Below are 57,671 nucleotides of genomic sequence, written 5' to 3'. Positions count from 1 at the left end.
GATGGTCAAAGCCCAGGTCAAGACGGGTGGCCGGGGCAAGGCCGGCGGCGTGAAATACGCGGCAACCCCCGAAGAGGCCTACGAGCACGCCAAGAACATCCTGGGCCTGGACATCAAGGGCCACATCGTGAAGAAGTTGCTGGTCGCTGAGGCCAGCGATATCGCCGAGGAGTACTACCTGTCCTTCCTGCTCGACCGGGCCAACCGCACCTACCTGGCGATGTGCTCGGTGGAGGGCGGCATGGAGATCGAAGAGGTGGCCGCCACCAAGCCGGACCGGCTGGCCAAAGTTCCGGTGAATGCCGTCACGGGTGTTGACCTGGCCTTCGCGCGGTCCATCGCCGAGCAGGGCCACCTGCCGGCCGAGGTGCTCGACGCGGCCGCGGTCACCATCGAGAAGTTGTGGGGGGTGTTCGTCGGCGAGGACGCGACCTTGGTCGAGGTCAACCCGCTGGTCAGGACGCCGGACGACCGGATCCTGGCGCTGGACGGCAAGGTCACCCTGGATGCCAACGCCGACTTCCGGCAGCCCGGTCACGCCGAGTTCGAGGACCGCGCGGCCACCGACCCGCTCGAGCTCAAGGCCAAGGAGCACGACCTCAACTACGTCAAGCTCGACGGCGCGGTCGGCATCATCGGCAACGGCGCGGGCCTGGTGATGTCGACGCTGGACGTCGTGGCTTACGCCGGTGAGAGGCACGGCGGCGTCAAACCCGCCAACTTCCTGGACATCGGCGGCGGCGCCTCGGCCGAGGTGATGGCCGCCGGCCTGGACGTGATCTTGAGCGACCCGCAGGTCAAGAGCGTGTTCGTGAACGTCTTCGGTGGCATCACCGCGTGCGACGCGGTCGCCACCGGCATCGTCAAGGCGCTGGAAATCCTTGGCGACGAGGCGAACAAGCCACTGGTGGTGCGTCTCGACGGCAATAACGTCGACGAAGGCCGGCGCATCCTGGCCGAAGCCAATCACCCACTGGTGACGCTGGTACCGACGATGGACGAGGCCGCCGACAAGGCCGCCGAGCTGGCGAGCGCCTGAGATAAGGAGACCTGACCACATGGCTATCTTCTTGACCAAAGACAACAAGGTCATCGTTCAGGGCATCACCGGCAGCGAGGCCACCGTCCACACCGCGCGGATGCTCAAGGCGGGCACCCAGATCGTCGGCGGCGTCAACGCACGCAAGGCCGGGACCACGGTCACTCACGAGGACAAGGGCGGGCGGATCGTCAAGCTGCCGGTCTTCGGCGGCGTCGCCGAGGCAATGGAGAAGACCGGTGCCGACGTGTCGATCGCGTTCGTGCCGCCCAAGTTCGCCAAGGACGCGATCATCGAGGCCGTCGACGCCGAGATTCCGCTGCTGGTCGTCATCACCGAGGGAATCCCGGTGCAGGACAGCGCATATGCGTGGGCCTACAACCTGAACAAGGGCGGCAAGACTCGCATCATCGGCCCCAACTGCCCGGGCATCATCAGCCCCGGCCAGGCGCTGGTCGGTATCACGCCGGCCAACATCAGCGGTCCCGGTCCGGTGGGGCTGGTGTCCAAGTCCGGCACGCTGACCTACCAAATGATGTACGAGCTACGCGATTTCGGGTTCACCACGTCGATCGGTATCGGCGGCGACCCGGTGATCGGCACCACCCACATCGACGCCATCGAGGCCTTCGAGAAGGACCCCGACACCAAGCTCATCGTGATGATCGGTGAGATCGGCGGCGACGCCGAGGAGCGCGCGGCGGAGTTCATCAAGGCCAACGTCTCCAAGCCGGTCGTCGGCTATGTCGCGGGATTCACTGCGCCCGAAGGCAAGACGATGGGCCACGCGGGTGCCATCGTCTCCGGCTCATCGGGGACGGCGGCCGCCAAGAAGGATGCGCTGGAGGCCGCGGGCGTCAAGGTCGGCAAGACGCCGTCGGAGACGGCGGCGCTGGCCCGGGAGATCCTGAAGACTCTCTAGCCGGGTGTGACGCCGCTGCGGCCGTTCGGACCGAACACTAAGTAGCCACCGAATCCACCGGGCGCGCCGATGCCCGGGGTGAGTCCGATGCCGCCGTTGCCGCCGGCGCCACCGATGCCGAAGAGGATGCCGCCGTAGCCGCCCTGGCCACCGTTACCACCGAACGCCAGGTCGGACGCACCGAAGCCATTGCCGCCGGCGCCGCCGAGCCCGAACAGGATGCCGCCGAGGCCACCCAACCCGCCGACCCCGCCATGGCCTCCGGTCTGGGCTGCCCCGCCGGCACCTCCGGCGCCGCCGATGCCGAAGAAGGCGCCGCCGTCGCCGCCGTAACCGCCGGGCCCACCATGCCCGGCGGTCAGCGACGCCCCGCCGGCCCCGCCGTTGCCGCCGAAACCGAACAGCTGGCCGGCGCCGCTACCGCCGGTGCCGCCCTGTCCGCCGATGTTGTTGATGCCCGGGGCGGCGCCGCCGGCACCGCCGTCGGCGCCCGTGCTGATCAGGTTGAACAAAACGTTGCCGCTGCCGCCGGTACCGCCGACGCCTGCGATGCCGACGGTGTTGTTGGTCGCGCCGCCGGCGCCGCCGGTGCCGCCCAGGCCGAAGAGCAGACCGAGTCCGTCGCCGCCCTGGCCGCCCCAGCCGGCGACGCCGCCGATCCCGCCGGCCCCGCCGGTACCGCCGTTGCCGAGAATGATGCCGCCGCTGCCGCCCCAGCCGCCGTCCCCGGCGACGCCGCCCGGTCCGGCGTTCCCGCCGACTCCGCCGGCGCCGCCGTTGCCGAAAAGGCCTGCGGCACTGCCGCCGTCGCCGCCGAAGCCGACGAAGCCGTTGAAAGCGGCGCCGCCGGCGCCGCCGCGGCCGCCATTGCCGAACAGGAAGCCGCCGTTGCCGCCACTGCCGCCGTTCTGGCCGGGTCCACCGGACCCGCCGGCGCCGCCGTTGCCCCACAGCAATCCGCCGTTCTGGCCGTTGGAGCCGGTTCCGTCGACGCCGTCGCGGCCGTTACCGATCAGCGGGCGTCCCAGTATCGACTCGACGGGCCCGTTGATCGCGTTGAGCAGCTCTTGTAGTGGGTTGGCATTGGTGGCCTCGGCACTGGCGTAGGAGCCCGCGGTCGCGTTCAGCAGCTGGACAAACTGCTGGTGAAATTCCGCGGCCTCGGCGCTGAGCGACTGATAGGTCTGCGCGTGCGCGCGGAAGAGCGCGGCGACGGCCGCCGATACCTCGTCACCGCCCGCAGCGAGCAACGCCGACGTGGGGTACGCCGCGGCGGCATTAGCAGCAGTGATCGTCGAGGCGACGTTCGCCAAATCCGACGCCGCCGCCGTAACGAAATCCGGCACCGCGACCACATAGGACATTTCCGACCTCCGAGTGCTGCGGCGACCACCTGCGGATCGCCGAACAACAAGACCGTATTGCCGTCCGGGCGCCTACCGATCCCAAGCTTTAGCGCGTGCTACCGGTGCTACGCGCCGGGTTTGCCCGGCACGCCAAACAGTTGTCCGCCGTCGCCGCCTTGGCCACCGGTGCCCGATGGTGTTCCAGGCGCGCCGTTACCGCCGTTCCCGCCGAAACCGATCAGGAACCCGGCGCGTCCACCCTTGCCGCCGCTCCCGCCGGCAGTAGTAGAAACTCCGCCCGAGCCGCCAGTGCCGCCGTCGCCGAACAGCAAGCCTGCGTCACCGCCGGCACCGCCGGCACCGCCGGTAGTCCCGCCTAACCCGCCGAGGCCGCCGGCTCCGCCAGAGCCGGACAACGTACCGCCGGCCCCGCCGGCACCACCAGCACCTCCGCCAAATCCGCCGGCACCGCCGGCGCCGCCCGATCCGTTGAGGAATCCGCCGTGGCCGCCGATGCCGCCGGCACCGCCCGGCGCGGCCCCAGCTGGGTTCGCAACACCGTCCGCGCCCGCACCACCGGCACCGCCGGAGCCGAAGATCATGCCGCCTGCGCCACCGGCGCCACCCGCGCCGCCATTGCCGGCCTTCCCGCCGAGAGCGTCGAAGCTCACGCCGCCTTGGCCGCCGGCCCCGCCGGTGCCGAACAACCCACCGGTGCCACCGACGCCGCCCGTGCCGCCGGCGGCGCCCAGCACTGACGTACCGCCGGCGCCGCCGGCACCGGCAGCGCCGAACAGCCACCCCGCAGCGCCGCCGGCGCCGCCGGTGCCACCCGCACCGGTCCCCCCGGTGCCGCCGGCTCCGCCGTTCCCGATCAATAGCCCGCCGGCTCCGCCGTTGCCGCCGGGTGACTTATTGCTGTTGAGCCTGCCGTTCCCGCCGGCTCCGCCGTTGCCGAACAGGCCGGCGGCGCCGCCGTTGCCGCCGGCGGGGTGGGCGGCCGTGCCCGCGCCGCCGTTGCCGCCGCTGCCGAACAGCAGCCCGCCGGCCTGGCCGTCTGCCCCGGGGGCGCCGTTGGCGCCGTTACCGATCAGCGGGCGTCCCAGCGCTTGGATGAAGGGCGCGTTGATCGCGTCGAATATCTGTTGCTCGAGGGTCTGCAACGGCGAGGCCGCCGCGGCCTCGGCCGTCGCATACTGAGCCGACCCACCGGTCATGAGTGCGACGAACCGCTCGTGAAAGGCCGCTGCCTGAGCGCCGAGCGCCTGGTAGTTCTGCGCATGCATGCCGAACAGGGCGGCCACCGCCGCCGATACCTCGTCGGCACCCGCGGCCATCACCTGCGAGGTCGACGCGGCCGCGGCTGTGTTGGCCGCGCTGATGGTCGAACCGATATCGGCCAGATCAGCTGCTGCTGCGGTCACGAACTCTGGTGCGGTAATCACAAACGACATCAGCCACCACCTCCGCGTGAGGTTTTCATCGTAAGAGGATTCGGCGCCGGACATTCCCTGCTTGCCAAGGATTTCTCGACGAGCCAGCCCTGGTTCGTAACTGAGGCAACGCACGTTAGATAGTTGGGCGATGAAGCTGGATCCCCGGACGCCGGTCGTCGTCGGTGTCGGTCAGGCCGCCGAGCGCATCGATGACGGCGAGTACCGGGCCATGTCACCGGTCGAGCTGGCCGCGGCCGCTGCCCAGGCCGCCGTCGACGATTGCGGTGGTGCCGCGGTGGCCGCGGCCATCGACACGGTGGCCGGAGTGAGGCAATTCGAGATCTCGGGTCCGGTGGCGACGGCGCCGTTGGGGCGGTCCAACAACTATCCGCGCTCGGTGGCAAACCGGTTGGGCGCCAACCCAACTCGCGCGATCTTAGAGATCGTCGGCGGTCAGGGGCCGCAGCACTTGATCAACGAGCTGGCCGCCGAGATCGCCGGCGGCCGCTGCGAGGCCGCCCTGATCTTCGGCTCCGATGCGACGTCGACCCTGCGGCATTTCGCGCGAGCCGAGGCGAAGCCCGACTTCACCGAAACCGTCGACGGTGACCTGGAAGACCGCGGGCAGGGCATCGACGGACTCATCTCGCGCTACACCGTCGTTCACGGTCTGATCGATGTGCCCACGCAGTACGCGTTGCTGGAAAATGCGCGACGGGCCAGAACCGGTTTGGGCCCGGCCGAGTATCGGCGCCGGATGGGCGAACTGTTCGCGCCGTTCACCAAGGTGGCCGCCGCCAATCCGTTTGCCGCCGCGCCCGTCGAACGCAGCGTCGACGAACTGATCACCGTGACCGAGAGCAACCGGATGATCTCCGAGCCCTACCCGCGGCTCTTGGTTGCCCGCGATCAGGTGAACCAAGGTGCGGCCGCGCTGCTGATGTCGGTCGAGGCGGCGCGCCGGCGGGGTGTGCCCGAGGAGAAGTGGGTCTACTTGCGCGGGCACGCCGATCTGACCGAGCAGAGTCTGTTGGAGCGCCCGGATCTGGGCCACGCCCCGTCGGCCGTCATGGCGACGCGCGAGGCGCTGGAGGTGGCCGGCATCGGCGCCGACGACGTCGCGACGTTCGATCTCTACAGCTGCTTCCCGGTGCCGGTGTTCAACATCTGTGACGGCCTTGGCATCGCGCCCGACGATCCGCGCGGCCTGACCTTGACCGGTGGCCTGCCGTTCTTCGGTGGCGCCGGCAACAACTACTCGATGCACGGCGTGGCCGAGACCGTGGCCCGAATGCGAAGCGCCCCAGGCTCATTCGGCTTGGTAGGGGCTAACGGCGGAATCATGAGCAAGTATTCGGTCGGGGTGTACTCCACGAGTCCGGCGCAATGGCAGCCGGACCGCAGCGCGCAACTACAGGCTCAGCTCGACAGCGCCGCCATTGCCGCGGTGACCGAGCGCGCCGAGGGCCCCGGGACTATCGAGACCTACACCGTCCGACGCGACAACGGCAGGCCCACCGGCATCATCATCGGCCGGCTGGACAGCGACGACAGCCGGTTCTTGGCGACGACCGAAGACGACGGCCTGATCGCATTGCTGACCGACGGCGACCCGCTGGGCACCGACGTGCGGGTGCGCTCCTTCGACTACGGAAACCGCTGCTTTCCCCGCTAGACCATCGCGGCGAGTTTGCCGGCCAGCCGCTCCACATACGCGGCGATCTCAGCCTCGGTTCGATCCGGCAGTCCGAACAGCACTTCGGTAACCCCGAGCTCGGCCCACCGCGCCAGCTTCTCGGGCACCGGCTTGAAGTCCAGGGCAACGATCTGTGGAGCGCCGTCGCGGCCGGCCGCCGCCCAGGTGTCCTGCAGCAACTTCACCGGCTCGTCGATGTCGAAGTCGCGGGGCGTGGTGATCCAGCCGTCGGCGCTGCGCGCGATCCACTTGAAGTTCTTTTCCGTGCCGGCCGCGCCGACCAGCACCGGAATGTGTGACTGCACCGGCTTGGGCCACGCCCAACTGGGACCGAACTTGACGAACTCGCCGTCGAAGGACGCCTCCTCGTCAGTCCACAACGCGCGCATGGCTTCCAGGTACTCGCGCAGCATGGTGCGGCGACGCCCGGCCGGCACGCCGTGATCGGCGAGCTCGTCGGTATTCCAGCCGAAGCCGACGCCGAGGCTGACCCGGCCGCCGGACAGATGATCCAGCGTGGCAATGCTTTTGGCCAGCGTGATCGGATCATGCTCGACCGGCAGCGCCACCGCGGTGGACAACCGGACCCGAGACGTCACCGCGGCCGCGGCGCCCAGACTCACCCACGGGTCCAGCGTGCGCATGTAGCGGTCGTCAGGCAGCGACGCGTCACCCGTGGTGGGATGGGCAGCCTCCCGCTTGATCGGGATGTGGGTGTGTTCAGGCACGTAGAACGTCTGAAAACCGTGGTCGTCGGCCAGCTTTGCGGCCGGGGCCGGGGCAATGCCGCGATCGCTGGTGAAAAGTACAAGCCCGTAATCCATGCACCGAATTAGAACGTGTTCTACCTGCGATGAGCAAGCGGCCCGATCGGCCGACGAGCAGGTCGGCCCGGCGCGACCAGCAGAACGTGCGCTAGCGTGGTTGATCGAGTCGCGCACCGGAATGCAACCGGAAGTAATCAGGAGGAGCCATGACCTACTCGACCGGCAGCCCCGGATATCCGCCTGCGCAGCAGCCCGGCGGGTCGTATGGCGGCGCCACTCCTGGTGACGCGCAGAGCAAGCTTCCGCTGTACCTCAGCATTGCGGTGGCCGCCCTCGGGCTGGCCGCGTATCTCGCCAGCTTCGGCCCGCTGTTCACCATCAGCTCCGATCTGGGTTCCGGCGGCGGCACCGTGTCGGGCGACGCTGGGCTGGCGGTAAGCGCGGCGCTGCTGGCCGCCCTGCTCGCCGGCGTCGGTGTGCTGCCCAAGGCCAAGAGCTACGTGGCGGTGGTTGCGGTGCTCTCGGTGCTCGGTCTGCTGCTGGTCGTTTCGGCGACGGTCAACAAGCCCAGCGCCCTTTCGTTCGGCTGGGCGTTGTGGATCGTCCTGATCTTCAGCGTTCTACAGACCGTAGCGGCCGTCGGCGCGCTACTGCTGGACGCCGGGGTGATCACTCCGCCGGCGCCGCGGCCCAAGTTCGAGCCCTACGGCCAGTACGGCCAATACGGGCAGTACGGCCAGTACGGCGGCGGCCAGCCGGGCGGCTACTACGGTCAGCCGGGTCCGCAGCAGTCCGCGCACAACCCGCAGCAGTTCGGCGGTTACTCGTCCAACCCGAACCCGTCGAGCGGCGGATTCAGCGCCCAGTCGCCTTCGCAGACGCCGACGCAGGCCGTGCACCAGAGCCCGTCGACACCGCCCACCGGCTTCCCGAGCTTCGGCCCGCCGCCTCCGGTCAGCGCGGGAACCGGTTCTCAGGCCGGCTCGGCTCCGGTCAACTACTCCAACAACCCCGCTGGGGGCCAGCAGCAGTCGTACGGCCAGGGCCAGCAGTCGTCGTCTGGTCCGGCGCCGGTTTAACCGGGCGCCCTCGCGCCGGCCCGTGTGCCACGAGTGATAAGGGTGTCAAGAAGCGAGGACGATCGGTCAGCGGGTGCTCGCCAGGCACGTGACCTAGTCAGGGTCGCCTTCGCGCCCGCGGTGGTGGCGCTGGTCGTCATCGCCGCGGTCACGCTGCTGCAGTTGCTGATCGCCAATAGCGACATGACCGGCGCACTGGGCGCCATCGCAAGCATCTGGCTCGGCGTGCATCAAGTGCCGATCTCGATCGGTGGCCGCGAGCTGGGCGTGCTGCCGCTGCTGCCCGTCATGTTGATGGTGTGGGGTACCGCGCGGACTACGGCGCGGGCCACTTCGCCGTATTCCTCGTGGCTGGTGATTCGTTGGGTGGTTGCCTCGGCCCTGGGCGGACCGCTGCTGCTGGCGGCGATCGCGCTGGCGGTCATCCACGATGCGTCCTCGGTCCTCACCGAACTGCAGACACCGAGTGCGCTGCGCGCGTTCACCAGTGTGCTGGTGGTCCACGCCATCGGTGCGGCGATCGGGGTGTGGTCCCGGGTGGGCCGACGGACGCTGGCCGTGTCGCCGCTGCCGGCTTGGCTCGGTGATTCGGTGCGTGCGGCTGCGGCGGGAGTGCTGGCCTTGCTCGGGCTATCCGGGTTGGTGACGGCCGGATCGCTGGTTGTGCACTGGGCGACGATGCAAGAGCTTTACGGGATCACCGATTCGATCTGGGGCCAGTTCAATCTCACCGTGCTGTCGCTGCTGTATGCGCCCAACGTCATCGTCGGCGCGTCGGCTGTCGCGGTCGGCTCCAGTGCGCATATCGGGCTGGCCACGTTCAGCTCGTTCACCGTTTTCGGCGGCGACATCCCGGCGCTGCCGATCCTGGCCGCAGCCCCCACGCCGCCGCTCGGGCCGGTGTGGGTCGCCTTGCTGATCGTCGGCGCGTCCTCTGGTGTGGCCGTCGGGCAGCAGTGTGCGCGCCGCCCGCTGCCGCTGCTGCCCGCCACGGTCAAGTTGCTGGTCGCGGCGGCTCTGGGAGCGCTGGTGATGGCGCTGCTCGGCTACGGCGGAAGCGGCAAGCTGGGCAACTTCGGCGACGTCGGGGTGGCCGAGGGCGCCATGTTGGTCGGTGTGTTCTTCTGGTTCGCCGTCATCGGTTGGCTCACGCTGGTGATGACGGGCGGTATCAGGCGGCGGCCGCGACGGCCCAAGCCCAAGCCCGCGCCGGCGGCACCGCCGCCGGAAGAAGACGAGGAGCCCCTCATCGGACGCTTCGACGAGGAGGACGAAGCGCCCTGTGAGGAACCGCCGCCCCACCCCGACCCCGACGACGAGTCCCACGACGAGTCCCCAGACGACCCCGGTGAGTCCCCCGGCGACGACCCCGAGGCATCGAGTCTGCGCTGAGCGCGACGACACGCCGAGCGGGGTAGCGCTGGATGCAGTTTCGGCGCGCCCGAAGGCGCCGCAAGCCGCCCGACTAGGCTGCCCGTGTGCAGGAACCGCTCCGTGTGCCCCCAAGTGCACCGGCGCGGCTAGTGGTACTGGCATCCGGCACCGGTTCACTGCTGAGGTCATTGCTCAACGCCGCCGTCGGCGACTACCCGGCACGCGTCGTCGCCGTCGGGGTGGATCGCGACTGCCCGGCCGTCGAAATCGCAGCCGAAGCCGAGATCCCGGTTTTCACCGCCCGGCTCAAAGACCATCCGGACCGTGCCGCCTGGGACGCCGCCGTCACCGCGGCCACCGCGGACCACCACCCCGATCTCATCGTGTCAGCGGGGTTCATGAAAATCCTTGGACCGCAGTTCCTTTCACGCTTCTACGGCCGAGTCGTCAATACCCACCCGGCATTGCTGCCGGCGTTCCCCGGAGCACACGGTGTGGCCGACGCGCTGGCTTACGGTGTCAAAGTCACCGGCTGTACCGTGCACCTGGTAGACGCCGGCACCGACACCGGGCCGATACTGGCGCAACAGCCCGTTCCAGTACTTGACGGGGACGACGAGGCGACATTGCACGAACGCATTAAGGTCATCGAACGCCGGATGTTGGTGGACGTGGTCGCTCAGATGGCCTCTGGCGGCCTCACCTTGGTCGGAAGAAAGGCAACCCTGGGATGAGCATCGACAAGAAGCCGATCCGGCGCGCGCTGATCAGCGTGTACGACAAGACCGGCCTGGTCGAGCTTGCCGAGGGTCTAGCCGCAGCCGGCGTCGACATCGTCTCCACCGGATCAACGGCGAAGACCATTGCCAATCAAGGGATTCCAGTGACACCCGTGGAGGAGGTCACCGGTTTCCCCGAGGTCCTCGACGGCCGGGTCAAGACATTGCATCCACACGTTCATGCCGGGCTGCTGGCCGATCTGCGCAAGCCAGAACATGCCGCTGCCCTCGAACAGCTGAAAATCGCCGCGTTCGAACTCGTCGTGGTCAACCTGTATCCCTTCAGCCAGACCGTCGAATCCGGCGCGGGCATCGACGAATGCGTCGAGCAGATCGACATCGGCGGCCCATCGATGGTGCGCGCGGCAGCCAAGAACCACCCCAGCGTCGCCGTCGTCACCGACCCGCGCGGCTACGACGGGGTACTGGCCGCGGTGCGCGACGGCGGATTTACCCTCGCAGAGCGCAAAAGGCTGGCGGCCCTGGCGTTTCAGCACACAGCGGAGTACGACATCGCCGTCGCGAGCTGGATGCAGTCCACGCTGGCGCCCGAGCATCCCGAGGTGGCCTTTCCCCAGTGGTTCGCTGCCAACTGGCGCCGCTCGGCGATGCTGCGCTACGGCGAGAACCCGCATCAGCAGGCGGCGCTCTACACCGATCCGGTCGCTTGGCCCGGCCTGGCGCAGGCCGAGCAGCTGCATGGAAAAGAGATGTCCTACAACAACTTTCAGGACGCTGATGCGGCGTGGCGAGCCGCCTTCGATCACGAACAGACGTGCGTGGCAATCATCAAGCACGCCAACCCTTGTGGCATCGCCATCTCCGACGTCTCGGTTGCCGACGCCCATCGCAAGGCGCACGACTGCGATCCACTGAGCGCCTACGGTGGCGTGATCGCGGCCAATACCGAGGTCAGCGTCGAGATGGCGGAGTACGTGGGCACCATATTCACCGAAGTGATCGTGGCCCCCGCTTATGCGCCGGGCGCCGTCGACCTATTGACCCGCAAGAAGAACATCCGGGTTCTCGTCGCATCCGAGCCGCTGACCGGTGGCATCGAGCTCAAGCCGATCAGCGGCGGACTGCTCATGCAGCAGCGCGATGAATTCGACGCGCACGGCGATAACCCGGCGAACTGGACCCTGGCCACCGGCGAGCCCGCCGATCCCGCCACGCTGACCGACTTGGTGTTCGCGTGGCGCGCCTGCCGCGCGGTCAAGTCGAACGCCATCGTGATCGTCGCCGACGGTGCCACCATCGGTGTGGGCATGGGTCAGGTCAACCGGGTCGACGCCGCCCGGCTGGCCGTCGAACGCGGCGGCGATCGGGTCAAGGGTGCCGTCGCTGCCTCCGATGCGTTCTTCCCGTTCCCCGACGGCCTAGAGACGCTCACCGCCGGCGGGGTCAAGGCGATCGTGCACCCCGGCGGCTCCGTCCGCGACGACGAGGTAACGGCCGCGGCCACCAAAGCCGGGATCACCCTCTACCTAACGGGCGCTCGTCACTTCGCGCACTAAGCCGACAGTGAAATTACCGACGCGACACGCGGGAAAGTCCGTCGCGAAATTCACTCTCGTCGCCAGACGAATGGCGGCGTCGTAGCGTGGAGTGGTGACTGCACCGAGCAACCTGCCCCGAACCGTCGGCGAGCTGCGCGCCTCTGGTCATCGTGAACGGGGGGTCAAACAGGAAATCCGGGAAAATCTGCTGACGGCCTTGGCCGAAGGTGACGATGTTTGGCCGGGCATCCTGGGCTTCGACGACACCGTGATCCCTCAGCTGGAACGGGCGTTGATCGCAGGCCATGACTTCGTGCTGCTCGGCGAACGCGGGCAGGGCAAGACGCGACTGCTGCGGGCATTGACCGGACTGCTCGACGAGTGGACTCCCGTGATCGACGGATCCGAATTGGGTGAGCATCCCTACACCCCGATCACGCCGGAGTGGATCCGGCGCGCGGCCCAGTTGCAAGACGACCTGCCGGTGTCGTGGAAGCACCGCGGCGAGCGCTACACCGAGAAGCTGGCCACTCCCGACACCAGTGTCGCCGACCTGGTCGGCGACATCGACCCGATCAAGGTCGCCGAGGGACGCAGCCTCGGCGACCCCGAGACCATCGCCTACGGGCTGATCCCACGAGCCCACCGCGGCATCGTCGCGGTCAACGAACTTCCCGACCTGGCCGAACGTATTCAGGTGTCGATGCTCAACGTCATGGAAGAGCGCGACATCCAGGTCCGCGGCTACACCTTGCGGCTGCCGCTGGACGTCCTGGTAGTGGCCAGCGCCAACCCCGAGGACTACACCAACCGCGGTCGCATCATCACTCCGCTCAAAGACCGCTTCGGCGCCGAGATCCGCACCCACTACCCACTCGAGCTGGAGGCGGAAGTCGGCGTCATAGTCCAAGAAGCGCATTTGAGTGCTCAGCTTCCCGATTACCTGATGCAGGTGATCGCCCGGTTCGCCCGCTACTTGCGGGAGTCTCATTCGGTCGATCAGCGCTCCGGTGTTTCGGCGCGGTTCGCCATCGCGGCGGCCGAGACGGTCGCGGCGGCGGCCCGGCACCGTGGCGCGGTGCTGGGGGAGACCGACCCGGTGGCGCGGGTCGTCGATCTGGGCACCGTGATCGACGTGCTGCGCGGCAAGCTGGAATTCGAGTCCGGTGAGGAAGGCCGCGAACAGGCGGTGCTCGAGCACCTGCTGCGCCGCGCCACCGCCGATACGGCGTCCCGGGTGCTCGGCGGCATCGACGTCGGCTCCCTGGTGGCCGCCGTCGAGGGTGGCTCCGCGGTGACGACGGGTGAGCGGGTGTCGGCCAAGGATGTGCTGGCCGCGGTTCCGGGGCTATCCGTGGTGGACAAGATCGCGCGCAAGCTGAATGCCGAATCCGAGGGAGAGCGCGCCGCCGCGTTGGAGCTCGCGCTGGAAGCCTTGTATCTGGCCAAGCGCATCGACAAGGTGTCCGGGGAGGGCCAAACGGTCTATGGCTAAACCTTCTGGGGGGCACTCGACGCGATACTCGGCGTACACCGGCGGACCCGATCCGCTGGCTCCGCCGGTGGATCTGCGCGAGGCGCTTGAACAGATCGGCCAGGACGTCATGGCCGGCACCTCGCCGCGCCGCGCGCTGTCGGAGTTGCTGCGCCGCGGCACCCGCAACATGCCGGGCGCTGACCGGCTGGCCGCCGAAGCCAACCGTAAAAGGCGAGAGTTGTTGCGCCGCAACAACTTAGACGGCACGCTACAGGAGATCAAGAAGCTGCTCGACGAGGCGGTGCTGGCCGAACGCAAGGAGCTGGCGCGCGCCCTGGACGACGACGCCCGCTTCAACGAGCTGCAGCTGGAGTCGCTCCCGCCGTCGCCGGCCAAGGCCGTTCAGGAACTGTCCGACTACAACTGGCGCAGCGGCGAGGCCCGCGAAAAGTATGAGCAGATAAAGGATTTGCTCGGTCGCGAGATGCTCGACCAGCGGTTCGCCGGGATGAAAGAGGCGCTGCAGGGCGCCACCGACGAGGACCGCCAGCGCGTCAACGACATGCTGAACGACCTCAACGACCTGCTGGACAAGCACGCCAGGGGCGAGGACACCCAGCAGGACTTTCAAGATTTCATGGACAAGCACGGCGAGTTCTTCCCGGAGAACCCGCGCAATGTCGAGGAGCTGCTGGACTCGCTGGCCAAGCGGGCCGCCGCCGCGCAGCGGTTCCGCAACAGCCTGTCCCAAGAACAGCGTGACGAGTTGGATGCCTTGGCGCAGCAGGCATTTGGCTCGTCGGCGTTGATGCAATCGCTTAGCCGCCTCGACGCCCACCTGCAAGCGGCGCGACCGGGTGAGGATTGGACCGGGTCGCAGCGCTTCTCCGGCGACAACCCGTTCGGAATGGGCGAGGGCACCCAGGCGCTGGCCGATATCGCCGAGCTGGAGCAGCTGGCCGAGCAGCTGTCGCAGAGCTATCCGGGCGCCACCATGGACGACGTCGACCTCGACGCGCTGGCCCGTCAGCTCGGCGACCAGGCGGCCATCGACGCGCGCACGCTCAACGAGCTAGAACGCGCACTGGTCAATCAGGGTTTCCTGGACCGCGGTTCCGACGGCCAGTGGCGACTTTCGCCAAAGGCCATGCGCCGCCTCGGCGAGGCCGCGTTACGCGATGTGGCCCAACAACTTTCCGGGCGCCGCGGCGAACGCGATCACCGGCGCGCCGGCGCCGCCGGCGAGTTGACCGGCGCGACCCGGCCCTGGCAATTCGGTGACACCGAGCCCTGGAACATTCCGCGTACGCTGACCAATGCCGTGCTGCGGCAGGCCGGAACCGGCGCCCCGCGCAATGCCATCCGCATCAGCGTGGACGACGTCGAGGTCTCCGAGACCGAAACCCGCACTCAGGCCGCGGTTGCGCTATTGGTGGACACCTCGTTCTCGATGGTGATGGAAAACAGATGGCTGCCCATGAAGCGCACCGCACTCGCGCTCAACCACTTGGTGTGCACGCGTTTTCGCTCAGATGCCTTGCAAATCATCGCCTTTGGCCGCTACGCCCGCACGGTGACCGCCGCCGAGCTCACCGGGTTGGAGGGGGTCTATGAACAGGGCACCAACCTGCATCACGCGCTGGCGCTCGCCGGGCGTCACCTACGCAGGCACCCCAACGCGCAACCGGTCGTGCTGGTCGTCACCGACGGTGAGCCCACCGCCCACCTGGAGGACGTCAGCGGTGACGGGTCGTCCGTCTTCTTCGACTACCCACCGCATCCGCGCACCATCGCCCACACCGTGCGCGGGTTCGACGATATGGCCCGGCTGGGTGCGCAAATCACCATCTTCCGGCTGGGCAGTGACCCCGGCCTGGCCCGGTTCATCGACCAGGTCGCCCGCCGCGTGGAAGGCCGTGTGGTGGAACCCGATCTGGACGGGCTGGGTGCGGCGGTGGTGGGCGACTACCTGCGGTCGCGGCGCCGTCGCTAGGACGCGCAAAAGGCCTCGTCAGACCTGCCCCAAGCACTAATCTCTAACCGGCCGGGGCGCCGAGGCCCCGCGGATCGGGGTAGCTGCATGACGGTCGCGTTGGAATGTCTGAAGTGTGGTGCGCGCCCGCGACCCAGCGCGAAGTTTTGCGATGAGTGCGGATCGCCAGTCACGCCGGCCGATACTTTCGCGGAGTACAAGCAGGTGACGGTGATGTTCGCCGACGTGGTCCGTTCGATGACCCTCGCGGTGGAGGTGGGTCCGGAGCGGTGGCGTGAGCTGATGACCGAACTTGTCACTCGCGCAGCGGCGGTCGTGCACCGCTACGGCGGCACGGTTGATCAGTTCACCGGTGACGGGATTTTGGCCGTGTTCGGTGCTCCGGTCGCTTTAGAGGATCACGCGCTGCGCGCATGCATAGCCGGCCTTGGCGTTCAAGATGAGGTCAAGCGGCTCGCCGTCGATGTCGAACGTCGTGACGGCGTGGCCTTGCAAGTCCGGGTGGGTCTCAATTCGGGACAGGTGATAGCCGGTGAGGGCGGCTCTGGTGTATTGAGCTACACCGCTATCGGCGAACAGGTCGGCATGGCTCAGCGCATGGAATCCGCCGCTCCGCCGGGCGGGGTGATGCTCAGCGAATCGACGGCACGCCTCGTCGATGGCGCTGCGGTCCTGGGTGAGCCCGAGCTGGTGCAGATCAAGAACAGAACGGATCCGGTTGCGGCGAGGCGCCTGCTGAGCATCGGTGGCCGACGCGAGCCGTCGGCGCTGCGGGAATCGACGTTGGTGGGCCGCGAGTGGGAACTACCGGCATTGGCGGCGGCGCTCGATCGATCGATCAACGGACGCGGATCGGTGGTGGGGCTGGTCGGTCCGGCCGGCGTCGGGAAGACCCGCTTGCTCGCCGAAGCCGTGACGCTCGCCGAAAGCCGTGGTGTTGCGGTGTTCAGTGCCTTTTGTGAATCGCACGCTACCGATATCCCGTTCCGCGTGGCGGCGCGCCTGCTGACGGCCGTTGGTCAGCTGGACGGTCTCGACGATGAAACTGCGCGGGAACGAATGCGGGCGCGGATTCCGGACGCCGACCCGCAAGACATGTTGCTGATCGACGATCTGCTGGGCATCGCCGATCCGGACGTGCCAGCGCCCAGCATTGATCCGGATGCGCGGCGGCGTCGGCTGGCCGCGCTGATCAAGGCCGCTCAACTTGCCCGTGCCGAGCCTGCACTGCTTGTCGTAGAGGATGTGCACTGGATCGATGAGGCGAGTGAATCCATGCTCGCCGACGTTCTGGCGGTGGTGCCGCAAACCCGCTCGATGATGCTGGTCACTTACCGGCCCGAGTATCAGGGAGCCCTGTCCCGCGTCCCCGGCGGGCAGACCATCGCCCTGGACCCGCTGAGCAAAGAACAGTCTGCGGCGCTGGTCGCCGACTTGTTGGGCGTTGATCCATCGGTTGCTGAGATCGGCGCGCTCATTACCGCCCGCGCCGAGGGCAACCCGCTGTTCGTCGAGGAGATGGTCCGCGACCTCGCCGAGCGCGGCGTACTGGTGGGCGCACGCAGCGGCTACACCTGCGACACCGATGTCGACGAGGTTGGCGTGCCCCCAACGTTGCAGACGACCATCGCCGCCCGCATAGACCGGCTGAGCCCGGCGGCCAAACGCACGCTTGCCGCCGCGGCGGTCGTCGGGTCGCACTTCACCACCGACCTGCTGGCGAGCATGGAAATAGATGCTTGCGTCGACCCGCTGATCAGCGCCGACCTCGTCGATCAAGTGCGGTTCATCGCCGGTGCCGAATACGCCTTTCGGCATGCGCTGATCCGAGCCGTGGCCTACGAATCGCAGCTGATAGCCGATCGTTCGCGACTGCACCGGCGACTAGCGGCTGCGATCGAAGCACGCGAGCCCGAATCAGCCGAGCAAAACGCGGCGCTGATCGCCGAGCATCTGGAGGCGGCTGGTGATCTGCATGCCGCGTTCGGCTGGCAGATGCGTGCCGGAGCGTGGGCGACCAACCGCGATGTCGCGGCGGCGCAACGAAGTTGGGAGCGCGCCCGCAAGATCGCCGACAGCCTGCCCGCCGACGATGTGAACCGGTTGGCTATGCGCATCGCGCCCCGCACCATGTTGTGTGGGATCGCCTGGCGGGTCCATCTCGATGTTGCCGGCGCCCGCTTCGAAGAATTTCGTGCGCTCTGTGCCATGGCCGGGGATAAGGGTTCGCTGGCCATCGGGATGGCCGGTCTGGTGATGGATCACGCCTATCACGCGCGGATGCGGGCGGCCTCGGAGCTGGCCTCCGAGGCCATGTCTGTCATCGAATCGATCGGTGACCCGAACCTCACGGTGGGGTTGTCCTTCGCGGCGATTCATGCCAAAGGGATCAACAACGAGTCGTACGAAGCGTTGCAGTGGTCCCAGCGCGTGATCGACCTGGCCGACGGAGATCCCACCAAAGGCCAGCTGATTTTCGGGTGTCCGTTGGCGCTCGCCTTCGCGTCGCGGGGGATTGCCCGGTACTGCCTGGGCGACTCCGGTTGGCGCGAAGATCTGCGACACGGTCTGACGATGGCCCGCAACGCCGACCCCATGTCCTATGCCACCGTCGCCAGCTATATCTATCTCGCCGGCATACCGATGGGAGTGCTGACGCCCGACGATGACGCGGTCGCCGAGATCGAGGATGCCCTGCGGATTGCCGAGCGAGCCGGTGATGATGTCGCGCTGGCCGTCGTCGGAATGGCCTTAGGCGTTGCGTTGGTGCACCGCGGAACGGACCGGGATCGTCAGCGGGGATTGGAGCGGCTGAACGAGGTCAGCGAGCTGATTCTGCGCCAGACGCATAACCTGGATGCCTTGCCGATCGCGAAACTGTACCTGGGCCGTGAAATGGCTCGGGATGGAGATCACGATCGCGCCTTTCCGCTCATGCGCGCCGCCGTCGATGACCTGTTCGGGGAGGAATGGCTGCTGTTGTGGGGCATACCGACGACAGGTGTGCTGGTTGAGACCTTGCTCGATCGCGCTACGGACGCCGATTTCACCGAAGCCGAGGCCGCGATCGAGCGCTTGGCGGCGGCGCCGACACGGGGTGGTGTCGTTTTGCGCGACCTCCTGGTACTGCGGCTGCGGAGTCTCTTGGCGCGGACCCGCGGCGATGCCATGCACTATGCAGAGTTGCGGGATCGCTACCGCGACATGGCGACATCACTGGGCTTTGCGGGGCACCGCGCCTGGGCCGAAGCGCTGCCCTGACCGCGCCGCGGCTAGTAGGCGTCTACAACGCGTCCGCCGGGCGACCCGTACAGATACGGGTAGTGCACGTCGGGGTCGTTCGGCGGCCGCAACGACGGCTGGGGCGGTTCAGTGCGCCACGCGCCCGGCAGGTGACAGCCGGTGTCGTAGGAATAGGCCAGTGGGCTGCCGGCGTCGCCGTTGACGAGGCTGATTGTGACGCCGTCATCGCGGATTTGGGAGTCGTTGGGGACGCCGAGCGGCAACGGCGGTTGACCGGGTGCGGAGTTGTTGGGCCGAAAACCAGCCGCGGTGAACGCCGGCGCCAGATCGGCCACGATCTGGGCCCATTGCTCGCCGGACGGCGCCGGGCGCCCGAAGAACAGATCGCTTTTGACCTGTCGGCCGATGTTGCGGTTGAACGGCTCGTTGCAGCCGTTGGTGGGATGGCTGACCGTGACGTCGGTCGAGAATTGCGTCTGCGGTGAGTATTTCGCGATCGCGGCCCGGATCGTCGCGTCCAGGTCGCCGAGCTGTTTTTGGACGGCTTCCAAGTCCGGGCGCTGGTTGACGATCGTCTGCAGCCGGTCCAGCTCGTGCCGCCCCGGATTGGCATAGGGGTCGACGGGTTTGAGGCATCCGGCCAGCAGGGCGGCGACACCGAGTATCAACGGGACCCGAAATCTCATGGCTTGATCACATCGTCGGGCAGGCCCGCCAGCACTGCGGCCATGTTGTATCCACTCATCCGAAGTTGATTGTTGCTGCCGTCGCGAGCATATTCCGAATGCCCGTATGCCCGCTCGTGCAACAGGCCGTCACCACGCGCCCCGCCTGGCGCAATGCCCGTCCCGACCGACAACTCGGCCATGCCCGGCACGTCCTGCGGCGCGGCGCCGAACGCGCCGAGCTCCGAAATGGTCTCGGCGACAAAGTCATTGATACCCACTTCATAGAAGGCATGCCCGGGTGCGACTCCAAGCCGGGCGGCGTCGGTGACCTCGATGCCCGGCGAACCGTAAAACACGACGTCACTGACCGGAGCGCCACGCTGCAGCGCCAGGCTGGTGATCAGTGAGCCGTAGGAATGCCCGAAGGCGGTGATGTGCTGGTTGGGCACGTTGGACGCGGCGGCCAGACCTTTGTAGAAGTTGTTCAGCGGCCCAGAACCTTTGCGCGCCAGCCAATCCTGCGCGACGTCTTTGAGGTTGCCCGGCGCGTCGTAGCCAAGCCAGGCAACCGATGCCACCGCGTCCGGGTTCGGCAGCCCCGCTCGTGCCCTGAGTTCGGCCGCCTTGTCGCGTTGCGTGGCGGCCTCCCTGACCATTTGGTTCACGCTCGAACTGACGCGGGTGTTGAGGCCGCCCACGGTGACGCCGACGCGCTCGGCGTTGTCGACGTCGCCGACGGCCAGCGCCGCCAGAACTTTGCGGGGGTGACTCCTGGTCTCCAGCAGTATCAGGCTGGTCCCCGGTTGCCCGGCGAGTGTGTCGCGCAGCGCTTTCAAGTCCGCCAACTTGTCGGTGTTGGTGTGCCAGACGCCGTAGCCGTCGTACCAGCCCTGCTGCAGCCGGGCGATTTCGTGTTGCAGCACAGCAACATTGAGTTCATTGCGGATATCGGTGGGGATGCCGTCGAGGTTGCGCAGCGACGCGCCGAACCACTCCTTGACCCGGTCCTGCTGACCCGGAGTCAGCCCATGCCACCACTTACTAACCTCGGCTGGAGGACTGCCGGGCGCCGGTAGCGCCGGCATCTTCGGCGGCAGGTGGCTGAGCTGCGTGGCAACCTGTTCGGGCGACAGGTCGCCGTCGGCGCCGCGAATCGCCGCCGCCAGATCCTCGTCGGCGATTTCGGCATCGGCCAACAGTCGCTTGATGTTCGCGGTCAGCCCCACCGCCGCGTCGATGATGCGCAGTTGATCCGCTGCGGAGAATGACGACAAGTCGGACGGCGGCAACGCCACACCCGTCGCGTCGTTGATGACGAGCCGGCTGTCCCGCGCGGTATCGCGAATCCTGGACAGCTGCAACTTGATTCGGGTAACTTCATCGGTGGATTTCTCCGCCGCCCGGGCCACCACCTCACACGCATCGGCGTGGCTGTCCAGGACGAGGGTGGTGTGGTGCGTGGCGGCATGCGCGGCCTCGGCGGTATCGCCGCCGAAATCGAAGAGGCTCATCGTCTCGGTCAGGGCCGCAGCGGCGGTGCGGGTACCGTGCGCACGCTTGATCGCGGCATCGAACACCGACCTGATCGACGCGGGATCCCACCGCTCGACGTCGGCCAGCGTCAACGTCATCGCAGGGATGCGGCGTTGGTCTGCTCCATCTCGGTCAAACCCGCCGCGGCGAAGTGCATGCCGCAGGAGTGTTCGCCGAAGCGGCCGACGTGGGCGGCGCTCGCAGTCGCCCACCGGTCAAGCAATCCCGTCAGCGCTCCCGCCGAGGACCCGACCCACCCCGATTGCGCGCCTTCGGCCGCGTCCTGGCAGGACCGCTGCAAAGCCAGCAGCGATTCGCCATGGCCGGCCAGCCGATTGCCCATATCGCAAAGCGCGTCGGAAAACGCGCGTAATTCCACCGCCATAGCGCGGAGTATGGCACGGAAGATCAGCGCGGGCTATTCACCCTTCACAGGCTTGGCCGGCTATTTGCGGGGCTTGCGCGCTTTGCGCTTAATGCCCACTCCGCCCCACAGGGAAAAGCCGCGGATATTCACCTTGGGGGCGCCGCGGCTCCCCTCGCCGACCACCTGGCGGTCGAAGCCGCCCATCACGCCGCGGCCATGGATTTCGACGTTGACTTCGGGAGGCAGCAGGATAGTTTGCACACCCATAATCGAGTACGCATGAATCTCCACCTCGGTGGAGGTGAAGTCGGCGTAGCGCAGATCCACCACGCCGCTGCCCCACAGCGCGAAGGTGGTCAGCTTCTTCGGCACATTCCAGCGGCCGCGCCGCTCGAACCCGCTCAGCAAGGCCAGCAGCAGCGTGGACGGCGCCGGATTGCAACTTCCGCCCCGCCGGGGATTGACCGGCGCGCCCGGCAGATCGGCCCGCAGCCGGTCCAGTTCCTGGTAAGTCGTCGCCGCATACGCCCTGGTCAGACGGTCTTCGTACTCGTTCAGCTCCAGGCGGCCCTGCTCTGCTGCGTAAGCCAGCAACTGCGCAAGCTGGATGCGATCGGTGTCAGCCGCCCGTGACGATTCGTCACGGTCGGCCTTCGCGTCACGTTGCGCTGGATTGCTCATCACCCACGAGCGTACGACTTCTCGATTTTGCTGCAAGGGGAGTTGCCTAAACTGCAACCTGCCCCCGGCCGGGCCCTTCGTGGCGAACAACGCCCGCCTGCCCGCAGAGCCCGCAGAGCCCGCACGGGCGGTATCGGCGCCGGTATCGGATCTGCCCACTTTGTCCCGACGCTTTCTGTGCACCGCGACTTCGCCGCGGCGCAGGCCGACGCGTTATTCTTCACACGGCAGTGGCGCCCGACGAAATAGCTCGCCATCCGGGGTATAAGGCTCAATTAACCGCGAATATCGCGGGGTACGCGGCTGCAATTGGGGAGGTATCGACGAAACGACAATAGGAAACCTCCCACATGCAGATCGACCTCGCTTTGAAAAAGCCCACCGAAACCACCGCCGGAAATTATTTTGTCGGCAATTATCCACCTTTCTCCTATTGGAATGCCGACGGCGCTGAAGACGCGTACGCGGCGTTGGCGCAGCCGCCCGCCGCCGGCACGCCGCTGGGGGTTTACGTCCATTTGCCGTTCTGCCGGCGCCGCTGTCACTTCTGCTATTTCCGCGTCTACACCGGCCGCGACGCCAAACCCGACCGGGTAACCAGTTATCTCGACGCGGTGCTCAAGGAGTCGCACCTCTACAGCCAAACGCCATTGCTGTCGGGCCGGCTGCCCCGCTACGTCTACTTCGGCGGCGGCACGCCGTCGTTTCTGTCGGTACCGAATCTCACCAAACTTTTCGGGGGGCTGCAGCAGCACTTCCCGTGGACCGACACCGACGAAATCGCATTCGAGGCCGAGCCCGGCACGCTTACCGACGACAAGCTCTACGCGCTACACGATCTGGGCGTGACGCGGCTGAGCGTCGGCGTCGAGAATTTCGACGACGACATTCTGAAGGTCAACGGCCGCGCGCACCTGTCCAAAGACATCCACCGGGCCGTCGAAGTCGCCCGAAAGGCGGGCTTCGATCAGATCAATGTCGACCTCATCGCCGGCATGGTCAACGAGACCGAAACCAACTGGCGGGAATGCGTTCGCAAAGTCATCGACATGGGACCCGAGTGCGTCACCGTCTACCAACTCGAAGTCCCTTACAACACCGCCATTTACAAAGAGATGCGCGCCAACGGCCAAATCGTCGCCCCGGTGGCCGACTGGCCGACCAAGCGCGCGTGGGTCGACTACGCCTTCTCGGAGCTGGAAAGCGTGGGCTACACGATCACCAGCGGCTACACCGCGATCCGCGATCCGGGCGTCAACAACTTCATGTACCGCGAGCATCTGTGGCGCGGCGCCGACATGATGGCCCTGGGCGTTTCGTCCTTCGGTCACCTCGGCGGCACCCACTGCCAAAACGAAAAAGACTTCGGTCCGTACGTCGACCGCCTCGCCCGCGGCGAGCTGCCTATCGCGCGTGGCCTGGCATTGACCGATGACGACCGGCTGATTCGCGAATTCATCCTGCTGTTGAAGCTCGGCCAGGTCGACCCGGCCTATTTTCGGGGCAAGTTCGGCGTCGACGTCTGCGCGCGCTTTGCCGCCCCGCTGGCCCGTCATCAGGCGGCGGGACACCTGGAGTTCGACGACGATCGCGTCACGCTCACCCGGCAGGGGCTGCTGCGGGTCGACGAGTTGTTGCACGAGTTCTTCCGTCCGGAACACCGCGGACCCCGGTACGTGTGATGGGTAAGACGAACACTTATGACGTCGTCGTGGTCGGCGGCGGACCCGCCGGAGCGATGGCATCGACCGTGCTCGCCATGCACGGGCACCAGGTGTTGCTGCTGGAGAAAGAGAAGTTTCCGCGCTACCACATCGGCGAATCCTTCCTGCCCTACAGCTACTTTCCGTTGCAGCGAATCGGAATGGTCGACAAGCTCGGCGAGGAGAAGTTCGTACGAAAGTACGCGGTGCAATTCGCAAGTGGGGACGGCCGGGTATCGGCGCCGTTCTATTTTCACACCCACCTGGATCACGAGGCCGCCATAACCTGGCAGGTCCTGCGCAGCGAATTCGACCAGATACTTTTGGACAACGCCCGCGAGAAGGGCGTCGAGGTCCGCGAAGAGACCAGGGCTACCGCGATCCTGCGCGACGACGGGAAAGTCGTCGGGGTCAAGGCAATCGGCAGGGCTGGCCGGGAATACGACATCGGCGCGGCAATGACCATTGATGCCAGCGGTCGCGACATCTTCACGCTCAGCAGAAACAATGGCCGCAAGTGGGACCCGGTAATCGACAAGACGGCGGTGTGGACCTATTACCGTGGCGCCCTGCGGGATCCCGGCGTCGACGAAGGCACCACCACCGTGGCGATGGTCCCCGAGCGCGGCTGGTTCTGGTACATCCCGCAGCGCGACGACATGGTGAGTGTCGGGCTGGTCGCCGAAAAGGATTACCTGTTCTCCGGCACGCGCGACCTCGACGAAATCTTCCAGCGCGAAGTCGGCAACAACCTGTGGATCAAGCAGCATTTGGCGCCGGGGCAACAGGTCGGCAAGTACTACGTCACGCGCGAGTATTCCTATCGCGGCGAACACTGCGCGGAGGACGGATTGGTATTGGTGGGCGACGCCTTCGCCTTCCTCGATCCGGTGTTTTCCTCCGGCGTCTATTTCGCATTGCGCAGCGGCGAACTGGCCGCCGACCAAGTGCATGACTGCTTGCGCAATGGCGACGTAACGGCTTCCCGCTTCACGTCGTACGCCGAACGGATCTGCGGCGAGATCGAGGCGATGCGAAAACTGATCTACGTCTTCTACCACCCCGGGTTCAGTTTCGGACGGCTGATCCGGGCCAATCCGGAAGTCCGCGGCGACCTGACCGATTGCCTGATCGGCAACTTGGACAAGGACTTTCACCGCCTTTTCGACGCCGTTGCCGAACAAGCCGCGATCCCGGCGCCATTACCGTTCGGACGTCCGCGAGTGGCGAGCTGAAACCGCAACATCGGTTGCGAGATAACCCCTAGGAGCACTGGATGGAACGATGTCAGGAATCGGATGTCGCGGCTGAACCGGCCCCCGCGCCAACCTCGGATTGGAGCCCGCTTGCACATCCGGTGTTTCGCGCACTGTGGACCGCTTCGGCGTTGTCCTACACCGGATTCGAGATCCGGAACTACGCGGCGCCATTGCTGATGGAGGATTTCCACCAGCCTTTCCACCTCTTGGAAGGCATGAAGCAGTATGCGTTCGCGGCTTCGACCCTGCCGATCCCGCTGTTGGTGTTGTTCGCCGGCGCGCTTGCCGACCGCGTCGACCGCCGCAAGCTGCTGATCGTGACCCACGTGTGGATGATGCTGGCCGCCGCGGCGTTGGGTGTGCTCACCATCGCGAACATGATGACGCCGTGGATGTTGTTGGCGTTTCTATTCGTCATCGGTGCCGGCTACGCGATGATGAATCCGACGCTGCTGGCCGTGCTGCCCGGGCTGGTCGATCCGAGCGAACTCAAATCCGCGATGGCGCTCAACAGCGTCAACATGAACGTCGCCCGGGTAATGGGACCGGCGATCGGCGGACTCGTCATCGTCGCCGTCGCGGGGCGCGAGCCGTACTACGTCGGAAAGGGTTTGGCATTTCTCGCGACTGCTCTCTCGTTGGTCGGCGTGGTCGTCGTGCTGACCAAATGGAAGCCGGCCCCGCGCGACTCGGCCGCGCCCGCCGAGTCGGTGCTCGCGTCGGCCTGGAAAGGGGTGCACTACGCATTCACTTCGCCGCGATTGCTGCAGATCAACGCCCGGATCTTCTTGTTCATGGTGTGTGCGGGAATCCTGCCCACCACGTGCGCGGTCATCTGCAAACAAACTCCTGCCCTCATGGGCGAGGCCGGGGCTTCCTATCTGATGGTGTCGTTCGGCGTCGGCGCGCTGGTCGGTGTGTACCGCATGCAAGGGCTGATGCGCCGTTTTGGTGTGGAACGAGTCGTGGTAATCGGCACTATCGTGTGCGGCTTCGCGATCCTCGGCGTCGCGGAAATGACGTCTGTTTACGTCGGCTGCATCGCGATGTTCTTCGCCGGCTTCGCCTGGGTGATGATCCCGACCAACTTCAACATAGCCACTCAGTCGGCGGTACCCGCGTGGATCAAGGGCAGGGTCATGGGCGTTTACGTGCTCGTGTTGTGGGGCTCAATGGCATTGGGCTCATTGATTTTCGGCCGGCTGGCAGACAGCGTCGGACAGCGGTCCTCGCTCTTTGCGGCGGGCGTCGGAGTGCTCGTCGGCTCGATCGCGATCATCTGGATCAGGTTGGTGCCCAGGCAGATTGAACGGGTTTAGCCGCTGGGTGCAGCCCAGCTGGGCGGGCGTTTCTGCAAGAAGGCGAGCATGCCTTCGCGTGCTTCGTCGGATACGAACAGTCGGGCCGATTCCTCGGTGAGGCGTTCGGCGTTGCGGTCGAAGCCGTCCAGCACCGCCGCGGTGGTCAGCGCTTTCGAGGCGGCCAGGCCCTGTGGTGAACCGCGGCCTACCTCAGCAATAACGGCGGCCACCGCGGTGTCGACGTCGTCTGCCGCGATCGTCACCAGTCCGATATCGGCCGCTTCGGCGGCTCCGAAGGTTTCGCCGGTCAGGTAGTAGCGGGCCGCTGCCCGGGGGGACAGCTTCGGTAGCAAGGTGAGCGAAATAATTGCCGGGGCAACGCCAATGCGCGCCTCGGTCAGTGCGAAGGTGCTGCGTGGGCCGGCCACCACCAGGTCACACGCGCCGACCAAGCCGAACCCGCCGGCCCGCACGTGCCCGTTGATCGCGCCGATGATCGGTAACGGTGACTCGACCATGGCGCGCAAGAGCGCCGTCATCTCCTGCGCCCGCGCTACGGCCATGTCGTAGGGGTCGCCACCGCCCGCCTCACTCAGGTCCGCGCCCGCGCAGAACGTGCCGCCGGTATGTCCGAGCACCACCGCCCGCACCCCGGGATCGGCTGCGGCGTCGCGCAATCCATCACGCAGCTGGACAACCAGCGTGGTGGACAGGGCGTTGCGATTGTGTGGTGAGTTCAGCGTGAGGCGCGCCACCGGGCCCGTCGCTTCGGCGGGACCGGTGTATTCGACGAGTGTTTCCATCAGCCGAGCTTCAGTACGAGCGGGGCAGGCCCAGCGACGTCTGCGCGACGAAGTTGAGCACCATCTCGCGGCTGATCGGTGCGATCCGGGCTAACCGGGCCGAGGTCATCATGGCGGCCACACCGTACTCCTTGCTTAGCCCATTGCCGCCCATCGACTGCACGGCCTGGTCGACCGCGCGGTTAGATGCCTCGGCCGCAGCGTATTTGGCCATGTTGGCCGCCTCGGCGGCGCCGCCGTCGTCGCCGTGGTCGTAGAGCGTGGCCGCCTTCTGCATCATCAGCTTGGCGAGTTCGACCTCGATGTGGCACTGCGCCAACGGGTGTGACAGCCCCTGGTGCGCACCGATCGGAGTGGACCAGACCTTGCGCGTCTTGACATAGTCGACGGCCCTGTTGAGCGCGTAGCGTCCCATGCCCACCGCACTGGCCGCACCCATGATCCGCTCGGGGTTCAAACCCGCGAAAAGCTGGGCGATCGCAGCGTCCTCGGCGCCGACGAGCGCATCGGCCGGCAACCGGATGTCGTCGATGAAGACCTGGAATTGGCGCTCGGGGCTGATCAGCTCCATTTCGATTGGGGTATAGGTGAATCCGGGTGTGTCGGTGGGTACTACGAAGAGCGCGGGACGCAGCTTGCCGGTCTTGGCTTCCTCGGTGCGACCCACCACCAATACCGCTTGTGCCTGGTCGACGCCGGAGATGAAGACCTTTTGGCCCCTGAGGATCCAGTCGCTGCCGTCGCGCCGGGCGGTGGTGATGATCTTGTGCGAGTTGGACCCGGCGTCCGGCTCGGTGATGGCGAATGCCATCGTCAGGGAGCCGTCGGCAATGCCGGGAACCCAGCGCTTCTTTTGTTCCTCGGTGCCGAACTTGCTGATGATGGTCCCGTTGATGGCGGGTGACACCACCATCAGCAGCAGCGCGCTGCCGCCTGCCGCCATCTCCTCCATGACCAGGGACAGCTCGTACATTCCGGCGCCGCCGCCGCCGTATTCCTCGGGGAGGTTGACGCCGAGGAAGCCGAGTTTACCTGCCTCAGCCCACAATTCGCTCGTGTGCTCGTGATTGCGTGCTTTGGCCAGGTAGTACTCGGCGCCGTAGTTGGACACCCACGCCGCCACCGATTTGCGCAGCGCCTGGCGTTCCTCGCTCTCGATGAAGCTGGTGTCAGTCATTGCGAATCTCCTTTTGAATCGAGCGCTTTTGAATCAGGCGCGTCCACTCGCGCTGAGTCTTAATCGTCGTGACCCGCTTCCACTCGCGCGAGCACAGCTCCGACTTCGACTTGCTGGCCCGTTTGCACGTTGAGTTCGGCGAGGACTCCGTCGGCCGGCGCGGCGATGGTGTGTTCCATCTTCATCGCCTCCAGCCAGATCAGCGGCTGACCGGAACTGACGGTGTCGCCGACCGCGGCGCCGATCCGGACGACGTTGCCCGGCATGGGAGCCACCAGTGAGCCCTGTTCGACGGCAGAGCCAGGCTCGGGGAAGCGCGGTAGCGCGACCAGGTGAACCGGTCCCGGCGCCGAGTCGATGTAGACGTCAACGCCGTAGCGGGCCACCCCGAAGCTGTGGGCCACTCCGCCGTCGGCGAGTACCACCTGGTCCGGTGTGGCCGAAACCAGTTGTACCGTCGGGTCGTTGGGCAGCGCCAATCCGGTTCTGGTGAACCGGTATTCGATGCGCTGTTCGGCGTCACCGTCGTCGCGGTATGTCTTGACCTGGAAGCCCGACGCCAGGTTGCGCCAGCCACTGGGAACCGGGGTGAACACCCCGGCCGTCGCGCGATTGTGCGCGGCGTCGGCCAGCGCGGCCGCGATCGCCGACAGCCGGGTCGCCGCTGAATCCGCGAGCGGCGCCGACAACTCCGCCAGGCCGTGCCTGTCGAAGAACGCCGTGTCGGTGGCGCCGTCGAGAAAAGCGGGATGGCGCAGCACATTAACCAGCAGCTCACGGTTGGTGCGCAGGCCGTGCAGCTTAGCGCGGGCCAGTGCGTCGGCGAGCACCAAGGCCGATTGCCGGCGCGTCGGAGCGTAAGAGATGACCTTGGCCAGCATCGGATCGTAATAGATCGAAACCGTGCAGCCGTCGACGATCCCGGAATCCAGCCGAATGCCGGTCCGGTTGCCCAGCGAGCCGAACTCCGAGCGCACGGCGGGCAGCGCGATGGTATGCATCAGGCCCGCCTGCGGTTGCCATCCGCGGGCCGGGTCCTCGGCATAAAGCCGGGCCTCGATCGAATGTCCCTGGGCGGCAGGTGGTTCGGCATCGAGTCGGCCGCCGTCGGCAACCATCAGCTGCAGCTCGACGAGATCCAGGCCGGTGGTCTCCTCGGTAACCGGATGCTCGACCTGCAGCCGGGTGTTCATCTCCAGGAAGTAGAACTCACCGTCATCATCGGCAAGGAATTCCACCGTACCTGCGCCGGTATAACCGATTGCCTCGGCGGCCAGCCGGGCGGCGTCGAACAGCTTGGCGCGCATGCCCGGTGTTCGCTCGACCAACGGCGACGGGGCCTCTTCGATGATCTTCTGATGGCGGCGCTGAATCGAGCACTCGCGTTCACCGACCGGCCACACGGTGCCGTGAGTGTCGGCCATGACCTGAACCTCGATGTGGTGCCCGGTGGGCAGGTAACGTTCGCAGAACACCGTCGGGTCGCCGAATGCGGACTGCGCTTCGCGCTGGGCGGCCGCGACTTCGCCTGGCAGCGCGGACAATTCGCGAACCACCCGCATGCCGCGGCCGCCGCCGCCGGCGGACGCCTTCACCAGCACCGGCAACTGAGCCTCGGTAACCGTGTCGGGGTCGAGTTCGTCGAGCACCGGCACCCCGGCGGCCGACATCAGCTTTTTGGACTCGATCTTGGAGCCCATCGCCCGCACCGCGTCGACCGGCGGTCCCACCCAGACCAGGCCGGCGTCCTGCACTGCCGCCGCGAATTCGGCGTTCTCCGATAGGAATCCATACCCCGGGTGAACGGCGTCGGCGCCGGCGGCGCGGGCGGCCGCAATAAGGGCCTCGGCATTCAGATAATCGTTGGTCTGCGCCAGGTGCACCCGGGCGTCCGCCTCGGCGACGTGTGGTGCGCCGGCGTCGGGATCGGTGTAGACCGCGACGGTGCCCAGACCCAGCCGACGGCAGGTGGCGAACACTCGCCGGGCGATCTCGCCGCGGTTGGCGACCAGCACTCGAGTAATCATGGGATCACATTCTGAAGACGCCGAAGTTCGACGTCCCCTTGATCGGGCCATTGGCTATGGCGGACAGACACATTCCCAGCACGGTGCGGGTGTCGCGCGGGTCGATCACCCCGTCGTCGTAGAGCATCCCGGACAGGACCAACGGCAGCGACTCGGCTTCGATCTGTCCTTCGACGGCGGCGCGCATGGCAGCATCGGCGGCGTCGTCGACCTGCTGCCCGCGGGCCTCGGCGGCCGCTCGCGCCACGATGGACAGCACGCCGGAGAGCTGGGCGCCGCCCATCACCGCCGATTTGGCGCTGGGCCAGGCGAACAGGAACCGCGGGTCGTAGGCGCGTCCGCACATGCCGTAGTGGCCGGCGCCGTAGGAGGCGCCGATCAGCAGCGAGATATGCGGGACGGTCGAATTGGATACGGCATTGATCATCATCGAGCCGTGCTTGATCATGCCGCCCTCTTCGTAGTCCTTGCCCACCATGTAGCCGGTGGTGTTGTGCAAGAACAACAGTGGCGTGTTGGAGCGGTTGGCCAGCTGGATGAACTGCGTGGCCTTCTGCGACTCCTCACTGAACAGCACGCCGCGCGCATTGGCCAGGATGCCCAGCGGGTAGCCGTGCAACTGGGCCCATCCCGTCACCAGAGACGAGCCGTACAACGGCTTGAATTCGTCGAATTCGGAGCCGTCGACGATTCGGGCGATCACCTCGCGGGGGTCGAACGGGATGCGCAGGTCGGCGGGCACGATGCCGATCAGCTCTTCGGTATCGAACAGCGGCGCTGTCACCGGCTTGGGTTCGGGCCCCTGTTTGACCCAGTTCAGCCGGGCGACGATGCGACGGCCGATCCGGATCGCGTCGAGTTCGTCGAGTGCGAAGTAGTCGGCCAATCCGGAGATGCGGGCGTGCATTTCGGCGCCGCCCAGCGACTCGTCGTCGGACTCCTCGCCGGTGGCCATCTTCACCAGTGGGGGACCGGCCAGGAATACCTTCGAGCGTTCCTTGATCATCACTACGTGATCGGACATGCCGGGCACATAGGCGCCGCCGGCCGTGGAGTTGCCGAAGACCAGCGCGATGGTGGGGATCCCGGCTGCCGAAAGCCGGGTCAGGTCGCGGAACATCTGTCCGCCGGGGATGAAGATTTCCTTCTGGGTGGGCAGATCGGCGCCGCCGGATTCCACCAGCGAGACCACCGGAAGGCGGTTCTGTAGCGCGATCTGGTTGGCCCGCAGTATCTTTCGCAGCGTCCAGGGATTGCTGGTGCCGCCCTTGACGGTGGGATCGTTGGCGACGATCATGCACTCCACGCCACACACCGCGCCGATTCCGGTGACCGTGCTGGCCCCGACTTTGAACGCGCTGCCCCACGCCGCGAGCGGACTCAGTTCGAGGAACGGCGAATCCGGGTCGACGAGCAGTTCGATGCGTTCGCGGGCGGTGAGTTTGCCGCGGGCGTGGTGGCGTTCGACGTACTTCGGCCCGCCGCCCTCGAGTGCTTCGGTGAGTGCGGCGGTGATTTCGTCGAGCTTCCCGGTTGCCGCGGATGCCGCCTCGACGAAGGTTGCCCCGTTGGGATCGAGAGTGGACTGCAATACGCTCACGATTGATACCCCAAACGCTTGGCCGCCAAAGCGGTAAGGATTTCGGTGGTTCCGCCGCCGATGCCGAGAATCCTCATGTCGCGGTATTGGCGCTCGATTTCGGATTCGGCCATGTAGCCCATGCCGCCGAACAGCTGAACGGCTTGGTGGGCCACCCATTCGCCGGCCTTGACGGCGGTGTTCTTGGCGAAACAGACCTCCGCGATGAGGTCGGTCTCACCGGCGAGTTGACGTTCCACCACATGGCGCGAGTAGACGCGTGCGACGTCGATGCGGCGCGCCATGTCGGCCAGCGTGTTCTGCACCGACTGTCGTGAAATTAGCGGGCGGCCAAAGGTTTCCCGGTCCCGGCACCACTGCGCGGTAATGTCCAGGCAGCGCTGGGCGCTCGAATAGGCCTGCGCGGCCAGGGCGATGCGCTCGGCGACGAATGCCTGCGCGATCTGGGCGAAGCCGCTGTTCTCTGCGCCGACCAGATTGGCCTTCGGCACTCGTACATCGGTGTAGGACAACTCGGCGGTGTCCGAGGACCGCCAGCCCATCTTGTCCAGCTTGCGGCTTACCTCGAATCCTGGTGTGCCCTTCTCGACGACAATCAGCGAAACCCCCGCGGCCCCAGGGCCTCCCGTGCGTGCCGCGGTGACGACGAAGTCGGCGCGCACCCCGGAGGTGATGTAGGTCTTGGCGCCGTTGATCACGTACTCGTCCCCGTCGGCGACGGCCGCGGTGCGCAGATGCCCGACGTCTGACCCGCCGCCGGGCTCGGTGATGGCCAGCGCACCAATCTTCTCGCCGGCCAGCGTCGGGCGCACGAACGTTTCGATCTGCCGTTGATCACCGGATGCGATCATGTGCGGAACCGCGATGCCGCAGGTGAACAGCGACGCGAAAACGCCTCCCGGGGCACCGGATTGGTGCATTTCTTCGCAGACGATCACCGAGTCGGCGCCGTCGCCGCCACCGCCGCCGGCCGACTCGGGCAGACCGGCGCCCAACAGGCCGGTGGCCCCGGCGCGCCGGTGCAAATCGCGCGGCAGGTCGCCGGTGCGTTCCCACTCCTCGACGTTGGGCAGGATCTCCCGCTCAGCGAACGCGCGGACTGTCTTTCGCAGCTGATCGCGCTCGGGTGTGTTCCAAATGCTCACAAAAGCCTCTCCGGAATGTCGACGTGTCGGCTGCGCAACCATTCGCCCAGCCCCTTGGCCTGCGGATCGAATCGCGCCTGATATGCGACGCCCTGACCGAGGATCCCCTCGATCACGAAGTTCACCGCCCGCAGATTGGGCAGCACATGGCGGGTGACCTCTAATTCGGCGGCTTCCGGGAGCAGTTCCTTGAGCAGCTCGACGGTCAGGGTGTTGGCCAGCCAGCGCCACTGCTCGTCGGTGCGCACCCACACCCCGACGTTGGCCGACCCGCCCTTGTCGCCGCTACGGCCACCGGCGATCAGGCCCAGTGGTGCCCGGCGGGTCGGACCGGTGGGCAATGGGTCCGGCAACGCCGGTGGGTCCGCCGGGGCCAGCTCCAAAGTCTCGGTAGCGCAAGGTATCTCGGTCCGAGTGCCGTCGGGGTGCACTGCGACGTGCGGCACCTGGGCGGCATCGACGTAGCCGGGGGTGAACACGCCGTACACCTGCCCCTCGCCGGGCGGAGCGGTGACGGTGAAGCCCGGATAGCTGGCTAGGGCCAATTCGACTGCGGCCGAGGAGAATTGACGACCGACATTGGCCGGGTCGGGGTCACGTACCACGCAGCGCAGCAATGCGCTGGCGGCCTCTTCGGTGTCCGCGTCGGGGTGGTCGGTGCGGGCCAGGGTCCACTCGAGTTCGGCGGGCTTGACGGTCAGGCTGGATTCCAGTTGGCGGCGCACCAATTCCGCCTTGGCCTCGATGTCCAGGCCGGTCAGCACGAACGTCATGGCGTTACGGAAGCCGCCGATGCTGTTCAGCGACACCTTCAGCGTGGGCGGTGGCGGTTCGCCCACCACCCCGCTGATCCGCACCCGGTCGGGTCCATCGGAGGACAGCTCAATGGTGTCCATCCGGGCGGTTACGTCCGGGTTGGCGTAGCGGGCGCCGGTGATCTCGTAGAGCAGTTGCGCGGTCACGGTGTCGACACTGACCAGGCCACCGGTTCCGGGGTGCTTGGTGATCACCGCCGAGCCGTCGCCGTTGACCTCGGCCAAGGGGAAGCCGGCGTGTAGAAGGCTGGTGTGGCCGGGGACCTCGGTGAAGAACGCGTAGTTGCCGCCGGTGGCCTGAACGCCGCATTCGATGACATGCCCGGCGACGACGGCACCGGCGAGCTGGTTGTAGTCGGTGCGGCCCCAGCCGAAGTGGGCGGCCGCGGAGCCGACGATCACCGAGGCGTCGGTGACCCGGCCGGTCACCACCACGTCGGCTCCGGCGCCAAGGCAGTCGGCGATACCCCATGCGCCCAGGTATGCGTTCGCGGTGAGCGGCGAGCCGAGACCGAGTTCGGCCGCGCGGGGCTGCAGGTCGTCGCCTTCGACGTGGGCCACCCGGGCCGGGATGCCCAACCGTTGCGCCAGGGCGCGAACCGCGTCGGCCAGCCCGGCGGGGTTGAGGCCCCCCGCGTTGGCGACGATCCGCACTTCGTGGTCGACGGCCAGCCCCAGGCAATCTTCCAGCTGGGTCAAGAACGTCTTGGCGTAGCCGCGGTCCGGGTTCTTCATCCGGTCGCGGCCCAGGATGAGCATGGTCAGTTCGGCCAGGTAGTCGCCGGTTAGGTAGTCAACGTCGCCGCCGGTGAGCATCTCGCGCATGGCCGACAGCCGGTCGCCGTAAAAGCCCGAGCAGTTCGCGATACGCACGGCATTGGAGACGGCATGAGAACCGGCCCTGGAAACGGCAGCCATGCGCGTCCTCCCTCCGTTGGGATTATTCGGTCGGCGAGATTAACCAACCAACCGGTAGGTCAGCATAGCCCGATCGAAATGACGGGTGGTGAATACCCGCCTGGAACCCGTTTTGGCCAGCAGCAGCTCACCGATTACCCTTTGTGTAACAAGTCGCCGTTCGGCCGACCGGCCATGCCGCGCGACACGCCCGACCCGAAACCCCAATTGAGGAGTAAGGCCCGACCATGGCCGTACCTAAGCGCAGGATGTCGCGCGCGAATACCCGAAGCCGGCGCTCGCAGTGGAAGGCCACTAAGACCGATCTGGTCGGCGTCAACGTGGGCGGCCACAAGCACAAGGTGCCGCGCCGGCTGCTCAAGGCCGCCCGCCTCGGCCTCATCGATCTCGACAAGCGCTAGCCGCGATCACAGCTGCCCCACCGGTCTCTAGGTGGGCCATGCACTTTTTGCTCATCTCATCGACAGTTTGCAGGTGTCGCTCGGAGGCGGGCAAAGGACCCTTCCCTACCGTCAGGGGCCAATGTGGCGGGTGTGGTTGGAGTTTGCCGGGCGACGCCACGACATCGGCGCGTCTCTCAGCCCTGTCTCAGGCGTTCGTACGAAACTAGTTCCGTGCGGATACTTGTCGTCGACGACGATCGCGCAGTGCGCGAGTCGCTGCGCAGGTCGCTTTCTTTCAATGGTTACTCCGTTGAGCTGGCCCACGACGGGCTCGAGGCCCTGGAGATGATTGCCAGCGATCGACCTGACGCACTGGTGCTCGATGTCATGATGCCGCGGCTCGACGGCCTCGAGGTGTGCCGTCAACTCCGCAGCACCGGTGATGACCTGCCCATTCTGGTGTTGACCGCGCGCGACTCGGTATCCGAGCGGGTGGCCGGCCTGGACGCCGGCGCCGACGACTACCTGCCGAAGCCGTTCGCTCTGGAAGAGCTGCTGGCGCGGATGCGGGCGCTGCTGCGCCGCACCAAACCCGACGATGACACCGCCGAGTCGGTGGCCATGCGGTTCTCCGACCTCGCGTTGGACCCGGTGACCCGCGAAGTCACTCGCGGCCAGCGGCGGATCAGCCTCACCCGCACCGAGTTCGCTCTGCTGGAGATGCTGATCGCCAATCCGCGCCGGGTGCTGACCCGCAGCCGCATCCTGGAAGAGGTGTGGGGCTTCGACTTTCCCACCTCCGGCAACGCGCTGGAGGTCTACGTCGGCTATCTGCGCCGTAAGACCGAGGCCGATGGCGAGCCGCGGCTGATCCACACCGTGCGCGGCGTGGGTTACGTGCTTCGCGAAACACCGCCCTGATGAGTTGGTTCCGTCGCCCTCCCCGGGCGGGCCGCGCGCCGCTGAGAGCTACCAGCTCGCTGTCCCTGCGGTGGCGGGTAATGCTGCTGGCGATGTCGATGGTCGCGATGGTCGTCGTGTTGATGTCGTTCGCGGTCTACGCGGTTATCTCGGCCGCGCTCTACAGCGACATCGACAACCAGCTGCAAAGCCGGGCGCAGTTGCTGATCGCCAGCGGTTCGCTGGCCGCCGATCCCGGCAAGGCCATCGAAGGCACCGCCTACTCCGACGTCAACGCCATGCTGGTGAACCCCGGCCATTCCATCTACACCGCTAACCAGCCCGGCCAGACGCTGCCCGTGGGCACGCCGGAGAAAGCGGTGATCCGCGGCGATCTGTTCATGTCCCGGCGCACCGCATCCGATCAGCGGGTGCTTGCCATCCATCTGCCCAGCGGCAGCTCACTGCTGATCTCCAAGAGCCTCAAACCCACCGAAGCGGTCATGACCAAACTGCGCGCGGTGCTGCTCATCGTCGGTGGCGTCGGTGTGGCGGTGGCCGCGGTGGCCGGCGGCATGGTCACCCGCGCCGGGCTGCGTCCGGTGGGCCGGCTCACCGAAGCCGCCGAACGTGTGGCACGAACCGACGACCTGCGGCCCATCCCGGTCTTCGGCAGCGACGAACTGGCCAGGCTCACCGAAGCGTTCAATCTGATGTTGCGAGCGCTGGCCGAATCCCGGGAGCGGCAGGCCCGGCTGGTCACCGATGCGGGGCATGAATTGCGCACCCCGCTGACGTCGCTGCGCACCAACGTCGAATTGCTGATCGCTTCGATGGCACCCGGTGCGCCGCGGCTACCCGAGCAGGAGATGGTCGATCTGCGCGCCGACGTGCTGGCCCAGATCGAGGAATTGTCCACGCTGGTGGGCGATTTGGTGGACCTCACCCGCGGCGACGCCGGGGAAGTCGTGCATGAGCCGGTGGACATGGCCGACGTCGTCGACCGCAGCCTGGAGCGGGTCCGGCGGCGGCGTAACGACATCCACTTCGACGTCCAGGCCATTCCCTGGCAGGTCTACGGTGACGCGGCCATGCTGTCGCGTGCAGTGCTCAATTTGATGGACAACGCGGCGAAGTGGAGCCCACCGGGCGGCCATGTCGGTGTCGTGCTGCGACAGCTCGACCCGTCGCACGCCGAACTGGTGGTTTCCGACCGGGGTCCGGGCATCCCGCCACAAGAGCGCCGGCTGGTGTTCGAGCGTTTCTACCGGTCGACGTCGGCGCGGGCGATGCCCGGTTCGGGCTTGGGGTTAGCCATCGTCAAACAGGTGGTACTTAACCACGGTGGATCGCTGCGCGTCGAAGACACAGAGCCGGGTGGCCAGCCCCCTGGAACCGCGATCTACGTGCTGTTACCCGGCCGGCCGATGCCGGCCACGGCCGCGGCTGCGCCCCAGCCGGGTGCCGCCGCGAACGGGTTCGCGGACAGCGCGAACTCTCGGGGTTCGGCGAACGTTATCTCAGAGGATTCTCAGTCCGCGCGCGCAAGGTAGTGGGGCGGTTACTGTTGAAAACCACATCCATGCTTGCCGCGCATGGCCACGCTTCGTAGGAAGCCCAAGAACAAGAGGAAGAGCGACTTAGCGACATGACGAATCACCCGAGGTATTCGCCACCGCCGCAGCAGCCGGGATATCGCGCGCCTAATCAGCCTGTGCCCCCCGCTTATGCCCAAGGGCCGGCGTACAACCAGCAGATCGATTGGCGCTACCCGCAGTCGTCGTCCTCCCAAACAAGCCAGTTCCGGCAACCCTACGAGGGTTTCAGTGGCACCGGCGCCGGCCCGATTCCCGGCGGTACCGGTGCCGGGCCGATCCCCGGCGGGACGGGTCCCGGGCCGATACCCGGGAGCACCGGGCCTGGTCCGATACCCGGGATGCTGCCGCCGATGGGCCCGATGGGTCCGCCGCCCACGGTGATACGCCAACGACGGCCTCGCGCAGGAATGTTGGCCGTTGGCGCGCTCACCATCGCGGTGGTGTCGGCCGGCATCGGCGGCGCGGCGGCCTCGGTGGTCGAGCTCAACCGCTCACCCGCCGGCCTCAACGGCGGATCCTCGGCGACGGGTGCTGCCCCCAGCGTCCCAGCGGCCAACATGCCGCCCGGCTCGGTTGAGCAGGTGGCCTCCAAAGTGGTGCCCAGCGTCGTCATGCTCGAGACCGACATGGGCCGACAGTCAGAGGAGGGCTCGGGCGTCATCCTGTCCGCCGACGGCCTGATCATGACCAACAACCACGTCGTCGCGGCCGCCGCCAAGCCGCCGGCCGGCCCGCCGCCCAAAACCACGGTGACGTTCTCCGACGGCCGTACCGCGTCGTTCACGGTGGTCGGTGCCGACCCCACCAGCGATATCGCCGTCGTCCGCGTGCAGGGCGTTTCCAACCTCACTCCGATCGCGATCGGCTCTTCCTCGGATCTGCGGGTCGGCCAGCCGGTGGTGGCCATCGGGTCGCCGCTGGGCTTGGCGGGCACGGTAACAACCGGGATCGTCAGCGCGCTTAACCGGCCGGTGTCCACGACAGGCGAGTCGGGCAACCAGAACACCGTGCTGGACGCCATTCAGACCGACGCCGCGATCAACCCCGGAAACTCCGGCGGCGCTTTGGTCAACATGAGCGGCCAACTGGTCGGCGTCAACTCGGCCATCGCCACACTGGGCGCCGATTCCGGTGACGCGCAGAGCGGCTCGATCGGCCTCGGCTTCGCCATTCCGATCAACCAGGCCAAGCGCATCGCCGACGAGTTGATCAGCACCGGCAAGGCGTCACACGCCTCGCTCGGCGTGCAGGTGACCACCGACAAGGGCGTCCCGGGGGCCAAGGTCGTCGACGTCGTGCAAAACGGTGCCGCCGCGAACGCCGGCCTGCCCAAGGGGGTTGTCGTCACCAAGGTCGACGACCGCCCGATCAACAGCGCCGACGCGCTGGTGGCCGCGGTGCGGTCCAAGGCGCCGGGCGACAAAGTCACGCTGACCTTCCAGGATCCGTCGGGTAGCAATCGCACCGTGCAGGTCACGCTGGGTAAGGCGGAACAGTGATGATGGTCGATCCGCAGTTGTCGGAGCTCGGATATACGGTTGCACCCATGGAACAGGGTGCGGAGTTGGTAGTCGGCCGGGCACTCGTCGTCGTCGTCGACGATCGCACCGCCCACGGGGATGAGGACCACAGCGGCCCGCTGGTCACCGAATTGCTCACCGAGGCCGGGTTCGTGGTCGACGGCGTGGTTGCGGTCGAGGCCGACGAGGTCGAGATCCGAAATGCGCTCAACACCGCGGTGATCGGCGGCGTGGACCTGGTGGTGTCCGTCGGCGGCACCGGAGTGACGCCTCGCGATGTCACCCCGGAAGCCACCCGCGACATTCTGGACCGGGAGATCCTCGGCATCGCCGAGGCCATCCGGGCCTCGGGCCTGTCCGCGGGCATCATCGACGCGGGCCTGTCCCGCGGTCTGGCGGGTGTTTCGGGCAGCACGCTGGTGGTCAACCTCGCCGGCTCCCGCTACGCGGTGCGCGATGGGATGGCGACGCTGAATCCGCTGGCCGCCCACATCATCGGGCAATTGTCGAGTCTGGAGATCTGACCCGAGCCGGTCGCGCTACTGCGATTCGGCCTCCGCGCGGGGTCCGTGGTCTGGTGTCGGTGCGCCGCTGCCGTGTTTACCTGACGAGCTTCCGTTGGTCTGCGCGAGCAGGTCGCGGATTTCGGTGAGCAGCACGACTTGCGCGTCGTCGGCCTGCTCGACCTCACCCTTCTTGCGCAGCGTGCTGTAGGGCAGGACGACCAGGAAATACACCACCGCCGCGACGAGGATGAAGTTGATCGCGGCCGCCAGCAGGATGTTCAGGTCAATGGTTTGGCCGCCGCCGATGCTGATCTTCAAGGCGCCGACATTGGACTGCTGGTTTACCCCGATTCGGTTGATCAGCGGCGTGATGATGCTGTCGGTGAATTTCGTGACCAGTGCCGTGAACGCCGTACCGATGACCACGGCGACCGACAGGTCGACGATATTGCCCCGCGAGAGAAATTCTTTGAACCCTTTGAGCATCGAACGTCCTTTCTGCAGTGGACAGCTGCTGATCCCCGGGTGACCCAAGAAAAACCTAACCCACCCGGAGCAATTTGCCACGGTGCGCAGACCACTATGTTGTGATGGGCGTGGCGGGGGCTGCCTTGCTGCGGTGAACGTCGGGGGTCGGGGCCAGGCGGACGCTGGGACCGGAGTAGGTACTTACACAAACAATCCAACAGGTGTTTAATAGTCCCCGGCTACACCACGCGAAACTGCGCAGCAGAGGACTCGATGAGCCGCGAACCCTTCGTTCAGCTCAAGCACTTGAGCCGTACCTTCCAAGAAGGAGTAACTCAACGCAAAGTCTTGGACGATATCACCGGCGATTTCGAACCAGGCGAGTTCGTGGTGCTCTTGGGGCAAAGTGGCAGCGGCAAGAGCACGCTACTCAACCTTATTAGTGGTATCGAAAGGCCGACAACGGGTGAGGTCATCATCAATGGCTTTTCTATTACCGCGAAGAACGATCGAGACCGGACTCGGTTTCGGCGCGATAACATTGGGATTGTATTCCAATTCTTCAATTTAATCCCCACCCTGACCGTGCTCGAAAACATCACTTTATCCCAGGAGCTGGCCGGTGTGCGGCGGCGAAATGCGGTTGGTATCGCGCGCGATCTGCTGCAAAAAGTTGGTATGGCCGGACGCGAAAGCACTCTTCCCGACAAGCTCTCCGGTGGAGAACAACAACGAGTGGCTATTTGTCGGGCGTTGGCGCACAATCCGTTGCTGGTGCTGGCGGATGAGCCGACAGGCAATCTCGACAATGAAATAGGGGACAAGGTATTGGCGCTTCTGCTTGATCTCACTCGTGCAGCAGGCAAGACGCTGATCATGGCCACACACAATCCGGCGGTGGTGCACCAGGCAGATCGAGTTCTCTATTTGCATAGCGGAAAATTGGTGACTGGGATGGCCCATGGAACCGAAGTGGACGACCGGGTCAGCTCGGGGCCCATCAGCTGATTGAGATGAGAATCCCAACGGCGCTTACTTCTTTACCGCTGTGGCGCACGGCTTGGCGCCGCGCGCGCCAGCGTCCATTTCAATATATTCTCCTGGTCCTGGGTATCGCCCTGGGCGTGGCCATGGTCGTGGCCATCGACCTGACCAATGTGTCAGCCCAACGCGCACTTGACATCTCGGCCGAGGCCATCACCGGAAAAGCAACCCATCGGCTGGCCGGCGGCCGTGGCGGCAGCCTCGACCAGGAGATCTACCTGGACCTTCGAAAGCGCGGATTCGATTTGTCGGCTCCCGTGGTCGAAGGGTATGTGCTGGCCCCGAAGTTGGGCAATCGTCCCATGCGTTTGATGGGGATCGACCCTTTTGCAGAGCCGCCTTTTCGCCCGGCTCTATGGCAGCAGCAAGATCTTGAGGCGGCCAGCAATTTCCTCGTCCGGCCGAACGGCGTCATTTTGAGCCGGGACGTCGCGGCGCAATATCATTTGGCGCTCGGTGACAGCTTCGTCGTGCAAGTGCTGGGTGCGCCCACCACCGTCACCCTGGTGGGACTCTTTACCCCGGCTGACGCAATTACCGCACAACGGTTGCAGGAATTGATCATCGCGGATATTGCCACGGCGCAGGAGCTGTTTCACATGTCTGGCAGACTTAGCCACATCGACATGATCATCAAGGACGAGGTCACCGCCACGCAGATCAAACAAGGATTGCCGAGCGGTGTGCGGCTAGAGGCGGCGACCGCGAAAAGCAATACCATGAAACAGATGATGACGGGGTTCGCGGTCAATCTCACCGCCATGAGTTTGATCGCCTTGCTGGTCGGCGTATTTCTTATCTACAACACCGTGACATTCAATGTTGTGCAGCGACGTCGGCTGTTCGGTATTATGCGATGTTTAGGTGTCACGCGCGACCAGCTGTTTCGCTTGATAATGACCGAAACTCTCGTGGCCGGACTGCTCGGCAGCGGATTGGGCCTCTTATTCGGCGTTTGGCTGGGCGAAGGCCTTATTGGCGTGGTGACTCAATCGATCAACGATCTTTACTTCGTAGTCAATGTACGTGAAGTCGCTTTATCGCCGGAAAGTTTAGTGAAGGGGTTGGTCGTCGGCGTCGTTGCCGCGTTGCTGGCCGCCCTGCCGCCTGCGGTCGAGGCGATGCGCAGCCCTCCGGCCAGCACCCTGCGCCGGTCCGCACTGGAAGGCGAAGTGAGCACGCTCGTCCGGTGGCTGGGGGTAGCCGCGGTTTGCCTGGGCGGCTTTGGCGCTTTGCTGCTGTGTTGGCCGGGCAAGAACCTGGCCGTCGCGTTCACCGGCCTGTGCGCGGTCATGATCGCCTTCGCGCTGTTCGCGGCGCCGGTGGCACGGTTTGTGATGGTGCGCCTGGCACGGTTGTTCGGCCGCCTCTTCGGTCCATTGGGAGCGCTGGCCCCACTCGATATCGTGCGCTCACTGAGCCGAACCTCTGTCGCCATAGCCGCGTTGACGACGGCCGTGTCGGTAATTGTCGGCGTCTCGCTGATGGTCGGCTCGTTTCGGCAAACGTTCGCCAATTGGCTCGGGTTGACCTTGCAAACGGACATCTATGTTTCTGCACCAGCCCTTACCTCCACGCGCCCCAGTGGGAATCTGCCTCCGGATGCCGTGCGGACGCTGAAACAGTGGCCAGGCGTACGCGAGGCAATCACGAGTCGCTTTACGGCCGTCTTTGCCCCCGACTGGGGGCGAGAGGTGGACCTGACGGCGGTCACGGGCGATATATCTGACGGAAAGCGACCGTATCGCTGGATCAGTGGTGACGAGCACACACTGTGGCACCGCTTCTTGGCCGGCGAAGGGGTAATGCTGTCGGAGCCGTTGGTATCGCGCCAAAATCTGCGGACTCCGCCAGGACCGATAACGCTGATGACGGAGTCGGGCCCCCGCAAGTTCCCGGTCTTAGCGGTCTACTCCGACTACACCTCGGATCAAGGGGTGGTGTTGATGGACCAGGCCACCTATCGGTCCAATTGGCGCGATCCAGATGTGACGAACATGGCGCTCCTGCTGAAGCCGGGCGTGAGTGTCGATGGCTTGCTCGGTGAACTACACGCAATGTTCGAAGGGCGAAAAGATCTGGTCATCCAATCCAGCCGCAGTCTCCGCGAAGCCGCGCTGGTTACCTTTGAGCGCAGCTTTGCCGTTACCGGTGCCTTACGGCTGGTGGCCACCGTGGTTGCCGTCATCGGGATATTAGGCGCTTTGATGAGCTTGGCTTTGGAGCGGGTTCGTGAATTGGGTACTTTTCGTGCTATCGGCATGAGTCGACGTCAATTGTGGAGATTGGTTCTGTTTGAAGCCGGGCTGCTGGGCGGGACGGCGGGTTTAATTGCGCTGCCTTCGGGCTTTGTATTGGCGTGGATACTTATTCGCATTATCAATTTGCGATCGTTTGGCTGGACCCTGGACATGCATTTTGACTTTGGATACTTCGGCCAGGCGTTTTTGGTGGCAGTGGTCGCTGCCCTGGCGGCGGGTATCTATCCGGCTTGGCATACGGCGCGGCTGAGCATTGCCTCGGCCATCCGGGAAGAGTGATCGCCATGAAGAAGACCGGACTGGTGCTTATTGCGCTCCTTGCCTTGGTAGCGGGTCTGTGGTGGTGGCAACAACCAGAACGGTCGGGAGCGCCCACTCGATCCATGCTCGGCCTCTTGGCCGACGAGAATACGGCTGGATACGCCGTGGCCACGGAGCCCGGTGCCATTCGATTTCCGCGCGATCTGGGGCCGCACGAGGAATACCAGGGTGAATGGTGGTATTACACCGGGAATCTGGCAACCGCTGACGGTCGGCTTTTTGGCTATCAGCTCACCTTCTTCCGCCGGGCTTTGGCGCCTCCGCTGAAAGCGGCGGCTACCGTCGACGCATCCGCGTGGCGGGCTGACCAAATCTATTCTGCGCACTTTGCGGTGAGCGACATCGGCAACGGGTCCTTTTATCCGGTGGAAAAATTCAGCCGGGGTGCGGTGGGCCTCGCCGGCGCGAGCGCGCAGCCCTATGCGGTGTGGTTGGAAGATTGGTCTGTGCACGAAGGCGACAACAATTCGGTCCACGTCACCGCGAAATCGGACCACGCTACCGTCGATCTGACGCTAACCCAGACATTGCGGCCGATTTTGCATGGAAATGACGGTCTGAGTCCCAAAGGCGAGGAAGCCGGAAACGCCACTTATTACTATTCGATGGCACGCCAGGAGACCCGCGGAACCGTGACGGTCAATGGCCAGAAATTTGCCGTGACCGGCCTCAGCTGGAACGACCACGAGTATGGTAGCAGCGCGTTGGACGCGGACGATATCGGCTGGGATTGGTTCTCGATGCAATTTGACGACGGTACCGCCCTGATGATGTTTCAGATTCGGCAATCCAATGGCCGGGTGAAGCCGGCGTCCAGTGGGTCCTATATTTCCAGTGATGGCACCGTGACCCACTTGACGCTATCCGATTGGCGCTTGATCCCCAAGGAGCATTGGACGAGTCAGCACAGTGGCGCCACCTACCCCATTGGATGGGAAATCGAGATCAGCAAGTTGGGCTTGACCCTGTCCGGTTCGGCCTTGATGCCCAATCAAGAGTCACCGCTGTCAACGACGTACTGGGAGGGGGCGGTGGCTTTTGACGGACATCGCCGGGATACACCCGTCAAGGGCCGGGGATATGTTGAAATGACTGGATACTCGCGCTCCACACACTGATTTGAAGAAAGGAAAAATGATAGAGCTCAGTTACAGTACATTTGGCTTGACCAATATCGATTTCCTCGATTCCATTATTGAAGTAGACAAGGTGGGATATCCGGGCATCGAGCTGGCTTTTCACCGGGATCACTTCAATCCGTTCAACCTGACCGATGACTACGTCGGCGAGATCAAGCGGCGACTGTCCGCCGTGCGGAGCAAAGCCGCCTGCGTGGCAACCGCTTCCCATTTCTTCAGCCCCGCCCGTCCCCACGAACCATCGCTGATGAGCCCCGATCTAGCCGGCCGGAAACGCCGCATCGACCTCATCCGTCGGGGCATCGACGTCGCTCGCAAGCTGGATGTTCCCCTGGTCACTTTCGGCAGCGGCTTCATCCGCGACGAACACGTGATGAACCCGTCGGCCAATCCGCGCGAACTGCTGGTCGACAGCATTCATCAATGTCTGGCGAGTGTGCGTGACGACGAAGACATCACGCTGTTGATCGAGCCCGAGCCTGGCATGTACATCGAAACAATCGAAGACGGGCTGAGCCTGATCGATGAAGTCGATTCGCCCAAATTTCAATTGCATCTGGATATGTGTCACCTGTATTGCTCTCATGAGGATTATGTCGGCGCGTTAGCAAAGGCTGCGCCGCATGCCCGCTTCCTGCATGTTTCGGACGCGCAGGCCGGTTACAACCTGAAAATCCTGAAAATGGCCGATGATCTGACGCTCGATCTTGACTTCGCCAACTATCTGATCTATTTCCCCGAAACCGCGGAATTTCTACTCGCGGATCCCCGGCATCCGATCTATTTTTATGATCAGACACCCTCCAAAGAAAAGGCGGAGCGGATTGCGGATGTCATAGACTCGCTGGGCATAGCGGAGCAACTTACCCTGGTGGACTATGGCAAACTCGGTGCAAACTCCTCACCGCTCGACGATGAGATTTTCACGTATCTCATTTCCGTACCCGGGCTGAGTTACGATGTGCTCGAGCGGGCTCGACCGATCATCTTGTACTTGCGGACGACGAAAGACGCGCGCGGTGAATTATTGATGGACAAGATGGTCGCAAATACGCTGACCGGAATCGTGCACTTTCATGAGATTCCGGGCGAAGGCACGATGGACTTTGCCTCAAGTTTCAAGGCACTGGAAGCCGGCGGTTTTTCGGGTTATGCTTCTGTGGAGTTGTATCACCACGTTGCATCCTGGCAGAAGGCAATGGGCGATAGCTTTAGACATTTATCGCAGTTCGTGTAGGAATAACAACCTCGACTGTAGAAATGTGGGCGCTTACATGATTCAACTGGAGCAACTCGGCTGGCCGGCTGACACGGTCGGCGAGCTCGACCATCGCTTGTTAAGGGTGCCGCACGTAAAATTGCGCTCCGCAAATGAGGGGCCTCGAGGCGACATCGTCTATTGTATCGACCTGCGCATCAACGAACCCAATGTTGAATTCTTGTCGGCAACGGAGATGCACTCGCTGGAGCATTTTTTGCTGTATGGCTTTCTCAAATATATGCCCGATAATTTTCTGTCGGTGGGCTTGATGGGATGCCAAACCGGATTCTATCTGGTCCTGCATAACGAAGGCAACGCGGAGAAGATCTGCGATACCTATGAAGCCATTCTCAACGACGTATTGCTTGCCAGCGAAGTGCCTTTCGCCAACATTCAGCAATGTGGCAATGCTAAAAATCACAGCGTGGCGCTCGCTCAGGCCGTCGCCAAGAACGTGCTGGATGCGCGCGCCAACTGGCGGCGGGTGATATGACCGATACCATGTTGACCAGACGCGTCAAATACGCGTCTACAGTCGAATATGAAGTCGTCGACACGCCAAACCTATTCGATCCGCAGAATATGGCCCTGCTCTCGTCCGGAAAAGTCAAGAACGGTTGCCGGTTCGTGGTCGTCGATGGCAACGTGGAACGCGATTTCGGCACGCAAATGCGAAGCTACTTCTCACATCACGGGATTGCGACCAAAATCGTTGTGTTCCCCGGTGGTGAAGAGAACAAGACCGCTGAATATTATTTCTCTCTCGTGCGCGAACTGGATGCCTTTCCCATTCATCGCAGGGATGAACCGATCATCGCCGTCGGTGGCGGGGTGTTGACCGACGTGGTCGCTTTCGTCGCAAGCACCTATCGCCGCGGTGTGCCGCATATAAAGGTGCCCACCACGTTGATGGGCTATGTCGATGCGGCTGTAGGCATCAAAAATGGCATCAATTTCAACGGCAACAAGAACCGCCTCGGCGCGTTCCAGGCTCCCCAAAAAGTTTTGCTCGACAAGTCGTTTCTCAGGACCCTGCCGCGCCGGCACATACTGAACGGCATTTGCGAGATCATCAAGCTGGCGGTCATCACGGACGCCGCGCTGTTCGATTTGTTGGAAGCGCTCGGGCCGGAAGCTGTCGACGTTCAACTGCAAAGCGATGAAGGTTGTGCGATCCTCGACCGCGCGGTAGCGGGGATGATCGAAGAACTTGAGCCCAATATCCTCGAAGAGGATCTCGATCGCAAAGTGGATTTCGGTCACACCTTTAGCTATGGATTGGAAACGCGTTACGAAGCAGACCTCTTACATGGTGAGGCGGTGTTGCTGGACGTCCTCCTTTCGGTGATGATCTCCCGCGAGCGGAAACTGTTGACCGATGAGGAAGCGACCCGGATCTTCAACCTGGTCGAAAAGCTCACCATCGTTTTGGATATGTCACTCCTCGATCCGCAGGTGCTCTGGGCCTCGCTGGAGGAGCGCGTCTACCACCGCAATGGGTTACAACGTGTGCCCATGCCGCACGGCATCGGAAGATGTACCTTCGTCAACGACATTGCGTATAGCGAAATAGAGCAGGCAAGCAGATCTCTCAACGACTGGATGATGGTGCCACGGTGACGACTTTCGACAATGTAGATGGCGGCGAGGTTGAAAAATTCGACAAAGTGTCGGATATCTGGTGGGACCCGAATGGTGAAATGGGCGGGCTTCATTCGATCAATCCGTTGCGCACAAAGTTCATCCAAGACGTGGTCAGTATTGAGGGCCTGAAAATTCTGGATGTCGGCTGCGGCGGTGGAATCCTTTCGGAAGCCTTGGCCAAGGCAGGTGCCCAGGTGACGGGCTTGGATATGTCACGCCAATCGCTGGACGTCGCGCGCGCTCATGCGCGCAGCGAAGGATTGAATATCGCGTACCTGTATGACAGCGTCGAAAATGTCGCAGCGCAGGACTCGGGGGGCTTTGACGTTGTGACATGTATGGAGATGCTCGAACATGTGCCGGAACCGGAGCAGATCGTGGCGGCGTGCGCTCGCGCCCTGAAACCCGGTGGACACGCCTTCTTCTCAACGATCAACCGCACACCGAAGGCGTTCCTGTTCGCCATCGTCGGCGGCGAATACATTTTGCGTCTTTTACCTCGGGGCACCCACACGTATAGCAAATTGATTCGGCCGGGAGAATTGACGGCTTGGAGTCGTGCCAACTCGCTAGATTTCGGCAAGTTCGCCAGCCTGATCTACAACCCGTTCACCAAGAGATTCAGACTCGCCGCGGATTCTGTCGATGTGAACTACCTAGCGCATTTCACCAAGAAGGGCTGACGAGTCAAGCGGAGTCATCGCACATGAAAGAGTTCTTCGCGCTCTCCCGGACCGTCCATGGTGTTCTGGATCTCGCCACTCCGGCAGTTTGCGCGGGACTTGCGCTCGGCAGCTTTCCCGCATGGCAGGTTATTCTCCTTGCCGTCTTCGTAGGCTTCTCCGCGTATACCGCGATATATGCCCTTAATGACCTGGTCGGCAAGGCTGTGGACGAGGAGAAGTTTGCCGGCGGTATCAATGCGGGTTATTCGGTCGAGGCGTCGGAGTTGCGTTATCCCTTGGCGCAGAAGGCGCTGAGCCTGCGGAAGGGAATCCTCTGGTTTGCGCTGTGGTTCATCGCGGCAATCATTGGCTCCTTCTTCTTGAATCCGGCCATTGTGGTGATTCTTGTTACCGCAGCGGTTCTGGAAGTGGTCTACGTGCTGCTCTTGAAAATCACCTATTGGCGAACCGTGGTCAGTGGTTTGGTCAAATCGAGCGGACCCATTTCCGCTATCTTCGCGGTCGCGCCCAAGCCGTCTGCCGGCTTGGTTTTGCTGGTGCTTGCCTGGGTTTTCTCCTGGGAGGTCGGAGGGCAGAACGTGCCGGCCGACTGGAACGACACGGTGGAAGACAAACGCGTCGATGCCAAGACCATTCCGCTGGAGCTCGGCACCGAAACCGCAGGCAAGGTCGTCCTGTTCGCATTGGGAATTACGGTGGTCAGCAGCTTGTGCATGCCATTGGTCTCACCGCTACATCTGGGTGTGCCTTACGTGCTGGCCAGCGCCGCGATCGGCACCTATTTCCTGCTCATACCGGCGTGGCGATTGCATCGTGCTCATGAGGGGAGACAAGCGGCAAAGCTGTTCGACAGCGCAAGTTATTATCCGCTGGCTTTGTTGCTGCTCATCATCGCTTTCGTGCTGATTAAGTGATCTTCAGAAGCGTCGAATCGACCAGTGTGGACAGTGTTTGTCTCGCGGCGCAGTCGGGTAAGGAGGCCAGCTCGTCGCGGGCTTGTGCCACGTACTTGCCCACGGCTGCCTTTGCCTGAGCCAGGCCCGCCGCGCTGCGGAGCAGCGTGAATACTTCGGCAACCTGGTCGGAATTTCCGGCGATGCTGATAATGTCCTCGGAAATGTGAAACGCGGCGCCGATAAGGCGGCCTAGTCGCGACAGACGAGCGGTCTGCTCTTCGCCCGCGCCGGAAAAGGTCGCTCCCAGCTGCCCGGCCGCCGCGATTATCGATCCAGTCTTCTCCTGCACGCACTGAAGGTAATGCTCCAGGCGGTCGATATGGGTTGGCGCGCTGCGTGTTTCGCGCATCTGGCCGGTGACCAATTCGGCGAATGTCTCGGCGATGGTCTGGAAGGCTCGCGGGCCGAGCCACGACCCCAGTCGAGACACCGTCGCGAATCGGTAGTCGCCGGCGAGAATTGCGACGTTATTGGCCGAGCGGATCTTCGATGTGTCAACTCGCGCCGCTGCCTTATCCACGACTGTGTCGTGGCACAGCGTCGCCAGATGCATCAACTCAACTGCCGCGCCGGCGAGCGTGACCTGCTGCGCGTCGGGATTCGGCCCGAATTGTGCCGCGAGGACCGTGAATAGCGGCCGGAACCGAATATCGTTGGTTTCCAACGATTCCGGCACCGCGTCGCGGATGATTTCGTCGCCCTGAGCGAGCTCAGTGCGAATCAGCTCCTCGATCCGGGTTATGCCGTCGCGGACACTGATTGCAAATTGCGGATCGCTGAACTCCACGCCGCCGAGCACGCTCATAGATGCGGTCACGGGTACAACATATTTCTTTTCGGTCCAGTCGTCGCGTTGACATGTTGGCGCGCCCGGCGTTTCGTCCCTCAGTGCAAAATCAGAGTGACCGACTGACCCAGTGCGGCTCCAGCGACCGCATTCGCCGCGCGGCCCGGCAGCGCCACCAACACCACTCGGTCGATGTCGGCTGCCTGCAGCTTTTGTTCGGCTGAAATCAAAACCACGATGGCGTCGGTGGCCAGAACCCGGGCAACCGGTTGTGGGTCGTGGGCCGGTGCGGCCAATACGTCGACGATGTCGCCGACCCGGATCAGGTCAATCAGGGCGCTGTCGGCCAGGTGCAGGGGTACTATGCGCGCCCCGGGGCCGGCGGTGGATTCGGCCAGCCGGCTGCCCAGCAACCGAACATCGGTAAGTACCTCGCCACGGCGCGTCGGACTGGCCAGGGTGGCCCCGACGACAACAGCCAGGTCGCCCTGCGAGCCGTCGGGAACGGTTGCCGTCAACCGCTTTTCGATCCGCAGGTCGTCAGCCGTCAGCGCGGTGCCCGGCGTGAGGTCGCGGGCGGCGACCAGCACATCGGCACGGTCGCCGTCGGGATTCGACCGCAGCGTCGCAATGCCGGCCAATACGACGAGGCCGCCGGCGGCGACGCGCCGGGCCAGCACCGTGCGCGTCCAGTCCGGACGCAAGGATGCCGAAATTCGGCTCAAAAAGTGTGGATTGAGCGATTCGCCCACGCCGCAACGGTAGCGCCGGCCGGCCGCCGGCGATTACGCTCAGAAACCTTGTTGTGGATAACTTGCTAGCTTGAGGTGGCCGCAGCGGGGGTGGAGCCGCTGCTTGCCTTCTCGCTCGATGCCGAGCTCGACTTCTCGCTGGACCCCGAGCTCGAACCGGAGTCACTCGTCGAGGACCCGTTGGTCGAGCTCTTGGATTTCTTGCCTGATTCGCGACTGTCGGTGCGGTAGAAACCGCTGCCCTTGAACACAACGCCGACGGCGTTGAACAACTTGCGCAGGCGACCCGAGCACTTTTCGCAAGTGGTCAGCGAGTCGTCGGTGAAGGCCTGCACAACGTCGAAGCGGTCGGCGCACTCGGTGCACTCGTAGCTGTAAGTCGGCACAACAACCTCCGGAAAATATAAGCCTGGCTTAGCACTCTACCGTCTCAAGTGCTAGAACCGCCACGTGACCTCGATCATTCCCCGCCGCGGCGTGAGTACGTGCGTCATTCGTACGTCGTGCGGCTCGGAGGGCAATTCGTCCACGAATTCTTCGTCGCGCACCACTGCGACCAGGCGCGCTCGCGGATCACGGGCCGCCAGCGAGCGGTCGTAGAAGCCCTGGCCGCGGCCCAGCCGCACGCCCCGGCGGTCGGCTGCCAGCGCCGGCAGCAGTACCAGGCTCGCTTCGGCCAGCGCCGACTCCGGTAGCCACGGCTCGGGCGGCTCGAGCAGCCCCCACCGCGCGGTGACCAGTCCCTCCGATCTGTACTCGCCCCAGCGCAGCGGCACCGGAGTGTTGTCTTCGCTGGTGCGCGCGACAGGCAACAGCACCCGGCCGGCGCGGCGCAGCAGGACGTCCAGCATCTCGATCGACCCCGGTTCGGCGCCCACCGGCACGTAAGCGCAGACGGTGTTATCGCCGGTCACGACCTGTTCCAGGTGCTCACAGAGCAGCCGGGCCTCGGCGGCGCGAACGTCGTCGGCGACATGTCGCCGGGCCGCCTTCAACCGGTCCCGCAACGCGGATTTGCTCGCCGCCGCCGTGCCCTCCGCCATGCCCTACACGATGACAGCCCCGGCTTTGGTGCCGCCACAGCAACTCCGCAGGTATATGGCGCTATGGTTTGAACAATGTCACGCCCAGAAGCACCGGTCCCGTTCACGGCGATCGTCCCCGCCGCCGGTCTGGGCACGCGTTTTCTTCCCGCGACTAAAACGGTGCCCAAGGAGCTGCTGCCCGTCGTCGATACGCCCGGCATCGAGCTGGTGGCCGCCGAGGCGGCCGGCGCCGGCGCCGAACGTCTGCTGATCGTCACTTCCGAAGGCAAGGATGGCGTCGTCGCACATTTCGTCGAGGATCTGGTGCTCGAGGGCACCCTCGAGGCGCGCGGCAAGAAGGCCATGCTGGCCAAGGTTCGCCGTGCCCCGGCTTTGATCAAGGTGGAGTCGGTGGTGCAGGCCGAGCCACTGGGCCTCGGGCACGCCATCGGCTGCGTGGAGCCCAGCCTGTCCGACGACGAGGACGCCGTCATGGTGCTGCTACCCGATGACCTGGTGCTGCCCACCGGCGTCCTGGAGACGATGTCGCAGGTGCGGGCCGAACTCGGCGGCACGGTGTTGTGTGCCATCGAGGTGTCGCCGGAAGAGATCAGCGCTTACGGCGTTTTCGACGTCGAGCAGGTCCCTGACACCGACATTCCTGACGTGCTCAAGGTCAAGGGGATGGTCGAGAAACCCAAGGCCGCCGAAGCTCCGTCGATGTATGCGGCTGCCGGCCGCTATGTGCTGGATCGCGCCATCTTCGATGCGCTGCGCCGCATCGACCGTGGTGCCGGCGGCGAAGTCCAGCTCACCGATGCCATCGCGCTGCTGATCAAAGAGGGCCATCCAGTGCATGTCGTTGTGCACCGCGGATCCCGACACGACTTGGGAAATCCCGGCGGGTACCTCAAAGCTGCGGTTGACTTTGCATTGGATCGTGACGACTATGGCCCGGATTTGCGGCGATGGTTGGTGGCGCGATTGGGCCTGACCGAGCAATAGCCGGGTTCTACGACCTCGTGCCACGTGGGTCGACGGAAAGGCGCGCTGTGCGTTCTGTGGAGGAGCAGCAGGCCCGGATTACGGCAGCAGCGGTAGCCCCTAGGCCGATACGGGTTGCCATCGCCGAGGCGCAGGGATTGATGTGTGCCGAAGAAGTCGTGACCGAGCGGCCCATGCCGGGCTTCGATCAGGCCGCCATCGACGGATACGCGGTGCGCAGCGTCGACGTCCTCGGTGTCGGCGATGCCGGTGGTGTCGAGGTTTTCGCCGAAGGCGACCTAGAGGGCCGCGACGTACTGAGCCTGCCGGTAATGGGAACCATCGAGGCCGGTGCGCGCACGCCCAGCAGGCTGCAGCCGCGCCAGGCCGCCCGGGTGCAGACCGGTGCCCCGCTGCCGACGCTCGCCGATGCCGTCCTGCCCTTGCGCTGGACCGATGGCGGGATGAACCGGGTCCGGATCTTGCGTGGGGCGCCGTCGGGCGCCTACGTGCGACGGGCGGGCGACGACGTGCAGCCCGGTGACGTCGCGGTGCGCGCCGGGACGATCATTGGGGCCGCGCAAGTGGGGTTGCTGGCCGCGGTGGGCCGGGAACGGGTGCTGGTGCACCCCCGGCCGCGGGTGTCCATCATGGCGGTCGGTGGCGAGCTGGTCGACATTGCGCGCACACCGGGCAACGGGCAGGTCTACGACGTCAACTCCTACGCCTTGGCCGCGGCCGCCCGCGATGCCGGCGCGGAGGTGAATCGCGTCGGCATCGTCAGCAACAACGCCAAGGAACTCGGCGAGATCGTCGAGGGCCAGATCAACCGGGCCGAGGTGGTGGTGATCGCCGGCGGGGTCGGCGGCGCGGCGGCCGAGGCGGTCCGCTCGGTGCTGGCCGAGCTCGGTGAGATGGAAGTCGTCCGGGTCGCGATGCATCCGGGATCCGTCCAGGGTTTCGGACAGCTGGGCCGCGACGGCGTTCCGACGTTTCTGTTGCCGGCCAACCCGGTCAGCGCCTTGGTGGTCTTCGAGGTGATGGTCCGGCCGCTGATCCGGCTGTCGCTGGGCAAACGCCAGCCCATGCGCCGGATCGTGCAGGCCCGCACGCTGTCCCCGATCACGTCGGTGGCCGGGCGCAAGGGATTTCTGCGCGGTCAGCTGATGCGCGATCAGGACAGTGGCGAATACCTGGTCCAGGCGCTGGGCGGGGCGCCGGGGGGCTCGTCGCATCTGCTGGCCACGTTGGCCGAAGCGAACTGTCTGGTGGTGGTGCCCAGCGGGGCCGAGCAGATCCGTACCGGGGAAATCGTCGACGTCGCGTTCCTGGCTCAGCATGGCTGACCGGGATACTCGTGAATCTGTTGCGCGCTAATTTCCGGCATCCCGGGTGGCCGACTTCAGTTGGGCCGCTGCGGGTGTCGGCCGGCATGGTGCGATTGCGAGCCGTACGAATGCGTGATGGCGCGCAGTGGAGCCGGATCCGGCTGGCCGACCGCGCGCATCTCGAGCCGTGGGAACCCAGCGCCGAGGGCGACTGGAATGTCCGGCACACGGTTGCCGCGTGGCCGGCGTTGTGTTCGGGTGCGCGGTCGGAGGCCCGCAAAGGCCGGATGCTGCCGTACGCGATCGAGCTGGACGGGCGGTTCTGCGGTCAGTTGACCATCGGCAACGTCACTCATGGGGCGCTGCGATCGGCCTGGATCGGTTACTGGGTGTCGAGCACGGCGACCGGGGGAGGGGTGGCTACCGGGGCGTTGGCGCTGGGGCTCGACCACTGCTTCGGGCCGGTCGGTTTGCATCGGGTGGAGGCCACGGTGCGTCCGGAGAACGCGGCGAGCCGGGCCGTGCTGGCGAAAGTCGGGTTTCGCGAGGAGGGGCTGCTGCGCCGCTACCTCGAGGTCGACCGGGCGTGGCGGGATCATCTGCTGGTGGCCATCACCGCCGAAGAGGTCTACGGGTCGGTGACCTCGACTCTGGTGCGTGCCGGGCGCGCCAGCTGGCCCTGACGTTCTTGTGTCTTTCGTCGAGATTGCCGTCATGGTCGTGATCCGTGCCGAACCACGACCATGACGGCAATCTCGGCGCGCCGAGACGCGCCGAGGCGCGCCGGGACGCGCCGCCTTGAGGAAACCGCAATAAAAATGTGGCTGGCGTGACATATGTGGCGTGTGATGCTTGAAAGAGGCAAATTACAGGTGTGTAATTGCCCTGGTCACAGTGACCCGGACGCGCTGGCCCGAAAGGCGCCAGGCGGTGAAAGGAGCAGGTCATGCCAAGCATCCCGCAGTCGTTGTTGTGGATCTCGCTCGTGGTGCTGTGGCTGTTCGTGCTGGTGCCCATGCTGATCAGCAAGCGAGACGCGGTCCGGCGTACCAGCGACGTGGCGCTGGCCACCAGAGTGCTCAACGGGGGCGCGAATGCCCGCCTGCTCAAACGTGGCGGCCCGGCCGCCGGTCATCGCAGCGACCCCGACTGGAAGCCGGAAGCGGAGTATGAGCACGACTCGGCCGACCCCGACGGGGAGGCGGACACCGACCGGGTCGAAATCGCTGACGTGCAGCAGCGTCCGCGGCCCGTCGTGATGGCAATGGCCAAGGCGGACAAGACCGTTGAGCCCGACGAACCCGACTACCTGGATGTCGATGTGGTCGAGGACTCGGCCGCGCTTCCGGCGGGGGTCAGTGCCGAGATGCCCGAACCCACTCTGGTTGCCGCCGACGAGCCCGCCGAAGAAACGATGGAGCCCGAAGCCGAGCACGAACTGGCCGACGACGAGTACGAGTACGTCGAGGATTCCTCGGGCCTGGAGCCCGCCGAGGAAGACGACGACGACGCGCCGGTCACTTACGCCTCGGGAGCGTCGCGGCGGCGCCGCTTCGAGTCGAAGACCGCCGCGGCCGTCAGCGCCCGTAAGTACGCGTTCCGCAAGCGCCTACTGATGGCGATGGCCGTAATCCTGATCGGGTCGGCCGTCGCGGCCTTCGAAGTGTCGCCGCTGGCCTGGTGGATCTGCGGCACCGCCACCACATTCACCGTCCTTTACCTGGGGTATCTGCGCCGCCAAACCCGCATCGAGGAGAAGGTTCGGCGGCGCCGGATGCAGCGGATGGCGCGGGCCCGGCTCGGCGTGGAGAACACCTATGACCACGAGTACGACGTGGTGCCGTCCCGGTTGCGACGTCCCGGCGCGGTGGTCCTGGAGATCGACGACGAAGACCCGATCTTCGAGCACCTGGACAACGCGGTGCCGATGCGCAACTACGGCTGGCCGCGCGACCTGCCGCGCGCCGTCGGGCAGTAGTGCGCGGTTCGATCAACGGGGGTCGCGGCTGGTAGCCTGCTAGCGATCAGGGGCTATGGCGCAGTTGGTAGCGCGACTCGTTCGCATCGAGTAGGTCAGGGGTTCGAATCCCCTTAGCTCCACCACATTTCTGCAGGTCAGAGCGCAGGTCAGGGCTGCAAAACCACCGGTTGTCGTGGGCCGGTTTCCGATTATTCCTTTCAGGCGTACGGTCCAGGTCTGAACTTGAAGAAGTTTGAGGCGGTGCGTATGCGAATTGTCGTCGATTTGAACCGCTGCCTGGGCTATGCCCAGTGCGTGCCGCTCGCGCCGGAGGTTCTCAAGCTCAACGGTGAAGAGGCCCTGACGTACAACCCGAACCCGGATGACAGCCAACGTCTGCACGTATTGCGCGCCGCGGCATCGTGCCCGGTGCAGGCGATCATCGTCGAGCAATTCGCCGGCGAGTGACGGGCCGGCCATGACCGGCGGGGACGCCCATAAAGACGATGGACGCATCGTCATCGTCGGCGCCTCTTTGGCCGGCCTGCGCGCCGCTGAAGCGCTGCGCAAAGAGGGTTTCCGCGGACATCTGACGATCATCGGCGATGAACCCGACGAGCCGTATGACCGGCCACCGCTGTCCAAAGCGGTACTCACCGGATGGGTGGGTGCCGATGCGACCAAGCTGCCCCGCATGCGCGACGTCAAGGCAGAGTGGCGGCTCGGTGTCGCCGCGACCTCTCTGGACCGCGCCAATTCCGTTGTGGGCCTTGCCGATGGCAGCGAAGTCCCGGGAGATCGATTGTTGATCGCGACCGGGGTGCGATCGCGCCAGTGGCCCAACCCCGACGAAGCGGCGCTGGACGGCGTCCACACCCTGCGTACGAGCGCCGACGCGGCCCGGCTGCAAGCGGCTCTGGCCGACAAGCCCCGGCGAGTCCTCATCATCGGGTCAGGCTTCATCGGTTCCGAAGTTGCCTCGGTGTGCCGCGGCCTGGGGCTGGAAGTCACCGTCGCCGAGCGGGGCCCGGCCCCGCTGTGCGGTCCATTGGGCGGAGTGATCGGCAAGATCGCCGCCGAAGTGCAGCGCGAGGCCGGGGTGGATCTTCGCACCGGGGTTTCGGTGCTGGGCATGGAAGGCGACGCGAGCGGACACGTGCGTCGGGCACGGCTGTCCGACGGCAGCACCCTCGATGTCGATGTGGTGGTGACCTCGCTGGGATCGATCCGCAATGTCGAGTGGCTCGAGGGGGCCGGTCTGGCCACCGGGTTCTGGGGTGTGGGTTGCGACGCGGGCTGCCGAGTGTTCGACGTCAACGGCGTGGTCACCAATCGCATCTTCGTGGCCGGCGATATTGCGCGGGCCCCGCACGTGCTTTACGACTACCAGTTCTTGGCCATGGAGCACTGGGACAACGCGGTGCTGGGAGCCCAGGTTGCGGCCCACAACATGTTGTGCCACGAAACGGACCGCTGGGCGCATTTGATGATCCCGCAATTC

The 57,671-nt window shown here is 65.3% G+C and carries 50 protein-coding genes and 1 tRNA gene (2 of these 51 running past the window's edge); 33 read left to right on the top strand and 18 right to left on the bottom strand.

Annotation, left to right across the window (positions count from 1 at the left end):
- Both sucC and sucD read left to right on the top strand, forming a co-directional pair.
- On the top strand, positions 1-1,039 hold the 3' portion of the coding sequence (gene sucC / locus BST12_RS07795) for an ADP-forming succinate--CoA ligase subunit beta (RefSeq protein ID WP_083112525.1). It extends 125 nt beyond the left edge of the window; 1,039 of the gene's 1,164 nt are visible here — the last part of the coding sequence; its start codon lies off the left edge, out of view; its stop codon occupies positions 1,037-1,039.
- 19 nt (positions 1,040-1,058) lie between these two features.
- A complete protein-coding gene (gene sucD, locus BST12_RS07790) occupies positions 1,059-1,961 on the top strand; it encodes a succinate--CoA ligase subunit alpha (protein ID WP_083112524.1) in 903 nt (300 codons plus the stop codon).
- On the opposite strand, the gene BST12_RS07785 is transcribed toward sucD, so the two are convergent.
- Together BST12_RS07785 and BST12_RS07780 are read right to left on the bottom strand one after the other, a co-directional pair.
- A complete protein-coding gene (locus tag BST12_RS07785; RefSeq protein ID WP_083112523.1) occupies positions 1,958-3,325 on the bottom strand; it encodes a PE family protein in 1,368 nt (455 codons plus the stop codon). The two genes, sucD and BST12_RS07785, sit on opposite strands and share 4 nt — an antisense overlap.
- Positions 3,326-3,432: 107 nt before the next feature.
- Positions 3,433-4,761: a PE family protein gene (locus tag BST12_RS07780; RefSeq protein ID WP_083112551.1), complete on the bottom strand. Its 1,329-nt coding sequence runs from the start codon at positions 4,759-4,761 to the stop codon at positions 3,433-3,435.
- 130 nt (positions 4,762-4,891) lie between these two features.
- On the opposite strand from BST12_RS07780, the gene BST12_RS07775 reads away from it, so the two are divergent.
- Positions 4,892-6,418 carry an acetyl-CoA acetyltransferase gene (locus tag BST12_RS07775; RefSeq protein WP_083112522.1) on the top strand — a complete coding sequence of 509 codons (1,527 nt, stop codon included), beginning with the start codon at positions 4,892-4,894 and terminating at the stop codon, positions 6,416-6,418.
- Here the strand turns inward: BST12_RS07775 and BST12_RS07770 are convergent.
- Positions 6,415-7,263: an LLM class F420-dependent oxidoreductase gene (locus BST12_RS07770; RefSeq protein ID WP_083112521.1), complete on the bottom strand. Its 849-nt coding sequence runs from the start codon at positions 7,261-7,263 to the stop codon at positions 6,415-6,417. The two genes, BST12_RS07775 and BST12_RS07770, sit on opposite strands and share 4 nt — an antisense overlap.
- Positions 7,264-7,412: 149 nt before the next feature.
- On the opposite strand from BST12_RS07770, the gene BST12_RS07760 reads away from it, so the two are divergent.
- The 7 genes from BST12_RS07760 (at position 7,413) to BST12_RS07730 (ending at position 18,668) form a co-directional block, all read left to right on the top strand.
- Positions 7,413-8,285, top strand: coding sequence for a DUF5336 domain-containing protein (locus BST12_RS07760; RefSeq protein WP_083112519.1), 873 nt, complete (start codon positions 7,413-7,415; stop codon positions 8,283-8,285).
- A 33-nt stretch (positions 8,286-8,318) separates the two neighbouring features.
- Positions 8,319-9,677 carry a cell division protein PerM gene (locus tag BST12_RS07755; protein WP_083112518.1) on the top strand — a complete coding sequence of 453 codons (1,359 nt, stop codon included), beginning with the start codon at positions 8,319-8,321 and terminating at the stop codon, positions 9,675-9,677.
- An 86-nt stretch (positions 9,678-9,763) separates the two neighbouring features.
- Complete coding sequence (gene purN, locus BST12_RS07750; protein WP_083112517.1) at positions 9,764-10,393, top strand: phosphoribosylglycinamide formyltransferase; 630 nt, start codon at positions 9,764-9,766, stop codon at positions 10,391-10,393.
- Positions 10,390-11,955: a bifunctional phosphoribosylaminoimidazolecarboxamide formyltransferase/IMP cyclohydrolase gene (purH, locus tag BST12_RS07745; RefSeq protein ID WP_083112516.1), complete on the top strand. Its 1,566-nt coding sequence runs from the start codon at positions 10,390-10,392 to the stop codon at positions 11,953-11,955. Before purN ends, purH begins: the two co-directional genes overlap by 4 nt.
- 91 nt (positions 11,956-12,046) lie before the next feature.
- A complete protein-coding gene (locus BST12_RS07740) occupies positions 12,047-13,432 on the top strand; it encodes a sigma 54-interacting transcriptional regulator (RefSeq protein ID WP_083112515.1) in 1,386 nt (461 codons plus the stop codon).
- A complete protein-coding gene (locus tag BST12_RS07735) occupies positions 13,425-15,407 on the top strand; it encodes a vWA domain-containing protein (RefSeq protein ID WP_083112514.1) in 1,983 nt (660 codons plus the stop codon). The genes BST12_RS07740 and BST12_RS07735 overlap by 8 nt, the downstream gene beginning before the upstream one ends.
- A gap of 87 nt (positions 15,408-15,494) precedes the next feature.
- The gene (locus BST12_RS07730) at positions 15,495-18,668 is read left to right on the top strand and encodes an adenylate/guanylate cyclase domain-containing protein (RefSeq protein WP_083112513.1); all 3,174 of its coding nucleotides are present in this window, start codon (positions 15,495-15,497) and stop codon (positions 18,666-18,668) included.
- An 11-nt stretch (positions 18,669-18,679) separates the two neighbouring features.
- Here the strand turns inward: BST12_RS07730 and BST12_RS07725 are convergent, their stop codons facing one another.
- Genes BST12_RS07725 through BST12_RS07705 form a run of 4 tightly spaced genes read right to left on the bottom strand, consistent with a single transcriptional unit; the run spans position 18,680 to position 21,899 of the window.
- Positions 18,680-19,336, bottom strand: coding sequence for an LppA family lipoprotein (locus BST12_RS07725; RefSeq protein WP_083112512.1), 657 nt, complete (start codon positions 19,334-19,336; stop codon positions 18,680-18,682).
- Positions 19,333-20,949, bottom strand: coding sequence for an alpha/beta hydrolase (locus BST12_RS07720; protein WP_139801537.1), 1,617 nt, complete (start codon positions 20,947-20,949; stop codon positions 19,333-19,335). The genes BST12_RS07725 and BST12_RS07720 overlap by 4 nt, the downstream gene beginning before the upstream one ends.
- Positions 20,946-21,236: a hypothetical protein gene (locus BST12_RS07710; protein ID WP_139801536.1), complete on the bottom strand. Its 291-nt coding sequence runs from the start codon at positions 21,234-21,236 to the stop codon at positions 20,946-20,948. Before BST12_RS07710 ends, BST12_RS07720 begins: the two co-directional genes overlap by 4 nt.
- Before the next feature lie 60 nt (positions 21,237-21,296).
- Positions 21,297-21,899, bottom strand: a complete 603-nt coding sequence (locus tag BST12_RS07705; protein WP_083112510.1) for a DUF1707 SHOCT-like domain-containing protein — start codon at positions 21,897-21,899, stop codon at positions 21,297-21,299.
- Positions 21,900-22,249: 350 nt separating this feature from the next.
- Between BST12_RS07705 and BST12_RS07700 the strand changes: the two genes are divergently transcribed.
- The 3 genes from BST12_RS07700 to BST12_RS07690 are packed head-to-tail and all read left to right on the top strand — an operon-like array spanning position 22,250 to position 26,180.
- On the top strand, positions 22,250-23,581 hold the full coding sequence (locus tag BST12_RS07700) for a coproporphyrinogen-III oxidase family protein (RefSeq protein WP_083112509.1): 1,332 nt from the start codon (positions 22,250-22,252) through the stop codon (positions 23,579-23,581).
- Complete coding sequence (locus tag BST12_RS07695) at positions 23,581-24,837, top strand: NAD(P)/FAD-dependent oxidoreductase (protein WP_083112508.1); 1,257 nt, start codon at positions 23,581-23,583, stop codon at positions 24,835-24,837. Before BST12_RS07700 ends, BST12_RS07695 begins: the two co-directional genes overlap by 1 nt.
- A gap of 41 nt (positions 24,838-24,878) precedes the next feature.
- Entirely contained in the window at positions 24,879-26,180 is a 1,302-nt protein-coding gene (locus tag BST12_RS07690; RefSeq protein WP_083112507.1) for an MFS transporter, read from the top strand.
- Here the strand turns inward: BST12_RS07690 and BST12_RS07685 are convergent.
- Genes BST12_RS07685 through BST12_RS07660 form a run of 6 tightly spaced genes read right to left on the bottom strand, consistent with a single transcriptional unit; the run spans position 26,177 to position 34,602 of the window.
- The gene (locus BST12_RS07685) at positions 26,177-26,965 is read right to left on the bottom strand and encodes an enoyl-CoA hydratase family protein (RefSeq protein WP_083112506.1); all 789 of its coding nucleotides are present in this window, start codon (positions 26,963-26,965) and stop codon (positions 26,177-26,179) included. The two genes, BST12_RS07690 and BST12_RS07685, sit on opposite strands and share 4 nt — an antisense overlap.
- Positions 26,966-26,975: 10 nt before the next feature.
- Entirely contained in the window at positions 26,976-28,142 is a 1,167-nt protein-coding gene (locus BST12_RS07680; protein ID WP_083112505.1) for an acyl-CoA dehydrogenase family protein, read from the bottom strand.
- Positions 28,143-28,201: 59 nt separating this feature from the next.
- The gene (locus BST12_RS07675) at positions 28,202-30,169 is read right to left on the bottom strand and encodes an acetyl/propionyl/methylcrotonyl-CoA carboxylase subunit alpha (RefSeq protein WP_083112504.1); all 1,968 of its coding nucleotides are present in this window, start codon (positions 30,167-30,169) and stop codon (positions 28,202-28,204) included.
- A 4-nt stretch (positions 30,170-30,173) separates the two neighbouring features.
- The gene (locus BST12_RS07670; protein ID WP_083112503.1) at positions 30,174-31,769 is read right to left on the bottom strand and encodes an acyl-CoA carboxylase subunit beta; all 1,596 of its coding nucleotides are present in this window, start codon (positions 31,767-31,769) and stop codon (positions 30,174-30,176) included.
- Positions 31,766-32,914, bottom strand: a complete 1,149-nt coding sequence (locus tag BST12_RS07665; RefSeq protein WP_083112502.1) for an acyl-CoA dehydrogenase family protein — start codon at positions 32,912-32,914, stop codon at positions 31,766-31,768. The genes BST12_RS07670 and BST12_RS07665 overlap by 4 nt, the downstream gene beginning before the upstream one ends.
- Positions 32,911-34,602: an acyclic terpene utilization AtuA family protein gene (locus BST12_RS07660; RefSeq protein WP_139801546.1), complete on the bottom strand. Its 1,692-nt coding sequence runs from the start codon at positions 34,600-34,602 to the stop codon at positions 32,911-32,913. Before BST12_RS07660 ends, BST12_RS07665 begins: the two co-directional genes overlap by 4 nt.
- Positions 34,603-34,874: 272 nt before the next feature.
- Here BST12_RS07660 and rpmF point away from each other — a divergent pair, with 272 nt between their 5' ends.
- The 5 genes from rpmF (at position 34,875) to BST12_RS07630 (ending at position 39,572) form a co-directional block, all read left to right on the top strand.
- Positions 34,875-35,048, top strand: coding sequence for a 50S ribosomal protein L32 (gene rpmF / locus BST12_RS07655; RefSeq protein ID WP_083112500.1), 174 nt, complete (start codon positions 34,875-34,877; stop codon positions 35,046-35,048).
- 213 nt (positions 35,049-35,261) lie between these two features.
- Entirely contained in the window at positions 35,262-35,951 is a 690-nt protein-coding gene (gene mprA, locus BST12_RS07650) for a two-component system response regulator MprA (RefSeq protein WP_083112499.1), read from the top strand.
- On the top strand, positions 35,951-37,483 hold the full coding sequence (locus BST12_RS07645; RefSeq protein WP_083112498.1) for a HAMP domain-containing sensor histidine kinase: 1,533 nt from the start codon (positions 35,951-35,953) through the stop codon (positions 37,481-37,483). Before mprA ends, BST12_RS07645 begins: the two co-directional genes overlap by 1 nt.
- A gap of 95 nt (positions 37,484-37,578) precedes the next feature.
- Positions 37,579-39,027 carry a S1C family serine protease gene (locus BST12_RS07635; RefSeq protein ID WP_083112497.1) on the top strand — a complete coding sequence of 483 codons (1,449 nt, stop codon included), beginning with the start codon at positions 37,579-37,581 and terminating at the stop codon, positions 39,025-39,027.
- On the top strand, positions 39,027-39,572 hold the full coding sequence (locus BST12_RS07630; protein WP_083112550.1) for a MogA/MoaB family molybdenum cofactor biosynthesis protein: 546 nt from the start codon (positions 39,027-39,029) through the stop codon (positions 39,570-39,572). The genes BST12_RS07635 and BST12_RS07630 overlap by 1 nt, the downstream gene beginning before the upstream one ends.
- Before the next feature lie 15 nt (positions 39,573-39,587).
- On the opposite strand, the gene mscL is transcribed toward BST12_RS07630, so the two are convergent.
- Positions 39,588-40,040 carry a large-conductance mechanosensitive channel protein MscL gene (gene mscL, locus BST12_RS07625; protein WP_083112496.1) on the bottom strand — a complete coding sequence of 151 codons (453 nt, stop codon included), beginning with the start codon at positions 40,038-40,040 and terminating at the stop codon, positions 39,588-39,590.
- Positions 40,041-40,295: 255 nt separating this feature from the next.
- Between mscL and BST12_RS07620 the strand changes: the two genes are divergently transcribed.
- From BST12_RS07620 to BST12_RS07585, 8 genes are read left to right on the top strand one after another with little or no spacing between them, the layout of a single operon-like run.
- Positions 40,296-41,030, top strand: coding sequence for an ABC transporter ATP-binding protein (locus BST12_RS07620; protein WP_083112495.1), 735 nt, complete (start codon positions 40,296-40,298; stop codon positions 41,028-41,030).
- A 5-nt stretch (positions 41,031-41,035) separates the two neighbouring features.
- On the top strand, positions 41,036-43,606 hold the full coding sequence (locus tag BST12_RS07615) for an FtsX-like permease family protein (protein WP_083112494.1): 2,571 nt from the start codon (positions 41,036-41,038) through the stop codon (positions 43,604-43,606).
- A 5-nt stretch (positions 43,607-43,611) separates the two neighbouring features.
- Positions 43,612-44,766 carry a lipocalin-like domain-containing protein gene (locus BST12_RS07610; RefSeq protein WP_083112549.1) on the top strand — a complete coding sequence of 385 codons (1,155 nt, stop codon included), beginning with the start codon at positions 43,612-43,614 and terminating at the stop codon, positions 44,764-44,766.
- A 46-nt stretch (positions 44,767-44,812) separates the two neighbouring features.
- Entirely contained in the window at positions 44,813-46,024 is a 1,212-nt protein-coding gene (locus tag BST12_RS07605) for a sugar phosphate isomerase/epimerase family protein (RefSeq protein WP_211281228.1), read from the top strand.
- A 25-nt stretch (positions 46,025-46,049) separates the two neighbouring features.
- Positions 46,050-46,541 carry an S-ribosylhomocysteine lyase gene (locus BST12_RS07600; protein WP_211281227.1) on the top strand — a complete coding sequence of 164 codons (492 nt, stop codon included), beginning with the start codon at positions 46,050-46,052 and terminating at the stop codon, positions 46,539-46,541.
- Complete coding sequence (locus tag BST12_RS07595; RefSeq protein WP_083112491.1) at positions 46,538-47,668, top strand: sedoheptulose 7-phosphate cyclase; 1,131 nt, start codon at positions 46,538-46,540, stop codon at positions 47,666-47,668. Before BST12_RS07600 ends, BST12_RS07595 begins: the two co-directional genes overlap by 4 nt.
- A complete protein-coding gene (ubiG, locus tag BST12_RS07590) occupies positions 47,665-48,375 on the top strand; it encodes a bifunctional 2-polyprenyl-6-hydroxyphenol methylase/3-demethylubiquinol 3-O-methyltransferase UbiG (protein ID WP_083112490.1) in 711 nt (236 codons plus the stop codon). Before BST12_RS07595 ends, ubiG begins: the two co-directional genes overlap by 4 nt.
- Before the next feature lie 23 nt (positions 48,376-48,398).
- A complete protein-coding gene (locus BST12_RS07585) occupies positions 48,399-49,292 on the top strand; it encodes a UbiA prenyltransferase family protein (protein WP_083112489.1) in 894 nt (297 codons plus the stop codon).
- Here the strand turns inward: BST12_RS07585 and BST12_RS07580 are convergent.
- From BST12_RS07580 to BST12_RS07565, 4 genes are all read right to left on the bottom strand, one after another.
- A complete protein-coding gene (locus BST12_RS07580; RefSeq protein ID WP_372510899.1) occupies positions 49,285-50,133 on the bottom strand; it encodes a polyprenyl synthetase family protein in 849 nt (282 codons plus the stop codon). The two genes, BST12_RS07585 and BST12_RS07580, sit on opposite strands and share 8 nt — an antisense overlap.
- 86 nt (positions 50,134-50,219) lie before the next feature.
- Positions 50,220-50,873: an SAF domain-containing protein gene (locus BST12_RS07575; RefSeq protein ID WP_083112487.1), complete on the bottom strand. Its 654-nt coding sequence runs from the start codon at positions 50,871-50,873 to the stop codon at positions 50,220-50,222.
- A gap of 65 nt (positions 50,874-50,938) precedes the next feature.
- On the bottom strand, positions 50,939-51,259 hold the full coding sequence (locus tag BST12_RS07570) for an FmdB family zinc ribbon protein (RefSeq protein WP_083112486.1): 321 nt from the start codon (positions 51,257-51,259) through the stop codon (positions 50,939-50,941).
- A 51-nt stretch (positions 51,260-51,310) separates the two neighbouring features.
- A complete protein-coding gene (locus BST12_RS07565; protein WP_083112485.1) occupies positions 51,311-51,916 on the bottom strand; it encodes a 5-formyltetrahydrofolate cyclo-ligase in 606 nt (201 codons plus the stop codon).
- Between the two features lie 75 nt (positions 51,917-51,991).
- On the opposite strand from BST12_RS07565, the gene BST12_RS07560 reads away from it, so the two are divergent.
- From BST12_RS07560 to BST12_RS07530, 7 genes are all read left to right on the top strand, one after another.
- Positions 51,992-52,903: a UTP--glucose-1-phosphate uridylyltransferase gene (locus tag BST12_RS07560; protein ID WP_083112484.1), complete on the top strand. Its 912-nt coding sequence runs from the start codon at positions 51,992-51,994 to the stop codon at positions 52,901-52,903.
- Positions 52,904-52,950: 47 nt separating this feature from the next.
- Positions 52,951-54,228, top strand: a complete 1,278-nt coding sequence (gene glp, locus BST12_RS07555) for a molybdotransferase-like divisome protein Glp (RefSeq protein WP_083112483.1) — start codon at positions 52,951-52,953, stop codon at positions 54,226-54,228.
- Positions 54,229-54,239: 11 nt separating this feature from the next.
- Entirely contained in the window at positions 54,240-54,893 is a 654-nt protein-coding gene (locus tag BST12_RS07550) for a GNAT family N-acetyltransferase (protein WP_083112482.1), read from the top strand.
- A gap of 263 nt (positions 54,894-55,156) precedes the next feature.
- Positions 55,157-56,188, top strand: a complete 1,032-nt coding sequence (sepX, locus tag BST12_RS07545; RefSeq protein WP_083112481.1) for a divisome protein SepX/GlpR — start codon at positions 55,157-55,159, stop codon at positions 56,186-56,188.
- Between the two features lie 49 nt (positions 56,189-56,237).
- Positions 56,238-56,313 (top strand) — tRNA-Ala (locus BST12_RS07540).
- 124 nt (positions 56,314-56,437) lie between these two features.
- Positions 56,438-56,638, top strand: coding sequence for a ferredoxin (locus BST12_RS07535; RefSeq protein ID WP_083112480.1), 201 nt, complete (start codon positions 56,438-56,440; stop codon positions 56,636-56,638).
- Between the two features lie 10 nt (positions 56,639-56,648).
- On the top strand, positions 56,649-57,671 hold the 5' portion of the coding sequence (locus BST12_RS07530; protein ID WP_083112479.1) for an NAD(P)/FAD-dependent oxidoreductase. The gene runs 360 nt beyond the window's last position; only the first 1,023 of its 1,383 coding nucleotides appear in the window; it begins with the start codon at positions 56,649-56,651; the stop codon falls past the right edge of the window.

The sequence above is a fragment of the Mycobacterium angelicum genome, from assembly GCF_002086155.1.
In the GTDB taxonomy this organism is placed as follows: domain Bacteria; phylum Actinomycetota; class Actinomycetes; order Mycobacteriales; family Mycobacteriaceae; genus Mycobacterium; species Mycobacterium angelicum.
This window is presented reverse-complemented; position numbering and strand designations above follow the sequence as displayed.

What these genes read in the sequence shown, in the direction of transcription:
- BST12_RS07645 (WP_083112498.1), top strand. Translation starts at nt 35,951, where the DNA reads ATGAGTTGGTTCCGTCGCCCTCCCCGGGCGGGCCGCGCGCCGCTGAGA.
- BST12_RS07675 (WP_083112504.1), bottom strand. Translation starts at nt 30,169, where the DNA reads ATGATTACTCGAGTGCTGGTCGCCAACCGCGGCGAGATCGCCCGGCGA.
- mscL (WP_083112496.1), bottom strand. Translation starts at nt 40,040, where the DNA reads ATGCTCAAAGGGTTCAAAGAATTTCTCTCGCGGGGCAATATCGTCGAC.
- BST12_RS07610 (WP_083112549.1), top strand. Translation starts at nt 43,612, where the DNA reads ATGAAGAAGACCGGACTGGTGCTTATTGCGCTCCTTGCCTTGGTAGCG.
- BST12_RS07560 (WP_083112484.1), top strand. Translation starts at nt 51,992, where the DNA reads ATGTCACGCCCAGAAGCACCGGTCCCGTTCACGGCGATCGTCCCCGCC.
- BST12_RS07725 (WP_083112512.1), bottom strand. Translation starts at nt 19,336, where the DNA reads ATGAGATTTCGGGTCCCGTTGATACTCGGTGTCGCCGCCCTGCTGGCC.
- BST12_RS07685 (WP_083112506.1), bottom strand. Translation starts at nt 26,965, where the DNA reads ATGGAAACACTCGTCGAATACACCGGTCCCGCCGAAGCGACGGGCCCG.
- BST12_RS07735 (WP_083112514.1), top strand. Translation starts at nt 13,425, where the DNA reads ATGGCTAAACCTTCTGGGGGGCACTCGACGCGATACTCGGCGTACACC.
- BST12_RS07770 (WP_083112521.1), bottom strand. Translation starts at nt 7,263, where the DNA reads ATGGATTACGGGCTTGTACTTTTCACCAGCGATCGCGGCATTGCCCCG.
- sepX (WP_083112481.1), top strand. Translation starts at nt 55,157, where the DNA reads ATGCCAAGCATCCCGCAGTCGTTGTTGTGGATCTCGCTCGTGGTGCTG.
- BST12_RS07535 (WP_083112480.1), top strand. Translation starts at nt 56,438, where the DNA reads ATGCGAATTGTCGTCGATTTGAACCGCTGCCTGGGCTATGCCCAGTGC.
- BST12_RS07585 (WP_083112489.1), top strand. Translation starts at nt 48,399, where the DNA reads ATGAAAGAGTTCTTCGCGCTCTCCCGGACCGTCCATGGTGTTCTGGAT.
- BST12_RS07680 (WP_083112505.1), bottom strand. Translation starts at nt 28,142, where the DNA reads ATGACTGACACCAGCTTCATCGAGAGCGAGGAACGCCAGGCGCTGCGC.
- rpmF (WP_083112500.1), top strand. Translation starts at nt 34,875, where the DNA reads ATGGCCGTACCTAAGCGCAGGATGTCGCGCGCGAATACCCGAAGCCGG.
- BST12_RS07785 (WP_083112523.1), bottom strand. Translation starts at nt 3,325, where the DNA reads ATGTCCTATGTGGTCGCGGTGCCGGATTTCGTTACGGCGGCGGCGTCG.
- BST12_RS07720 (WP_139801537.1), bottom strand. Translation starts at nt 20,949, where the DNA reads ATGACGTTGACGCTGGCCGACGTCGAGCGGTGGGATCCCGCGTCGATC.
- BST12_RS07705 (WP_083112510.1), bottom strand. Translation starts at nt 21,899, where the DNA reads ATGAGCAATCCAGCGCAACGTGACGCGAAGGCCGACCGTGACGAATCG.
- BST12_RS07695 (WP_083112508.1), top strand. Translation starts at nt 23,581, where the DNA reads ATGGGTAAGACGAACACTTATGACGTCGTCGTGGTCGGCGGCGGACCC.
- BST12_RS07690 (WP_083112507.1), top strand. Translation starts at nt 24,879, where the DNA reads ATGGAACGATGTCAGGAATCGGATGTCGCGGCTGAACCGGCCCCCGCG.
- sucD (WP_083112524.1), top strand. Translation starts at nt 1,059, where the DNA reads ATGGCTATCTTCTTGACCAAAGACAACAAGGTCATCGTTCAGGGCATC.
- BST12_RS07565 (WP_083112485.1), bottom strand. Translation starts at nt 51,916, where the DNA reads ATGGCGGAGGGCACGGCGGCGGCGAGCAAATCCGCGTTGCGGGACCGG.
- BST12_RS07760 (WP_083112519.1), top strand. Translation starts at nt 7,413, where the DNA reads ATGACCTACTCGACCGGCAGCCCCGGATATCCGCCTGCGCAGCAGCCC.
- BST12_RS07775 (WP_083112522.1), top strand. Translation starts at nt 4,892, where the DNA reads ATGAAGCTGGATCCCCGGACGCCGGTCGTCGTCGGTGTCGGTCAGGCC.
- purH (WP_083112516.1), top strand. Translation starts at nt 10,390, where the DNA reads ATGAGCATCGACAAGAAGCCGATCCGGCGCGCGCTGATCAGCGTGTAC.
- BST12_RS07730 (WP_083112513.1), top strand. Translation starts at nt 15,495, where the DNA reads ATGACGGTCGCGTTGGAATGTCTGAAGTGTGGTGCGCGCCCGCGACCC.
- BST12_RS07615 (WP_083112494.1), top strand. Translation starts at nt 41,036, where the DNA reads ATGAGAATCCCAACGGCGCTTACTTCTTTACCGCTGTGGCGCACGGCT.
- BST12_RS07700 (WP_083112509.1), top strand. Translation starts at nt 22,250, where the DNA reads ATGCAGATCGACCTCGCTTTGAAAAAGCCCACCGAAACCACCGCCGGA.
- BST12_RS07780 (WP_083112551.1), bottom strand. Translation starts at nt 4,761, where the DNA reads ATGTCGTTTGTGATTACCGCACCAGAGTTCGTGACCGCAGCAGCAGCT.
- BST12_RS07710 (WP_139801536.1), bottom strand. Translation starts at nt 21,236, where the DNA reads ATGGCGGTGGAATTACGCGCGTTTTCCGACGCGCTTTGCGATATGGGC.
- BST12_RS07620 (WP_083112495.1), top strand. Translation starts at nt 40,296, where the DNA reads ATGAGCCGCGAACCCTTCGTTCAGCTCAAGCACTTGAGCCGTACCTTC.
- BST12_RS07635 (WP_083112497.1), top strand. Translation starts at nt 37,579, where the DNA reads ATGACGAATCACCCGAGGTATTCGCCACCGCCGCAGCAGCCGGGATAT.
- BST12_RS07595 (WP_083112491.1), top strand. Translation starts at nt 46,538, where the DNA reads ATGACCGATACCATGTTGACCAGACGCGTCAAATACGCGTCTACAGTC.
- BST12_RS07630 (WP_083112550.1), top strand. Translation starts at nt 39,027, where the DNA reads ATGATGGTCGATCCGCAGTTGTCGGAGCTCGGATATACGGTTGCACCC.